Genomic DNA, 57,671 nt, shown 5'->3' on the forward strand with positions numbered 1-57,671 from the left:
ATTCCGACAGAAATTTGGTGTTATCAATTTATCTAACATAAGAATAAAAAGTTGTATAATTTTTGGCTCTACGTCAAATGGTGTCGATATTTAAAAATAAAATTTCTTCTGGAATAGACGGGTTTGCTTGTGGAGAGCCATGAGAACGCCTGAAGCCTTTTGTCTTCCAGGCTTTCAAGCCTCAAACGGAGCGTAATCGCTAAGACTCTAACGCTCTGTAATTCGCATTGAATCTTTTACACGGCTACAAGCAACCCCTATTCCGACAGAAAATTTGTGTCATCAATACTATAAACTCGATATAAAAAACCTGATAACTACCTATTTAGTAAAGGTAGTTATCAGGTTTTTATTTTTTTAATAAGCACCACTTACTATATAAGTAGCAGCCAGTTTTCATATTAATAATGCAATAAAATACTAGTTTTATCTTTTAGCCAAGCTTAGTCTTTCTTGAATTTTTTTGATATGTAGCTTTTTTGTTTTCTCATCAGCATGCATGTACGGTTTAAGTATTTGAAAATAAGATTTCATCTCCTCTGAAGTTAATCGAGGCTCGCTACCTAGTTTACTTTTTAAAATTTGCTTCAATAGATCTCGTTGAAAAACTTGAACATTAGAACTGGTAACCGTAATCTCCTTTAACTCACAATGATTGCTAAAAATAATGAATGAGTGCACCAAAGAGTCATCAGTGATAGCTAAAACGTCTTTTAAAGCTTTGATATGCCCTTTATTTTGCCAAATAGGGTTAAAAAAACTGAACTGCTGATTATTTGGGAAAGTTTGGGTCCAGCTACGGGTTTTTTCATCGCCAAAAATCCATCCACTGTAATTCTTTGACTCCACAACGAACAAACCAGATTTTGTAATCAACAACAAATCAATTTCTGTTGTACTCCCATCTTTTTTGGGGATGTAAAGATTCGTCAATAAAAGCTTTTCCCCTTTTACTTTTTCAAGACTGAGGTATATCTTGTATTCACCCTTATTTCCTTTATTAAAAAAGGTTTGCCAAAAATTATGATTACTTGCGTGTCGATAATTGGAAGTTTTAAAGTCTATATAAATTTTTAGTTTCAACATTACAAATCCAATAATATATATGACAACTACATTGAAAATAAGTTCTGCCATTAAAGTTGCTTCCTCCTTGGTTAATTATAATTCATTAGACCTTATTGATCATAAGCTAGAATAGTACTACAAAGCAATGGCCTAAACCATCTTAACACCGAAGAACTGGTAATGATAGAAGCTTACACCCATTAAACGCTTTCACCTTAACTAATAGTCTATCTGCTTCACTAATAATCTCAATTTTTTGCGTACTCTAATAAAGAGGAGGCGAAAATTATAATAATAGTCAAAAATAGAAACAAATCGAACTATTTGCGTGCCGTAGAAGCTTTGGACAAACGAATGACACTGCCTGATGAAGAAGCACTTCATTTATTGAATATGCAAAAAGGATTTAAAGGAGAAGTTTTGTTTGATTCGTTATTGGAAGAATTTTTAGACATAGATGCATTGATACTGAATGATTTGATGTTTACAGAAAAAGGAAGTACATTTCAAGTCGATTCATTGATTCTGACAGGTGAAAAAGTCCTGTTGTTTGAGGTGAAAAATTACGAAGGGAATTTTCAATTCAAATCGCATCACCTCTTGACTTCTTCAGGCAAAGAGATCGGTAATCCATTGAATCAATTGGATGATACTGCTATCAAGATGCGGCAACTTCTGAGTAAATGGAATGTCAATCTAACGTTTGAGCCTATACTCATTTTTGTGAATCCTGCTTTTACACTCTACAACGCGCCAAGCGGCAGTCCAATCATTTTTCCTACACAAATTAAGGAACAACTTTCCCGAATGAACCGGATTGCTTTACCACTATCGAAAAGGCATCACCATTTTGCAGATAAAATGATGGAAGAAAATCAAGAAGAAGCTGCTTTTCAGCGGAAGTTACCGAGTTACACTTATGATCTACTCAAAAAAGGGCTATGGTGTATCGAATGTGCCTCTCCTGATTTATCAAATACTCAACGGACCTGTACCTGCAGAGCTTGCGGATTTAAAGTCTCCGTCGAAAAAACTGTTTCGCATCAAATAAAGGATTTCAAACTACTGTTTCCTGATTCCAAAGTAACAACCGCTGCTATCTTTAACTGGCTCGGTTCCACTATTTCAGCGGAAAGAATTAGGAAAATCTTATTAAAAAATCACAAAATTTGCGGAGCCACTTTTGGTTCTTATTATGAATAAAAAATCTTTTTAAGATGTAGATACTCGTCCGATGACGAGTATCACCCGTTCAATCTCTTTCTAGCGAGTTTCTTTTGTTATTATCGCTTAGATTCGGTCGATTCAATTGCGATTCAGCTTTGAGCTGCTCGAACGGAGGCTAGTTACCGCAACTCAATTGGAAAACGCCTATCGAGTTACCCGAACTGAGGCTCGTTGCTGTAACTCAAATAAAAAAACGCTTCTGAGTTACTCGAACGGAGGCTAGTTGCTGCAACTCAATTGAAAAGTGTCTAGTGAGTTACTCGAACGGAGGCTCCTTACTGCAACTCAAATGAAAAGTGTCTAGTGAGTTGCTCGAACTGGGGCTCGTTGACGCAACTCAAATGGAAATCGACTAGTGAGTTACTCGAACTAAAGACTATTGCCTCTTCCCAAATACGATACGCTAAGAAAGAACGAAAGAAAGCCTCAAGAATTTGCATTCTTGAGGCTTCTTCCTTTACTAATGAAGCTCTTTTACAGGTACGTCGAATCGCTCTTTCAACAATTCAAACCATATACTGTAACCTTCTCCATTTGGGTGGACATCATCAGCTAAAACATCTCCAATTGATAAATTGCGTTCTTCGATCTTAGTTTGCATTAAATGATAAATATCAATAAATGGCCACTGCTGTTCTTTAACGTATTCAGAAATCTCATTATTGTATTCGTCATAGGTAAATTGATTACCTGTTAAAAATACATCGTTATAAATAGTAGGATTTGCCGTTTGCACAATGACCAACGTATCTGGCAACTCCTCATTCAACATGTCCATGATCCAGTCGATATCCGCTTTCGTTTGGTCAATACCGCTTTGCGGATAACGGTTATTATTGATTAAACACAATTCAAAAATAATGATGTCAGGATCGTCCTTAATGACTGAACTAATTTTATTCTCTGAAATCAGATTAGCTGTACTGTAGCCGCTGTAACCATGATTGATTACTTTAGCATTGATTCCAGCCATTTTGTCAAGTTCCGCTCCCAGTAGATTACCCCATGACGGTTGTGCTTCAGTCGCACCTTTCCCGTAGGTTACACTGCTGCCTAGAACAACGATAGTTACTTCACCATCGCGTTCCGTTACAAATTTTGAGCGATCAACTAAACTTTCTTGTTTAAAAGTATCCGATAATTTATAGGCTTTATTCATTTGAATTAGGGTTCTATTCTCTTTAGTAATGTGAAAAAAGAAAATAAAAACAATTACCAACACTATGAGCATCCCAATTTTCAAATTAGTTCGTTTCATTTAAAAGACTCCTACCACTATTAGTTAATACAGTATACCCTGATTTACTATCCTAAAATAAAGCGAAATTCCGACTGTTTTGACGGTTGATTTTAAAAAAACCCATCCTGTTTTAATGCTTGGTTCGCCAAATGAAATACAAGTTGACTAAAATTTCATTTCAAGACTTAGGGAGTATTTTAATTTCAACATACGCGTGACGCGTGGTTCAAACTGCTGTTTCAAGAAAAATTTTATCAACCTCATTCTTTAACTCAATGTCTATAAGTATTTGCAAGCTTTTTGTTTCCTTAGTAACAGTATCTCTTTTTTATCTATTACAAATTTATTTTAGTTGTACTTGAGCAGTTTGATAGGTTCATGCCGTCACTTCTTCTACGGTTATCTGTTTCAATTGACTCTTAACTTTCTGCATATACTATTTAAATTGCATATCCTGTTATCCTCTTATTTGTAAAGTAGGTTTTATCACATGGGTCGTATTTTGATGTTTAAAGACATTAAGAAGCAGCTATTGTATTTAGCGGAATAGAAAAAAATGTTCATTACATCAATTGTAATGAACGCTCTTTTGAATTGCTAAAATGTTTGTCTTTATAACTTTTTAGTTTTGGCAGAATAGTTAAATCGATTACACGAAATTTTTAGAAGGATAAAAGGTGCTTGTATCCTTCTAAAAAAACTGAAAGGAAGTACTGTAGTCACTAATGCCCAAGTGTATCAGGTTTGTAAACTGTTAAAACAACCCTAAAAATTTAGCCTTTTTCACTTTTTGAGGTGTCTTAGTAAAAATAGGTTCACCATTTACCAAGTCTTTAGTGACTTGATGGTATTCTGCTACCTTTTCTGGACCAAATTCTTTTTCCAATTTTTGATAAGCTTCTTTCATATGAAAAGAACGTGAACCAATATTGTGTGCATCCGAAGCAATAAAATGTACTAAGTTGGATTCGATTAATTGCTTACTGACTTTTTGGATTTCTTTACCGAACCCTCCAGTATAACTGGCGGCCGTTAGTTGCACCAAAACTCCTTTTTCAACAAAAGACATCAATAGGTCCGGATCTTTCAATACTGCATGATTGCGTTCTGGATGAACGATGATCGGTGTGATACCTTCTCTTTGCATCTCAAAAAATAACTTTTCAGCATATTGAGGAATCATCGGTGTCGGAAACTCAATCAAAACATACTGATTTCCTTCATCAATAAATTGAATTCTATTTTCTTCAACATCCTCAAAAAATTCTCCATTGATGCGAACTTCTTGCCCAGGGAAAATGGTTAAGGGAATATCTCTAGCATTCAATTCCTCTTGCACTTCTTCGACTAAGCTTAAAATATCTTGTTTTTCGTTATCCCAATGTCCATTTTTATAATGGGGAGAGGCTAAAATATGGGTGATTCCTTCAGCCACAGCTTTACGCGCCATGTCCATAGAATCTTCTAAATCTTTTGCCCCGTCATCGATTCCAGGTAAAATATGACAATGTAAATCAATCATGTGATTTTCTCCTTCAGTTTTGCCCACTTAAATTATAGTTCATTATAAAACAAAGTTTTAAAAAAAGCTAGATGTTCAAACTTAAAATCACTTGGCCTTTTTCTGTCACACCATTTTTTTATTTAGCTGCACAGGTGAGTGAATTTTTTTGTCCCGCTCATCCGTGCAAACAAACTTCATGAATAAGTGCACATCCTTTTGAGTCCCACTCATTCGTGCAAACACACTTCACGAACATGTGCACATCCTTTTGGATCCTACTCTTTCGTGCAAACGCACGTCATGAACAAGTGCACATTCTTTTGGATCCCACTCATTCGTGAAAGCACACTTCATGAACAAGTGCAGCAGGCTTATAAGCAAACCCGTACATTCCAGAAGAAATTTCTTATTAGCGTTCAAAAAAAACCCCACCTTTATACGATCAAGCCGTACAAACATGAGGTCAGTTTATTTCTTATAAATTAAGTAATGACTAGGTAAAGTAATGCTGCGATGACTCCACCTACCATTGGTGCTAAAATTGGAATCCATGAGTAAGCCCAATCTGAAGCTCCTTTGTTTGGGATCGGTAATAATTGATGTGCCAGACGTGGACCTAAGTCACGTGCTGGGTTGATTGCATAGCCTGTTGCTCCCCCTAAAGAAAGGCCAATTGCTAGAACCAATATCCCTACGACTAATGGATTTAGTCCATCAGCGAATATATTTTTCCCAAACATCATAAGTGCGAATACTAGCACAAAAGTACCAATTATTTCTGTTGTTACATTGCTGACCGTGTGACGGATAGCTGGGCCTGTTGCAAAAGTTCCAAGGATACTGCCTTGATCTTTTGTTTCTTTGAAGTGGGGTGCGTAAGCTAACCAAACTAGCACGCCTCCCACAAAAGCTCCAGCTGTTTGAGCAAGAATAAAGGGAATAACTAATGCCCACTCAAAGTTACCAATAACAGCCATGGCAAGCGTCACAGCTGGGTTGATATGAGCTGGTCCCATTGATCCAGCAACATATACCGCAATCGTTACCGCTGCTCCCCATCCAAGCGTGATGGCAACCCATCCGCCGCCTTCACCTTTACTTTTTTTCAAAACAGCAGTAGCAACTGCGCCGTCACCAAGTAAAACCAAGATCATTGTGCCTAAAAATTCACTAAAAATCTGTAATGTATCCCCTGTCATTTTTTCCCATCTCCTTTTAATTTTTTTAGATCAGACTCTGCAACAGCTGTTTCTAATCCTTTCCGATAGTTTATTTTTTCTTCTTCTGTCCAGCCATAGTAGCGAGCCATTTCTGTAATCACCGGATCCATGATGTTATCTAATGTGTCGCGCATAAACAACATGTGGTTAGTGCGACGGATCAAGAAGTCACTCGGTGTAAGCGTCATCTCTTCTTTGATAGCATAGCATAAGCTTAAACTATCTGCTAGAGTTAACCCTTTTATTTGTTGGATTTCATCCAGTAAGCCAAGCACCTTAGGCGTGTTTGAACCATACAAGTTAGCCAGGTATAGTGCTTCTGCTTGGTTCAGTCCTTTTTCGGTCCCCATTTGAGCTAATTTTTCAGTTTCTGCTTCAACTTCTAATGGGTTGATATCGCCACCAGATACGGGGTATTTAGTAGAATCAATCAATTCGTAAGACAGATTGAAATCGTTTTGTAAAATTTCAATGACTGCTTTCATTGCACCGAGTGCCATTTTGCGGTAGTCGGTTATCTTGCCGCCAGCTACGGTGATCAATCCGTCGGGATCGATGTCTAACGCACTGCCACGTGAAATAGCTGACGGATTAGCTTCTGTTTCAGAGTTATCTGTTTCGATATTTTTCAATATGTCTTCGACAGTATAGCGATCGACGTTTCCTTTTTGGTATTGTTCGATCGTATTGATCACCTTATCAAAGCTTTCATCTGAGATGGGTTGTTTTTTTGCGCCATTGTAGTCCGAACCGCCGTTTGCAGAGATCAATGGACGCAATCCGGCCCAGCTGGCTTCGATGTCGTTGATCGTGATCTTAGCTGACGGGTAACGGTTGTTGACAATCTCTAATAGATAATCCACATCTTCTTGTTCAACGATTGGATTTGCTAAATCGCCTGTGTAGTCTGTATCCGTCGTTCCAAAATAGGTTTTTGCTTCACGCGGGATCACGAATACCATCCGGCCATCGTTTTTACCTGTGTCGAAATAAGTGGGTTGCGGTACAGCTAATCGTTTGTTGTCTACAACTAAGTGGACGCCTTTTGTCGGGCGCATTTGAGGTGCAGCGTCTACTTTATCATCCATTTGGCGGATCGTATCTGACCATGGACCCGTTGTGTTCAAGACAACACGCGCTTTGATGTCAAATGTTTCTCCAGTCAACAAGTCTTCTACAGTTGCGCCACTTGCTTTGTTGTTTTGGTCGTGTAAGATCCCGACCACTTTCATGCGGCTGACCATATATCCGCCATCTGTAGCAGCACGTTTGATGTTTTCAATCACTAAACGAGCATCGTTGTTGCGGTAGTCTAGGTAGACACCAGCACCTAATAAACCATCGCTTTTCAGTTGCGGTTCGCGTTTTAAGACTTCTTCTTTAGTCAACGTATAGTTCGCATATTTTGTGCCGGTAACATCTGCTAATCGGTCATACAAATCCATTGCTATTTTTAACGAGAACATCGAAAAAGTTGCACCCGGTTCGTCATAGATGGGCAAGATCATTGGGTCGGCTTTTGGAATGTGCGGTGCGACACCTTGTACAACAGCCCGTTCTTGGACTGTATCGGCTACGACTTCAACGTCGAAGTTTTTCAAATAGCGTAAACCGCCATGGACCAACTTGGTCGAGCGAGAAGAGGTTCCTTCTGCAAAGTCCTGCATCTCGACCAGTCCTGTCTTAAGGCCAGAAGCGCTGGCTTGTAATGCCGTTCCAGCGCCTGTGATCCCTCCACCGATAATTAAAACGTCTAATATGCCTTCTTTTAATGCTTTGATGTCTTGCTGTCTTCTTTCGATTGAAAAGGCCATGATATTTCTCCTCCTTTTATGCTTCTGGTTTAAAGACTTGTGTAGCTTTGACGGCTAGTTTCCAGTTTTTGTATAATTTTTCGCGTTCAGCATCTGGCATTTGCGGTTCAAAAATACCGCCTTCTTCGTACATGCCTTTGATCTCATCCATGCTTTCCCAGAAACCAACGGCTAAACCAGCTAAGTAAGCTGCTCCTAAAGCTGTTGTTTCTAAGTTGTGGGCCCGTTGAACTTTAGTGCCTAAGATATCTGCCTGGAATTGCAATAACCAATCGTTATTAGCAGCTCCGCCATCGACTTTCAATAATGGAATCTCGATCCCAGAGTCTTTGTTCATTGTATCGATAACGTCGCGTGCTTGGTAAGCAATAGATTGCAAAGTCGCTTTAACAAAGTCTTCTTTCGTTGTTCCGCGGTTCAAACCAAAGACCGCTCCGCGTGCGTCAGAATCCCAGTAAGGTGCACCTAGTCCAGTAAAGGCTGGCACCACAAAAACTTCATTGTCGTTTTTAGATGCTTCCGCGAGCGCTTGGGAGTCAGCTGAATTCTCAATCATTTTCAATCCATCACGCAACCATTGGATCGAAGACCCAGCTACAAAGATACTTCCTTCTAAAGCGTAGTAAATTTTGCCATTGATGCCGTAACCGATCGTCGTCAGCAAGTTGTTGGCTGATAATTGTGGTTTTTCACCGGTATTCATCACAATAAATGAACCTGTTCCGTAAGTATTTTTGACCATGCCTGGTTCGAAAGCCATTTGGCCGAATAAAGCCGCTTGTTGGTCTCCTGCCATTCCTGAGATAGGTGTGTTAGCACCGTAGAAATGGTAGTTAGTTGTGTGGCCGTATACTTCTGAGTTGGATTTGACTTCCGGCATCATGATGCGCGGGATATTTAATAAGTCTAAGATTTCTTGATCCCATTCCAAATTATGGATGTTGAACAACATCGTACGGCTGGCGTTTGAATAATCAGTAACGAATGAATCGCCGCCAGTCAATTTCCATACTAACCAAGTATCTACTGTTCCAAAGAGCAACTCGCCTTTTTCAGCACGCTCTTGAGCTCCTTCTACGTGGTCAAGGATCCAACGAATTTTAGTAGCTGAGAAATAAGAGTCAATGATCAAACCGGTTTTTTCATGGATCATTTTTGAATGTCCTGCTTCATGCAGTTCGGTTGCGATTGGTGCCGATTGACGCGATTGCCAAACGATTGCATTATATATAGGGCTTCCAGTTTTTTTGTCCCAGATGATCGTTGTTTCGCGTTGGTTCGTGATACCGATTGCAGCGATTTCTTCAGGTTTGACACCGGATTCGATGAATGATCCAGCAATTACCGATTGGACTGAATTCCAAATCTCATTCGGATTATGTTCGACCCAACCGCTTTGGGGGAAGATTTGCGTGAATTCTTTTTGCGAGCTGCCGATCGTGTTTGTTGCTTTATCGTAAATAATAGCTCTTGAACTAGTCGTTCCTTGATCGATTGCCATGATGTATTTTTTCTCTGTCATAATATATTTCCTCCTTGTTTTTGAAAACGTTTTCTTAACATATTTATTGTAACCGTTTTTATCAGATTAAACATGTCATCTTTTTTGGGTTTTTAAAATTTTTTGAGAGGTTTTTTTATTTTGATGGTGGATTGCGTTGAAAACCTATAAAAGGGTTGTCTAACAAATGTTATTGATGTAGCAATTTTTTTCTAAAATGATTGTATTTGCTGGTAAAGACATTATACTGCCTTAAACTTAAAATCCGTAGAATTAAGACTTTCAACCCCAAAATAGTGTTGGTCTTCCAAAAAGAATTTCTTCTGGAATGGGCAGGCTTGCTTGTGGAGAGCCGTGAGACCGCCTCAAGCCTAAAAAAGCCATAGTCTTAAGGCTTTCAAGCTTCAAACAACGTTTACACGCTAAAGCGTTAAAACGTTGTAATTCTCATTGAATCTTCTACACGGCTACAAGCATTCCTTATTCCGCCATAAATTCAGGATAATCGGTTGAATTAATTCTCCTATACTAAATGGATAAATAAAAAACAAGCTGCAGTAAAATCACTGAGCTTGTTCTATGAATGAAGTTCTTGGATGATCTTCTGGATATTCTTCATGTCAAAAGATGATAAAATCTCAGAGAAGACATAAACTTTGGCGTCACCGTATGGGTCTTTTTTAAGTGCTGGTTCATTAGTAAGAATAAGATCATACACTTTACCAGGCCGATAAGCTTCTACCTTTATACCGTTAATATGGCGCATATTTAATATCAATAACTGATTCAACGTTTCCGTATAAATTCTTTCCATTTTTAAATCGATCCCGATCTGCACAATCGTCGTCATCTTGAAAGAAACCATCGCCAACAGACTGATGTATTTCAACAGACTTATCTCCACTGAGCCAGGTTCTTCTAAACTCGGCATCCCAAATTTACTAGTACTGATGTCAACTAAGTTATGGGCAAATGAGACCAAGTTCCGGCCAGTAAACGGTTTTTCTTTAGCCAGCATTTCTTCATAGGCATAAACTTCCATTTCACCTTGAAAGAAATACAATTTTGTGTGGATATGAGACAGGTGATAATGCATGTCGCGTTCCAACATATATGGTAATTTACGGAACTTGTAATGGATAATAATGGTTTCAACAATATATGTATCCAGCGTCGCAATTGGTGCTCTACGGTCCCGTTCTAAAGTATACTCATGAAAATCGTGTTCATTTAGTATCGGAAAAGCCAATAAAAAAGCAAAGTGCAACATGGCTTCTTCTTCATCGACTTCGATCGAATAACGGCTAAAATAGCGCAAGACCATGATGCGGATTTTTTGGTACAGTGAATCTTCTAAGTAAGGCTGCATCTGTTCGCGCAAATAGGCATATTGCTTCTCTTTACTAGTGACGCGGCTTCTACTGATCATCATCCAAGTGTTGAGCTGTTGCCTGTTTTCGGGTTCAATTGTGACATGTAAAAAACTTTCCATCACTTGCACTACTTGAGTGATCTGCTTACCGGAATCCGAATCCATGAGAGCTTCTTTGTTTTCAATGTAACTGAAAAATTGAAAATAGAAATGCCTTATATGCAACTCTTCGCCGTGCAACTGTCCATTGCGGATCTTGATGCCAAACTCTTTCAAGTAACTGTTCAATTCTTTGATCTTACGAAATAGCGAAGAATCGCTGATCGCCAGTTCTTGAGTCAGCTGCGTGATCGAAAATTCTTGATGCTTAAACAAAAAACGGATCAAGTTTAATTTGATTGACTGGTCCAAATAAAGCTGATAAATGTGCTGCAACGAATAGTCATCACTCATGGTCAAGGAAATAGATTGTCCATCATAAGCGATCTGAACCTGTTCTGCAAGCGGTTTTATCCGGAAAGAAATCGATTCCAAATCTTTCTCAAGTGAAGATTTAGCGACACTCAAATAGTCCAGCATATCCGTATATGAGAGTTTTCCGCCGTTCAGCACTAATTGTTTAAAAATCGTGACTTCTCTGATGTCATTTTTCTCAAGGAAGTGTTCAATTTTCATTGCCATCATCCCTCACTTCTGACCAAGAAACAAAATTAGTGGCTGAGATCATTTGCGAAAAAGACGGATTGAAGAAATACTCCTTTTGCTGCAAGTCTTCCAAGGTTTGGTTGGTTTGGATGGCCAACGCCAAGGTATTGATTTTTTCCAAGATATTTGACGTCGAGATCAGTTGCGCTCCAAGCAAAATTTGGCTGTCAGCATCATAGATCCATTTGATCGTTACCGTATCAGCATCCGGCAGACTAGTTAGACGGACTTCTTGACGATAGGTTTTAACCGTGTGACCCGAAAATACACTTTCAGCTTCCGTCATGCCGGTGCTAGCAATGTAGTAACCAAACAAGTAAGTTCCAATCGTACGTAAGGAGCCTTTGAAAGCCATTTCTGGTTGGATCAGATTAGCCGCAGCCACGATCCCTGTCCGGACAGCATTGTTTACCAGTGGGATATACTCCGTTTCGTCGCCATCTCCATAGGCCAATTGGATGCAATCCCCAACAGCAAAGATATCTTCTACCGACGTCCGCATATAGCGATCGACTGCAATCGTTTGATCCATATGGAGCTGGATGTATTCATCTAAAAAGGACAAGTTGGGTCTCACATTCACACCTAAGATAACCGCATCACTCGTGACCGTTTCGTTGCCAAAACGAACCGTTACCGGTTGGTCGGCTTCTATAGCTGAAACCGTTTGGTTCAAGCGCAAATTGATCCCCATTTCAATCATTCTATCCTGAACTGGCTGGATCATTTCTTTATCAAAGTACTTGAATAACACATAGTTCATGCTCTCAATCAACGTGACTTTTTTTTGTTGCTTGCTTAGCAGATAAGCCGCTTCTACTCCGACTGGACCAGCTCCAATAATCGTAATACTTTTACTCGTTTCCATCTTAGCCAAAGCAGCAACTGCTTCAGGGTGTCGTTTGTACTTCAAGACACTTTCACCATCACTGCCACTGATTTTTTGCGACAATTGGCTTGAACCCATCGCAATAATCAACTTGTCATAAGTGATCAGCTCTTCTTTACCCCGCCAGAGATAGATAACAGTTTTGTTAACCGTATTCATTTTTTCAACAGATGCCTCCAAGCAACAATGGATATCTTGCCTTTCCAATTGCTCCTTAGTGATAAAGTATGCTGCATTTAAATCAGAAATTTTATTTTCCCAGTACAAATGCAGACCATTCGGAATGTACCCTAAAGTAGACTGTTTTTCCAGCAAAATAATTTCTGCATTATCATATCTTTTTCGCACTTCTAAAGCCGCTGCTACCCCAGCATAAGAAGCACCTATAATTACTACTTTCATACCATTACACCTCATCGATGTGTTTTCATTTAGTATAACATAGAGCGTGATATCAGCCACTGAGAATTACTAGCAACGACATAATTATTAGCATTAAATACCATACAATTATCCAATAAAAAAAGTAACAACAAAACGACTACAGGCACCCTTGTTAAAGGTATCCATAGTCGTTCTGTTATTTGCAATTGTTTGAAATTCTAAAATGTATTTATTTATTTACTTTACAAACTCTTCTAACGCTTTTTTCCAAGTTGGAATATCAAATCCTGTTTCTTTTGCTTTGCTTAAATTCATCACAGAGTGTTTTGGTCTATTGGCTTTTTGTGGGTATTCTGCAGACGTTACTGGAGCAACCTCAACTTTTTTATCTTTCAAAATTTCTTTCGCGAATTCATACCATGAACAACTGCCTTCATTGGATAGATGGTAGACACCATATTCCGCTTCTTTCTCAGTCAGGTAATAAACAAATTCAGCTAACGTACGAGTCCACGTTGGACGACCAATCTGATCCGCTACGACTGTCAATTTTGGATGTGTTTCAGCTAACTTCTGCATCGTAAACACGAAGTTTTTACCGAACTCACCGAACACCCATGATGTCCGAACAATATAGTGCTTCGAAACTAGTTTTTGAACGATTTGTTCTCCAGCTAGTTTGGCACGGCCATATTCACTTTGCGGGTTAGTTGGATCCGTTTCTTTATACTCCCCTAGATTTGTTCCATCAAAAACGTAGTCCGTACTGATATAGACTAATGTTGCGCCTACTTCTTCTGCAGCTTTCGTTACATTTTCAGTTCCAACAACGTTTACCAATTGGTTGAGTTCTTTCCCTTCATTTTCTGCTGCATCAACAGCCGTATAAGCTGCACAATGATAAATAACTTCTGGATTTAGCGCAAGAATATACTGATTTACAGCTTTAGTATCTGTAATATCTAAGTCTTTTGAACCAACGGAAACATACGCTACTTGTTTTTCGTCTAATAACTTTCTTAATTCAGAACCCAATTGCCCAGTTCCACCGGTAATTAAAGCGGTCATATTCAAACCTCCAATTTTTTAAAAACAAAAGATTTGTTCAAGGTGCAAACAAATCTTTTATCTCATTCGATTAATTTAATTCAGCTCGCTCCTTCAATGGGCGCCACCAAGCTTCATTTTTTTGATACCATTCAATCGTTTCAACGATTCCAGTACCAAACGTGTATTTCGGCTTCCACCCTAATTCAGTTTCCAACTTTGTTGGATCGATCGCATAACGTTTGTCATGACCCAGACGGTCATCAACGTAGGTGATCAACTCACGAGGTAAGTCAAGTTGGTCAACAATGATATCCACGATTTGGTTATTCGTGCGTTCATTGTGTCCACCAACGTTATAGACTTCGCCTTTACGTCCTTTATGCAATACTAAATCGATAGCTTGACAATGATCTTGTACATGCAACCAGTCTCGGATGTTCAATCCGTCTCCATAGATTGGAAGTTCTTTGCTGTCCATACCATTTGTAATCATCAGCGGAATTAATTTTTCTGGAAAATGGTACGGACCATAGTTGTTTGAACAACGGGTGATGTTGACGTTCATGCCATAGGTTTCATAGTAGGCACGAACCAATAAATCCGCTCCGGTTTTACTAGCTGAGTAAGGGCTGTTCGGTGCTAAAGGTGTTTCTTCTTTAAAGTAACCTTCGGCTCCTAAAGAACCGTATACTTCATCCGTTGATACTTGTAGGTATTTTTCAATATTCATTTCTTTAGCCACGTTTAATAAAGCTAAGGTTCCTTGAATATTGGTTTCTACAAAAATTTCAGGATTTAAAATACTGCGGTCAACATGTGATTCAGCCGCAAAGTTCACAAAATGAGTAATAGCATGTTCGTTAACTAAATGGCGCACTAATTCCTTATTCAGGATATTTCCTTGCACAAACACATGATTCGGATTATCCATCACATCATCTAAACTATGAATATTTCCTGCATAGGTCAATAAATCTAAGTTGACGATTTTATAGGTTGGGTGTTTTTCAAGCATATAGTGGACAAAATTACTGCCAATAAAACCAGCTCCCCCAGTTACTAATACGTTCATGGTTAGTTTTCCTCCCAAACAAACGGATTATCAAATTCAGCTAATGTTGGGTGTTTGGTATCTTTTTCAGATAAGACCAATTTATCTATTGGCATTGGCCATTGAATGTTTAAAGCTGGATCATCAAATGCGATACCGCCATCATGTTCTTTTGAATAATACTCATCCACCTTATATTGCACGTTGCAATTGGGCGTAAGGGTTACAAAAGCATGTGCGAATCCTTTAGGTACTAATAATTGGCGATGGTTGAACTCGCTTAAAATGTACCCCTCAGATTGGCCATATGTAGGAGAACCCACACGTATATCAACAATAACGTCATAAATGACACCTGTTGTTGCACGGACTAATTTTGTTTGAGCTTTTTCTGGCGTTTGGAAATGCATCCCTCTTAGTACGCCCGGTTCAACAGATAAAGAATGGTTGTCTTGAATGAAATCGATAGAAATGCCGTTTTCCAAAAATTTTTCTTTCGTGTAACTCTCAGTGAAAAAACCACGGTGGTCTCCGAAGACACCCATTTCAATAATTTTTACATCTTTTAACTTTGTATTAATTACTTTCATGCTACTTAACTCCCTTATTTTTATCCTCTTTTGCAATTCGTAATAGGTATTGCCCATACCCATTTTTTTTCAATGGTTGTGCCAATTCAACCAATTGTTCATTGGTTATGTATTCCATGCGATAAGCAATCTCTTCTAGACATGCTACTTTAAGATTTTGACGTTTTTCAATGGTTTCAATGAAAGTACCTGCCTCTAGCAACGACTCATGTGTACCTGTGTCTAACCAAGCATACCCACGACCCATTACTTCAACATCCAGTTCGCCAGCTGCTAGATAAGCTTTATTGACATCTGTAATCTCAAGTTCATCACGATGTGAGGGTTGAATCGTTTTAGCAATTTCTACAACTTTGTTATCGTAGAAATATAAACCTGTTACAGCATAATTGCTTTTAGCTTTTTCTGGTTTCTCTTCAATCGATAAAGCTTTCATATCATTATCAAACTCTACAACCCCAAAGCGTTCTGGATCATTGACGTGATAACCAAAAACGGTAGCACCTATTTCTTTTTTAGCAGCTCTTTGGAGTAGTTTAGATAACCCACCGCCATAGTAAATATTATCACCTAGAATCAAACAAACTGAGTCTTCTCCAATAAAGTCTTCCCCAATAATAAAAGCTTCTGCCAGCCCATTCGGTTGGTCTTGGATTTTATATTTTAAATTCATTCCTAATTCTGATCCATTTCCAAATAATTGTTCAAATCGTGGCGTGTCATTTGGCGTTGAGATGATTAAGATGTCTTTAATACCTGCCAACATTAACGTTGACATCGGGTAATAAATCATCGGTTTATCATAAATAGGCATGAGTTGTTTTGAAACAGCCTTTGTTAGAGGATATAATCTTGTTCCACTACCACCTGCGAGAATAATACCTTTCAAAACAATTCCTCCTGATATTTTTAATTTTGTTAAAAACATTATTCTTTTATTAAACTTTTTAACTTTCTCAAAGAGACTTTAAAATCATTTCTTTTGACAAATAAATAACCTAAGTAAGCTAACCCATATATTAATGGGGTGACAGATGAGTTTACTACCCATGCTGAGTAAATGAAAATGCTTGTCATTAGTAATTCAAGTATTATATCCCTTGTAACTTTTATAGTAATCATTTTAGACAAAAACATTTCAGCAATGATACCTCTAAATGCTAATAGTATAACTATAGAAAATATAGCCAAATCTAAATTTTTCAAAAATACTGTAGTTATGATTGTCAAAATAGTACTCAATGATACAGTAATTACATTAATTAATAAAATTACTCTTTCTTTTCTCAATGTTTTTAAATATGAATTAATTAGTAGTGACATCTTACTTTCAAAGATTACTATTGGAAACAATATCCCCATATAATCAAGACTTTCAGCATATGCAGGTAGCCACTCTGATAAAATTATTTTAAATGGATAAAAAACTATGAGTATTCCAAGCAATATAATCATTAATGAGTCTCTCAATGTACTATAAATACCAGAAAGCTTTTCTTGATTTGTTCTCCTTAATACTGGATAAATTATTATTCCCATAGCATTAACAAACAACATCATAAGGTTAGAAACACTAAGTGTTAAAGATATTTTCCCGAAAGTTCCTATATCCCAAGATTTTTCTATCCCAAGTCTAATAAAACCTATTACGAATTTGCTTGCGATGTTAGAAAACATTAACTTGATTCCTACGTTTATATTAGCAAAGACCTCTTTAACGTCTATGGTAAAATCTGATAATTTTCGATACACTATGTCTCTACAAAGATACATTGCGTAAAATAAAGAAATACATTTTCCTAATACATCAGCCGCAATCATCAATCTATAATTTCTAATTCCTATTTGCAATAAAAATATAAGCATTCCTACATAAAAAACTCTATCTAGAATAGTGACATTAGAATATTCTTTAATTCTATTAGTTGCTTGCAGTATAAAAAGCAACATATACCTAGAATTTACGACAACTATAGCAATTGCAATCATTTCGAATATAAATTTTTTGTCACTATCATTAACAAAAAAGTACGCTAATATACCAAAAAAAGTTGCTATTATTATTTGTGAAATTACAAGCATATAATATTGAGAAAAAAATTTGTTTTTATCTAAATTTTTATAAATTTCTCCACCATATCTTAAATAAATTCCATCATTCCATCCAAAATGTAAAAAGCCTATATATGATGTGTAAAATATATATAACTGCCAATAACCATACTCTTCTATGCCTATGAGCTTTGGCACTACTAAAACCACAATCGTCGAGATTATTAGTGAAATCAAATTGGAAGATAATGCATATGAAAAGTTTTTTACGAAACTTAAGGTCTTGCTATTCAAAATATACCACCACTCATCTACACTTGTATTTTATAATCCTTACATGCTAATCCAATTTTCTAATTCATTAAACAAATAGATAGGAACTTAATAATTTAGTGTGATCTATCTATATTTTGAATCACGTATTATCTAAGGCTGACTTCTTAAAAAAACATTCATTAATTGTTATCAGAGGATATCTGGGGTGATATTACTCGTGTTGTTGATAATTTTATTAAAAATAAAAATACTAATAATTGAATTATAGTAGTAGTAGTAAAAACGTTTATTAAAATTCTTTCCTCTGTAAAACTAAATATTAGATATCTTAACAAATAAACGTACAATAAAATACCGAATTTTTGATTTTTCCATCTCTTTTTTTTAATTTTTTGATAAAAAATGCTATAAAAAAAACCAACTAAAAATTGATAAACCAACATTCCAATGTATCCATAATCATTAATAACTCTTCTATAAGAGGTATATATATTCGTTCTACTCGGCATATTTCCCAAATGAACGAAATCTAAAATTCTTTCATTTGCAAAATTTACATTTATTCCTATTAATTCTAATAAATTATTTATTCCTATCAACGTTTCATTTCCAAAATTATTAGTATTATATTCAAAGCTATTTAAAAAATAATCTAAAGCTGCAATAGATGATCCTACGTATAACGAAATAGTATAATAAAAACTATTTTCGTTACTTTTTCCAGTTAAAAAACCTAGCAAATAAAAAATAGCAAAAAACATCAAAATCGCAAAAATAATTTTATTGAACATCTTTATGCTAAAATTCAATTTCCATGTCGTTTTATTTTGATAGACGATATAACTGATTGTGACAATTGAGATTAGAAGATACAAAATGTCCATTCTACCTGATGAAAGAGCCGAAGTTACAAAAAATATTATAATAGGTAAGATATTTTTTTTGTTTAATATATTTTGAAACATAAATTGCTCTATTACCGATAATAAATAGTAGTATACGATAGGTAAATTTATTGTCAGAGCCATCTGAAGTATTATATTTAAGTCTTCTTCTGTAGATCTATATGCTCCAAAAAGTGTTTGTTCAAACATACCTACACTAGCTACAGTGCTCCTAATATGTATAAAATACCAGCCAAGTATTAGAAACATATATATTATAATGAAATTTGTACCGCGTTTACTAGGGATAATTATTTCAATTTCTTTTGATTTTTTTTCAAAATTACTTTTTTTAGTTTTTTCCTGATAAAAAAACCTAGCGAAAATTTCTCCGAATGAGAGTACAATAATACCGGCTATTATAACAAAAAAAGTTTTTCCACTTAAACTAATTCCCCATTCTTTTGCATTGATGATCAAAATAGATAAACTGGCTATATATGTTATTGTGAAAATAATTGTGGGAGAAAGCCAATCAATTTTGAATATAAAAAAGTATATTAATAATAATATTACTAATGTGAATAATAGTATATAAATCATTTCATTCTCCCCTAAGAAATTTATGAGTCAGCAAATCTTTTTATCCAGTTTACAAAATCATACCTACTAACTATGGCATGATCAATAGAGTGATACGGGTTAGTTATAAATTTTTTAAATTTATCTGTATCATCAATTCCTAATACGAAGATATTGTTGCTATTATAAAAATCTCTATTTATTATAGTCTTATCATTTGTAATTATTTTTTTTTTAAAAAACAATGCTTCCAAAGGTCTTAAAGTTAAGCCACTTTGGTTATCAGATACAATATCAACTATGACTTTACTAGAATTTATGTACTCTAGTACTTTATAATACCTAATTTTATTCTGCTGATAATGTTCCTTGTATTTTACAGGACTGTTTTTGCTAGGAACTATATGAAAATAATTTGTAATATCATTTTTATCAAGAGTATTCTTCAAACTAACAAGTTCTTCAATTCTTCCTTTATCCCCTCCTACAAAAAATACATCTATTTTGTTTTTTATTTCAGGTTGTTCTATTCCTTTAAAATAGTATTGTGTATTATATTTCAAATTATATTTTTTACAATCTGCTTCATCGAAAGACCAAATTTCATTTGTATACTTTTTAAATGCATCAACATCTATACTTTTAATAACGGGGTTCCAGTACCAAACTATTATTCTCATATCAGGTACTTTCTTTCTTATATACTTTACAACAGGAGGAGTTAACTTGGATGCATGAACTATTACTGTGTCATATTCATTAATTTCATTTCTCCAATCTTGCATCCATAAGTGTGTAAAAGGTAACTTTAAACTAATTTGCAATCTTCTTATAGCTTTCAAAAATTTAGTTGACTCTTTATATACTTGTTTAACAGTGATTCCATTAACTTTTGCCATAACTGCGTGAAATTCACTATCATCTAGCCAAAGGAATATTAATTTGTCCATTTAGTAACATCTCCACTATTTTTTTGAATATCTACATATTGAATTTTTTTATATAAGACGCATTACTTTATCTGGTATTTTTATATAATATTATTTGTAAATTTTTATAATTGTTTTTAAATAACTCGGATAACTGATACTTCTTGAATCCATCAAAACCTTATCAAAGTACTTTTAAAATATATAGTGAGCGACAATAAAAAACTTTCCACTACAATAGAAATTGCATATGAAGGGAATTAACCAAATGATGTAAACAATATATCAAACATCAAGTGATTAGAATTCTAAAAATACTAAATATTATTTGTTTATCAAATTTTTAAAACTTACCTAGGTCGAGCAGGTACTCCTATAACCATTTCATGGCTTCCTACATTCTTTGTCACCACTGCTCCCGCACCTACTATTGCACTATTTCCCATCGTGACTCCTGAAGTAATGACAACATGCCCCCCACACCAAGTTCCCTTCCCTATGACTATGGGGCGATTCATTCCTTTGTTTGTTACAACTCCATTTTTAATGATATGCTTGCTAGTTGCTATAATAGACATCGGTCCGATTATCACATTGTCTTCAATTGTAACCCATCCCTTTGCTTGTACATAACAATAATGTGAAATATAACAATCATCTCCTAAAAACAAATTTCCAGGATTATTTATAATAACTCCTTTGCCTATTTGAAGTCTTTTTCCACCTCTACCAAAAAAAGGTTTCATTAGAAAGCCACGAATCCTATTTGTGATATAGTGATTAGGTAGTACCGCTGTCAACATATTTATTAAATGAATTGGAATTTCGCGTAACATAAAGTTAATAATTATTTTAGGATATTTCACGTTATCATACCTCAATTTCATTTTTAATAACTTCTTTATAAAAGTCATTTCTTCTTTTATAAAGTATTTCTTTCTTATATTTTTTTGAGGTCTCAAAGTTAGCTTCAGCACTTTTTTTCATTTTGTTGACGGTGAGGTTTTTAATTAAGATGCAGATTTCTTCACTATTCCCTTTGCTAAAAATATTAGTATGTTCAATCAATTCAGGTATCCCTCCTGCACTCGAACCAATAACAGGACATGCAACGCTCATTGCTTCTATTACTGTCCTAGGTAACCCTTCAGTATCACTTGGCTGCACATATAAATCTATACTTTTGAACCAATTAAATATATCAACATGACTCATTATCCCGTGAAAAATAACTTCATTTTCAACGCTGTACATTTTAGCAGTTTCTCTCAAGAAAGATTGGTCTCCTCCTCCAATTAAATGATATTCTATTGAATAACCTTGTTTCTTTAATTTAGCCATTGATTCGATAACATAATGTTGTCCTTTATAAATAGAATTTACAGTTCCTACAGTTCCTAGAATAATTTTTTTGTCTGCTAACACAAACTTGTCAATTTTTTTTAATCTATACTCTAAGGATGTTTCACAAACATCCTTAATTGTTACATTTGAGCATGCTATCTGACTACCTCTTGTTGGGTATCTTTTTTGTAAAAAATTTTCAGTAACATATATGACATATTTCGAATTTCGAATAGCTCTCTTAGTTATAAACGTTACAAAAGGAGCTGAAAATCTTTTTTTAATGTCATTATACCAATGTGCGTCCCAAGGGCATCCCACTAATTCAATTACGTATGGCTTATCAGTTTTATTTGCTAGATGAATTGAATATAATCCTAGAAAACTTGGTAATCTAATAATTAAAATATCTGAATTTTTTATTTTATTTTCCATTGAAATTCTTTTCTTTTTATTTAATAAATCTTTATATTTTCTTATAGTAAAAAAAATTACATCATCTTCTATTTTTTCGCTTCTCTTATTGTAATTTTCGTTGTATGTTACTTCTCTGCCGATTACATTTAATTGTTCAAAAATATTCTTATAACGACTGAAAAATTCTGCATCAAAACCGTAAGAATAGAAATAGTTTTTTTCTTGTTTTGGAAATTTATGATCATGAATAAATATCCCTTTTACCATATTATAAATTCTCCTTATACCAATCAATTGCTGCTTCAATACCTTGCTCAAAACTCCAGCTTGGTTCATATCCTAGTAGATTTCTTGCTTTACTAATATCAGCATTACTGTGCTTTATATCTCCCGCTCTTTCCGCACCGAAGTTCGGCTCAATGTCTTTCTCTAATGCTTTAGAAAGTGAATAATATACATCTATTAAGTATTCTCTTCCCCCATAAGCAACGTTAAAGGCTTCTCCAGCTACTTCATGAGGAGCTTGGCAAGCTTTTAAGTTTGCTTCGATAACGTTCTCAATATAAGTAAAGTCTCGACTTTGTTTTCCGTCACCATTTATTATAGGCTGTTCATTATTTAATAACTGTGTAATAAATTTTGGAAGGACCGCTGCATATGCTCCGTTTGGATCTTGTCTTTTTCCGAAAACATTAAAATAACGCAAACCGTAAGTATCTAAACCATAAATTTTAGTATATAATTTTGCATATTCTTCATTTACTCTCTTGGTTAAAGCATAAGGAGAGAGAAGGTTCCCTTCTCTACCTTCTTGTTTAGGAAGATTTGGTTCGTCTCCATAAACAGAAGAGCTAGAAGCATAAACAAACTTTTTAACTCCATTTTGTCTAGCCGCTTCCATCATGTTTAAGGCACCTTTAATATTTACTTCTTCGTAAAACAAAGGCATCTCGATGCTTCTAGGAACACTTCCCCATGCGGCTTGGTGCAGTACATAGTCTACATTTTTTGTAGCTTCAATACACGTTTCTAAGTCACGTACATCTCCATTGATGAAAGTATATTGTGGAATATTTATAAACATATCTACGTTTTCTTTTTTTCCAGTAGACAAGTTATCTAAACAGCGAACCTCATATCCTTTTTTTAATAAGGTTTCACAAAGGTTAGAGCCTATAAATCCGGCTCCTCCTGTTACTAAAAAAACGCTATCTTTCTCAAACTCTACATTCTCATATCCCATAATAGTCTCGACCCTTCATGCTAACTTTTACAATCTCCAATATTTATATCCTGCTGTTTCATATTCATTTCTATCTAATGAAGCCTTAATGTCTAATAAAACTTTATGTTCATTTCCAGTGTCTTTATAAAAACTATTAATATCTTCTTGCGTTAATTTCATAAATTCGTTATGTCCTACAGCAATTAGTACTGCATCCATATCTTTCACATCTTTAATAGAATCGAATTTAATTCCGTACTCTCTTTCAGCTTCATCTACATTTGCTTCAGGATCAACAATCATCGGGATAATATCATATTCTTCAAGTTCGCGAACAATGTCAATCACACGTGTATTTCTTGTATCTGGCATATTTTCTTTGAACGTAAACCCAAGAATGGCCACTTTCGCCCCTTTGACAGAAACATCTGCTTTAATAAGATTTTTAATAAGATTCTCTACTACGTATTTGCCCATGTCGTCATTTATTTTTCTTCCTGAAAGAATAATTTGTGAATGGTAACCTACTTGTTCCGCTTTATAAGTTAAGTAATACGGGTCAATTCCAATACAATGTCCACCTACAAGACCAGGTGTGAAGTTTAAGAAGTTCCATTTGGTACCTGCTGCTTCAAGAACCGCTTTTGTATCAATGTTTAGTTTGTTAAAAATAATTGATAATTCATTCATAAAAGCTATATTGATATCACGTTGAGAGTTTTCAATCACTTTAGCAGCCTCTGCCACTTTAATAGATTCTGCCTTATATACCCCAGCTTCTACTACCAGCTCATATACTTTAGCAATTTCATCTAACGTTTCCTCATCCATACCAGAAACCACTTTGACGATTGTTTCCAGACGGTGAACTTTGTCACCCGGATTAATTCTTTCTGGAGAATAGCCTACCTTAAAGTCTACTCCTGCCTTCAATCCAGATTCCTTTTCAAGAATAGGAATACAGATATCATCTGTTACACCAGGGTACACCGTGGATTCAAAGACAACAATTGATCCTCTTGTTAAATTACGTCCTAAAGTTTTTGTTGCAGATTCCAAAGGTTTTAAATTTGGGGTATGATCGTCACTAACAGGAGTAGGTACCGCTACAATATGGAACTTCGCTTCTCTTAGTTTTTTTTCGTCAGAAGTAAACTCTACTGTTGTTTCTTTAATTACGTCGTCACCAACTTCTTTTGTTGGGTCGAATCCGTTTTTATACAAATCAACCTTCTCTTTATTTATATCAAAACCGATTACTTTAGTTTTTTTTGCAAAAGCTACCGCAATTGGCATACCTACATATCCTAATCCTACTAGTGAAATTTTTTCCTCTTTATTTTTAATTTTTTCATACAACATCGTAACACTGCTCCTCTTCATTTATTATATCTTTTATTGTATCCAAATAAGTATCTAAAACTAACTCCCTATCAAACTCATTTTCAGCTTTTTTTCTACTATACTGACCCATTTTAATTCTTTCTTCATGTGGCAATTTTATAAACTTTTCTATACATTCTTTAAGTGAATCCACATCAGCCACTTTACATAAATAACCATTTTTATTTTCTTCTACATTGTCTCTACAGCCATAAGTATCACATGTTATAAGAGGGCGTCCTATAGCAGCACCTTCTTGGAGTACTGTACCTCTACCTTCACCATAAGAAGGTAATACAATGCATGAAGCCATAGCCATTATGTTTGGAATATCATTTTGCTTTCCTAAATATTTTATAATTCCTTCTTTTTCATAATCTTTCAATAATTGAACATATTTTTCTTCATCTACAAAACCAACAATCTTAAATTGTACGTTCTTATATTTTGTTTTTATTATTTTAGCTACTGACAAAAACTCTTCAATTCCCTTATCTTTTAGCACTCTACCAATGAAAGTGAACACAATAGTTTTACTTGGGAGTAGTTCTTGATATTTAAATCTGTCTAGATTCACTCCAGAACCAGGAACTATTATTTTTGGTTGTTTCGATTTAGTTATACCAACTAAATCATAGTATTCTAAATTGTCCTTATTTAAGAAAAAAATAAAATCCGAATTTTTAAAAGCTAACTTATTTAAAATCACTGCAACTTTTTTTTGCCACATATCTTGGATATAAACTGATCCGAGTCCAGTTACTGTATGTAAAACTTTGATGCCACTAATCCTAGCTGCTATACCTCCATAAGTGTTAGGCTTAATGGTATAAGTTAATATAATATCTGGTTGAACTTTTTTTATAACTTTCACATATTGCACTAACAATTTTAAATCGCTGACTGGATTTGTTTTTCTTCTTTCAAGAGGTGTATCAATTAGTTCACATCCCATATCAGAAAAATAAGAAATATTGTCATCATTGAAAGGTAAAGCTATTGTTACCTTGTATCCTAAATATAATAATTTCTCAACTAATTCACGTCTAAACGCATAAATTGTAATGAAATGATTGGCTAAAATTAAAATCTTCTTCACTTCTTATCTCCTCCCTAAGTCTAATTGCTCATATCAAGCTTACTTTTATTTTAAGATGCTACAAAGATATAATTAGAATTATCCTCAATAGTATTTCATCAGATAAACTATAGGTTTTGCCTGTTTTCTATCTAAGTTTATTAACGCGGTAGAATATAGTTCGCCTAATTCTCTTGCTTTTACTAGCTGAATCAAACTTTTGATATTTTTAAGAGTCTTATTTAATTTTTCACACTATTCTAACTATCAGAAAATTTTCTAATAACACAACAAATTTCCCCTTTATTTAATAATGTGTGTCCCTTTTTGATTTATTATTAATTATCTCACTTAGCTTCTGCACCCGTTCCGCCTTCGACAATGCCATCATTTTTTATGACACTGATGATAGTCCCTACAAAACATTTGACGTCAAAAAGAAAACTTATCTCTTTCATATATACACCATCTAAGGCTGCTTTCTTTTGGATAGAAAGTTCATCTCGTCCATTGATTTGAGCCCATCCGGTTAATCCGGGGTAGATTTCATTAGCCCTATATTTGTCTCTTTCAATTACCAAATCATATTGATTCCACAAGGCAGGTCTTGGACCAATGACACTCATTTCACCTTTAATGATATTGATCAACTGAGGCAATTCATCTAAGCTGGTCTTTCTTAATACTTTACCCACTTTTGTAATATAAGAATCTGGATTCTTCAATAAATGTGTTGGAGCATCATTTGGTGTATCGATCTTCATGGTTCTAAATTTATAAATATTAAATAGTACTTTATCTTTTCCAACTCTTTTTTGTTTAAAAAGGATTGGACCTTTTGAACTTAATTTAATTGCGATAATGACGATTAAGAATACAGGAGACAAAATGATTAGACCAAGCAATGCTAATACGACGTCAATAACTCGTTTGAACAGTTTCTGGTACATCAGTATAAACTCCCTTCTCTTTGTTTTGGGTATGGTGAATAACATTTTCTTTTGGTTTCTCGTTTGCGAATTCAAGCAAACGCTCTTTCAATTCTATACTATTGCATTCATCTAATGTATATACAAACTCCATAACCTTAGTCACCGGCATATCGGTAACTTTCCCAACAAATATTTTTTCGTATACCTGCTGATCGGTTTGTTCACTATCCACTAGTAATTCTTCATACAATTTTTCTCCAGGGCGAATACCGGTTTCAATGATAGGAATTTCATTTTCAGTATAGCCGCTAAGTTTAACTACTTTCTTGGCTAAATCGACTATTTTAACTGGTTCTCCCATATCGAGTATGAAAATTTCTCCACCTTGGGCTAAAGCACCAGCTTGAATAACCAATCGGCTCGCTTCTGGTATAGTCATGAAATACCTTGTCATTTTAAAGTCGGTGACGGTAACTGGTCCACCATTTTTGATTTGTTCTTTAAATAATGGGACCACACTTCCACGACTACCTAAAACATTTCCAAAACGTACGGCTGCGAATTTCGTTTTTCCGGGTTCATTTAAACCAGTAACGATCATTTCAGCAACACGCTTGGTTGCGCCCATAACGTTAGGCGGATTAACGGCTTTATCAGTTGAGATCATGACAAAACTGCCAGCACCAGCTGCTTTAGCTGCTTCTGCCATGTTTTTTGTGCCATATATATTATTTTTAACGGCTTCTCTTGGATTGTATTCCATCATTGGCACATGCTTATGAGCTGCTGCATGATAGACGCGATCCGGTATGTATTGTTGCATCACTTCAAAGAGTCTTTTACGATCTTGGATATCTGCTATCACAGGAATTATTTCGATTTGACCTCTGTATTTACCATTTAGTTCTTTATTGATTTGATAGATTGAGTTTTCGCCATGTCCCAATAGAATAATACGTTTAGGCGAGAATCGTGCAATTTGACGACAAATTTCTGAGCCTATTGAGCCCCCAGCACCACTCACTAAGATCGTTTTACCGTTTAACTTAGTTGCGATAACTTGCATATCTAATTTAACTTCTTCTCGTCCAAGAAGATCCACTACATCGATTTCTCTAAATTGACTAACTGATAACTTACCTTGCATGACATCCTCGATTGATGGCATTAGATTGACCGTGATTTCTGCTTGATTACAAATATCTAAAATACGTTCATACTCTTTTGGCTCCAAAGAAGGGATTGCAATAGTGATTTGCTGAACTCTATGTTTTTTAGCCATTTCAGGTATATCATCTATATTTCCGATGACCGGTATTTCATGCATCAACATCTTCAATTTAGATGGATCATCATCAACGATTCCAATAACTTTTACATCACTTGGATTGCGTTTTAAACTACGGATCAACATACTTCCACCAGCTCCAGCACCAACGATTAGGGTTCTGATTTGTTGTTCAACTGAATGACCATGCAATTTTTTATAGTGGTGTTCATTATAGATGCGCCAGACGATTCTACTTCCAGCTATACTTGCTAGTGAGAAGATATACGTTAATATAATAAATCTTAAACTTACTGTCTTCAACAAGACTACCGAAATAACTGCGGAAGCCACAAATGCAAAACTGACACAAACGACTATAGCCAACGATTCACGGATACTTGTATAGCGGTTAATTTTAGAGAATAGCTTGAATTGAGTTGCTAAGATGAGATAGAGGATGATAGTTACACCTAAAGTAGTCGTAAATGATTGCATTGAAACTGCGATGTAAGGATTTAAAAAGAAATAAGCAATCAATCCTGAAGCTACTATTGATAAACTATCGAACCCAATTAGAATATTCTTTTTAGTTCTTCTAGTCATAATCTTTCTCTATTTCTCCTTTAAAACAATCCTAGAAATTTGGGTTGCTTAATTTTTTTTGGTGCATTAGGAACAATTAATTCTCCATTGATAATATCTTTTGTTACTTGCCGAAACTTTTCTATTTTTTTCAGACCGAATTCTTTTTCTAATTGTTGATACGCTTCTTTCATGTAAAAACTTCGTGAAGATGTATTATGCGCATCTGAAGCAATAAAGTGAACTAAATCTGCTTCAATCAATTGTTTGCTGAATTTTTGGATTTTTTTACCAAACGAGCCCACATAGCTTCCTGCCGTTAATTGAGCTAATGCCCCTTTTTCAATCAGTGATAACAATTCATTTGGGGCAGTTAAAATAGCATGATTGCGCTCTGGGTGGACAATAATCGGTGTTATTCCAGCTTTTTGCAATTCAAAAAATAACGATTCCGTGAAAGCCGGAATCGTGGCGGTAGGAAATTCAATTAATATGAATTGGCTGCTTTCATCAATGAACTGTATTTTATTTTCAGAAATATCTTCTATCAATTCTCCTACAATACGGACTTCTTGTCCTGGGAAAATCGTTAACGGGATAGCTCGACTATCTAATTCTTGTTGCAAGATTTCGACCTATTGATTGATCACATCTTTTTCATTTGTCCAACGTCCGTTTTTATAATGTGGGGTGGCTAAAATATGAGTGATCCCTTCAGCGACTGCCATTCTGGCCATTGCTAACGAATCTTCTATATCTTTTGCTCCATCATCAATACCAGGTAAAATATGGCAATGTAAATCGATCATCAAATTTACTCACCTGCTCCGTAATAGTAATAATAGTTGTCGCCTTTCAATTCCACTCGGTTAAATACAACACCGATGACATTTGCTTTTACTTTTTCAAGTAGTTCTTTTGATTTCGTCACCATTTCTTTATCCGCACCATCTTTATTTACAACAAAGATCGTACCATCTGCTTTGCTTGCCATCACTTGGGCATCTGTAACCGCGATAACCGGTGGCATATCAAAAATAATCAAATCGAACAAATCTTCAAATTCAGTTATTAATTGATCCATCCGTTTAGATGCTAGTAGTTCGGATGGATTTGGCGGAATAACGCCACTTGTAATAATAAACAAACCTTCTGTATCCAAGCGATGAGCAATATCTTTGATCTCAACATCTCTTTCAGTCAACAGTGTTGTCAACCCATCGCGATTTGGCAAGCGAAATGTCTTATGAACTGTCGGCTTACGCATATCTGCATCAACAATCAAAACTTTTTTACCTTGCATAGCAAAAGTAACGGCAAGATTCGCTGATATTGTTGACTTTCCTGCACCAGGTCCAGCTGACGTGATGACAAGCGTTTTAAGATTTTTATCTACCATTGAAAATTGAATGTTAGTACGAATCGTTCTAAATTGTTCAGCGATTACTGAACTTGGTCTTGTTAGCGTAACTAAACTTGGACGTTCGTTAGTGTCTAATTGTTTTTGTTTTTTATTGAACATTTCTCTCACCTCTTTTATACTCTGCTTTTTGTTCTTCTTGTATTCAATTCAGGTTGCTTAACTTTCACTTCTGCTTTTAATTCATCATGTGACATTTCAGAAACACTTCCTAATACTGACCATCCTAATGTTTCCGTAATGAATCGTTCATCTCTGACCGTTTTATCCATGAATTCTAGTAAGAAAGCGATTCCAACACCTACCATTAAACCAACTAGTAAACCAATTACTAGATTCAATGGATTATTTGGTGAAATTTGATCAGTCACGGGAACAGCTTCAGAAATAATCGTCACATTTTCAACGTTCATGATATTTCCGATTTCATTTTGGAAAGTTACGGCAACAGCGTTTGCAATCTCCGCCGCTTCGTAAGGGCTATCGTCTGTTACAGTCAATGAAAAAACTTGCGAATTTTCTTGCGTTGTAATTTCAATTTTATTTGATAGTTCAGTTGTTGTTAAATTTGTTTCCAAGTTTTCTTGGACTTCATTTAAAATAACTGGCCCTTTAATGATGTCTTTATATGTATTGATCATTTGCACATTTGTGTTAATATCTGTAAGTTGCAGTCCTTCTGCAGATTCTGTTGTACGATTTACCAATATTTGAGTTGTAGCTTTATATTGGGGCGTTGCGATGAAAAAGGTAAATCCAGCTGCAAGTATTAGAGCAGTCATACCTAGACTGACGATCAATGACAAACGTTTTTTTAATGTGTTAAATAATTCTGATAAGCTAATTTCTTCTTCCATTTCTTCCTCCTGCTTAAATCTTTTTTTAAATCAGTTGTTATTTTTACGACATTAAATAGTATACCATACCAGTTTTTTTATTTGAATAAAATAATATTATTTTTATTTAATACATTTTTGTTTTTCAGGTTGACTGTTTGAGTTGTTCCTGTCAACCATTAGCTATCTCAGATAAATACTCGCTAAAAAAATAAAGAGCTCTTTCTTTGAGCTCTTTATTTTTATGTTTATTTTCTGCCGTCCAGTTCTTTACTCAACTGGATAATGTATTTTTTTAAGTCATCTTTCACTTCTTCATGTCCAAGACCATATTCGATATTGGTCATCATGTAACCGAACTTATCTCCAACATCATAACGTTTTCCTTTGAATTCATGTGCTAGAACTTGTTGTGTTTTATTCAAGGTCTCGATGGCATCGGTTAACTGAATTTCATTGCCAGCACCAGGTTCTTGTTTTTCAAGGATGTCAAAAATCTCTGGTGTCAACAAGTAACGGCCAATAATTGCTAAGTCACTAGGTGCTTCTTCAGGCGTTGGTTTTTCGACAAAGTGATTCACTTTGTATAGATCCTTAGAGACTTCTCCATCTAAATCGACGATACCATACTTAGACGTATCTTTATGTGGCACGCGCATAGTAGCTAAGACAGACGATTGAGTTTCATCGTAGTGATCCATTAATTGTTTGGTCAATGGAACTTCATCGACCATCAAGTCATCACCGAGCAAAACAATAAACGGCTCATTTCCGATAAAGCTTTTCCCATGCAGAACGGCATCTCCCAAGCCTCTTGGATAAGACTGACGCACAAAATGCAATTTGATTTTTGTCGTACTTTCTACTAATTTTAACAATTCGTATTTTTCTTTCATTTTAAGATTTTGTTCTAATTCAAAATTAGAATCAAAATGATCTTCGATTGAGCGTTTGCTTCTTCCAGTAACGATCAAGATTTCTTCGATACCCGATTCGATAGCTTCTTCAATGATGAATTGAATCGTTGGTTTATCCACGATTGGCAGCATTTCTTTTGCCGTAGCTTTCGTAGCCGGTAAAAAACGCGTCCCTAATCCTGCTGCAGGAATCACAGCTTTTCTTACTTTTGACATATCTTTTACCTCCTAATAGATTGCTTTCATTCAATGAATGATTAATCTGTATGGAATAGATCTCTCGTATAGACTTTTTCTTGTACATCCATCAATTCTTTTGCTAAACGGTTTGAAACGATCACATCAGAAACTTTTTTAAATTCGTCAAAATCACGGATTACTTTTGAATTATAGAATGTATCATCTTTTAATACGGGTTCATAAACAACTACTTCGATCCCTTTTGCCTTGATACGTTTCATAATGCCTTGGATAGATGATGCTCTAAAATTATCTGAATCGGTTTTCATCGTCAAACGATAGATCCCAACTACTTTTGGATTGCGCTTCATGATCATATTTGCTACATGATCTTTGCGTGTACGGTTTGCATCCACGATCGCGCCAACAATATTGTTTGGCACGTCTTCATAGTTAGCCAACAATTGTTTAGTGTCTTTTGGCAAACAATAACCGCCATAACCAAATGAAGGGTTATTGTAATGGGTGCCAATTCTTGGATCTAACCCAACACCTTCAACAATTGATTTTGTATCCAACCCTCTAACTTCTGCATACGTATCCAATTCATTAAAATAAGCTACCCGTAATGCTAAATAAGTATTGGAAAATAATTTGACTGCTTCTGCTTCTGTTGAGTCCATGAATAAGACGGCAATATCTTCTTTAACAGCTGCTTCAACTAACAGATCTGCATACGTTTTAGCTGCTTCCGTTTGTGCACCAACAACAATACGTGATGGATAAAGATTATCGTAAAGTGCTTTGCCTTCACGCAAAAATTCTGGTGAGAAAACAATATTGTCTACGCCGTATTTTTCTCTCATTTCTCTTGTGTACCCAACTGGTACAGTCGATTTTATGATCATAGTCGCTTGTGGATTGTAGTTAAGAACATCCTCAATAACACCTTCGACTGTTGACGTATCAAAGTAGTTTTTCTTTTCATCATAGTTTGTCGGTGTAGCGATGATAACATACCGAGCATCTTTATAAGCATCTATTTTATCTGTTGTAGCTGTTAAATTCAGTTCTTTTGTTGCTAGGTATTCTTCGATTTCTTTATCAACGATTGGTGATTTCTTATTATTGATCAAAGCTACTTTTTCTTCGATAATTTCTAACGCTGTTACTTCATTGTGTTGTGCTAAAAGAACGGCATTGGATAGTCCAACATAACCGGTTCCGACTAATGTAATTTTCAAAATGGATTGGCTCCTTTTAATTTTTATATTTAAAAAACGAAAAAATGTAACCTAATACTTTAATAATAGCAGATTAATGAACCAAAAACAATCAGTCTGCTACTCCACTATTACCACAAAAAAACACTATGAAAAAACATAGTGTTTTTTTCTTAATTTAATTCCAATTGCTCTTTCAACAAGCCAGATACTCGGTTCATTTCTTCATCGGATACGATACCATAGTAAATCCCATGAATCGTTGTGCCTGTTGCTGCAAGTTGTTCTTGTTGGATATTTCCAGCAGCTGAACGATAATTATTGAATAGTTTTACCATATCATCAAATTCAAGACTCGTTTGCATATTATTTTCTAGTGAACCTAAGATATCTTGGTAATTTGAAATCGTCGATAATGAGGCTACTTTTTCGACAGTTGCTTGGATCACTTGTCGTTGTCTTTCTTGACGACCGTTGTCTCCGTTTGGATCGTCGTAACGCATTCTAGAATAAGCTAATGCAGCTTTTCCGTCTAAAGAAGCCGTGACTCCTTCTGTAAAGTTGTAACCCTCAGAAGAAAAGGTTAACGGGCTGGTTACTTGAACTCCACCGACAGCATTTACAACATCTTGCAACCCTTGCATGTTGACTTCAACATAATGATCGATTGGAATATCCAACATACTTTGAACGGTATTTACGGACATAGACGTCCCGCCGAAAGCATAGGCATGGTTGATTTTATCGGTCGTTCCATGACCTACGATCTCCGTGCGTGTATCACGGGGTATACTGACGATTGTTGTAATATCTGTATTTGGGTTCACAGTCAGAACCATCATTGTATCCGAACGCCCTTGTTCCGTTCTGCCTAGATCTCCTGTATCTACACCCAACAATAGAATGGAAAACGGATCTTTTTTATTAATATCAACTGAACTTTCACGAACTTCTTCTGTTTCAACATCTTTATAAATCTTTTCAGTTGTTCCAGCTACATCGCTATAGATTTTCCAAATAAATAAACCTAAAGCAATAAATAGTGCCAATACAATAATCAAAAAAAATTTCAAACCTTTTTTGTTCTTCTTTGGTCGTTTTCTTGGATTTCGTATTTCAGATCTTGATTGTGACATTTCTCCACCCTTTTCATCATTTTTATAAAATTATTTTGTATCTAATAATCTTTAACAGATTATTCTATCATAACAGTAACAATTTTTATTTTACCATATATTAAAATTAATAAAACTTAATTCTTAAAAAAACAGATTTGTTAAGAAGTAAAATAGAGAAAAAGTTTTATTCAAACTAAACCCTTTCTCTATTCTATGATTATTTATTTATAAATTTTGTTGCGGTACTACCAGGGGCTTTATTCCCCTTTTTGATTAATCTTATTTCAATAGCTTCCAATCGTTTGGACTTGCCTTCTGAACCGGAAGATTCGCCGTTCTTAGCCCAACCTAACCAACCGTAGCTTTGTTCATGCACACGATAATAAATATCGTATTTCTCAGCCATTTCGCCAGTCAATTGGATTTGGATGGCTTCCAATCGTTTGGCTTTTCCTGAAGTACCACTTAAGGCACTGTTTGTTGACCATCCTTGCCACCCATAGCTTTGGACATGCGTTTTATATTGCACTCCTCCAGCATATGGCAGATTTTCTAATTTAATTTTGATTCCCTCTAGGCGTTTGGCTTTGCCGGATGTTCCAGCCAATGTTCCATCTTTAACCCATGATTGCCATCCAATAGATTGAACATGCGTTGTGTAAGAAACGGATGGAATTATTTCTTTCTTAACAAAAGCATCTGTTGTTGATCCAGGTGCAGCAGCTCCTTTTTCAACGATCACAATTTCAATTGCTTCTAATCGACGACCAAAACCTTCTGTTCCCGCTTCTACACCATTCTTAGTCCAGCCTAACCAGCCGTTTTTCTCAGCATGTACTCGGTAATACACATCGTATTTCTCTGCATCTGCACCAGTCAACTTGATTTTGATAGCTTCCATTCGTTTTGATTCGTTAGATGTCCCACTTAATGCTCCATCAGATACCCAATTCATCCAACCATTCTTTTCAACATGCGTAGAGTACGTAATGCCTAAATCCGAATTGTTTTTAACAGAAACTTTGATAGCTTCCATCCGTTTCCGTTTACCTTCCGTACCAGCTAGCTTTCCATCTTTTACCTCTGACATCCAGCCGTAAGATTGGACATGAGTTGAGTAAGAAACAGATGGTATTTTTTCTGAAACTTTTATTATGGATGTAGCATTATTTGATCCTACTTTTGCAGTTATAGTTGCAGTCCCAACTGCTAATGCTGTAACTTTTCCGGTTTTATCAACAGTCGCTACTTTTGGATTTGAACTTGTCCATACTACTGACTTATCATCTGTCGTAATTATTGGGCTATACCCAATTTTTAAAACATAGTTTTCTTCTTTTATTAAGTTTAAATTGGTCTTATCTAAACTAATACCTTTTAATGGAGCTATCACAGCTACTTTGCTAGTAGCTATTTTAGAACCTACCTTGGCAGAAATTGTTGTGCTTCCCAAATTAACTGCTGTAACTTTTCCGGTTTTATCTACAGTCGCTACTTTTGGATTTGAACTTGTCCATGTTACCATTTTATTTTCTGTTGTATCTAGAGGTAGGTAATTAACAGATAGTATTTCATTTTTCCTTATTTCTAAGTTAGTGCTATCTTTATTTACTGCTATTCCTGCTAAAGGAACATTCACAGTAATTAAGCTAGTTGTTATTTTTGCTCCAACCTTTGCAGTTATAGTTGCAGTCCCAGCTGATAATGCTGTCACTTTTCCGATTCCATCCACAGTCGCTACTTTTGGATTTGAACTTGTCCATATTGCAGACTTATCATCTGTCGTATTTGCTGGGCTATATCCAATTTTTAAAGTATAGTTTTCTTCTTTTGTTAAACCTAAAGTAATTTTATCTAAACTAATACTTAGCAATGGAGCTATTGCAGATACTTTGCTAGTGGCTATTTTCGAACTTACTTTGGCAGAAACTGTTGTGCTCCCAGGATTAACAGCTGTAACTTTTCCAGTTTTATCAACAGTCGCTACTTTTGGATTTGAACTTGTCCATGTTACCGTTTTATTTTCTGTTGTATCTAGAGGCCGGTAATTAACAGATAGTATTTCATTTTTCTCTATCTCTAAAGTGAAGTTTTCTTTATTTACTTTTATTCCTGCTAAAGGAACGTTCACAGTAATTAAACTAGTTGCTATTTTTACTCCAACCTTTGCAGTTATTGTCGCAGTACCAGCTGATAATGCTGTTACCTTACCATTTCCATCCACAGTCGCTACTTTCGGATTTGAACTTGTCCATATTACTGACTTAACATCTGTTGTATTAACTGGAGCATAATTAATTGTAAGGTTTTTACTGTTTCCTTTTTCTATCTTGGCTGTGCTGCTGTCTAAACTGATAGATTTTAAAGGTGAGACTATTTCTATTTTTGAAGATGCTGACTTATCTCCAGCAGTTACAGTAATGGTGGTATTCCCTGGAGCTATTGCTTGAACAAGTCCATTAGCGTCTATTTTAGCAACTTTCTCATTACTAGATTCCCATTTGATTCCATAATTTGGATCATCTTGCTCTACTATATTTGCTGTCAGTCCAAAAGTCTCTTCAACATTTAAAGTTAAAGCTGCTTTATTTAATCCTACACTTAATATTTGAGGATTTTTTAAAGTGACCGAAATAGACTTAGTTTCTTTTGCACCCAAACTATCGGTTACACTATATACAACTTGATAAGTTCCACGCTTCATCTTATCAATGGTATTGCTTTCTATAACTATTTTATCAGTTAAATCACCGTCTTCTTGATCATTAGCAGAAACCCCTGCTAATAGGTCAATTTTATCGCCTAGGTTGAAAGTCAAATTCTGTGCTTCCAACCTAGGTTGATGATGAACTTCTCCAGTATCTGATAAAATGACTTTATCAATCGAATAGTTTTTAGTGATCGTATTTCCAAAAACAGTATTCCAAAGAATGTTAATTTCATTTGTATCATTAATAAAAAGCTTATCAACAATAAATTTTCCATCATAAGATGTATCAATCAATTGGTTATTAACATACATATCGGCTACGTCTACTGTAGCTCCACTAAAAGAAAGGTTGCCGTTGATAGATTGCAATAGATTGCTATCTATCCTTATTGGCATTTCTGTAACTGGCGGGTTAGAAGCATTCATTGAAGAGACACTATTAGAACCGGACATAACAACCGTACCATTATACAATGCTGGGTTCCCACCCCAATTAAAATAACTCGCAGATAGTGACCCTGAAACAATAATACTATTAGCATTCAGCGCACCTAGTACATATATTGAACCAGTAACGTTAACATTATTAAATGTGACTACTACATCTGGTCCAATATAGACATCACCGTCTATTGTAGTATTGGATATTGTTTGATTTTCCTTTAGAACGGTAACATTATCTAATTTATTGATATTCTTATATTTTTCATGAATATCCTTTTCATAAACCGTAAACTCAGCACTACTTAAGCTATCCTCGCCCCATGAATACATTTGATTATTATATATTTTTTTTTCATTATCAGATACATCAAAAGCATGCATAGACGCTATCTTCCAAGTACCGGACTCATGTGTATCATCAATTTCTATACTAGTTTCATATAATTTTGTTTGTGTGTTATAGGTTAAATAAATCAATTTATTTTTTTTAGTTATTGGCATTTCATAAAAAATAAACACATTTTTCATCTGAACATCGTCTGTTATTTTAACACTTATTTTAACTTCGTCTTTTAGTGTAGCTTCTGTCTTACTGACTTTTAATGTAGCTAAGTCAATTGTTGGTGAAACTGTATCTGAACTACTTCCACTAACCGTAAACTCAGCACTACTTAAGCTATCCTCGCCCCATGAATACATTTGATTATTATATATTTTTTTTTCATTATCAGATACATCAAAAGCATGCATAGACGCTATCTTCCAAGTACCGGACTCATGTGTATCATCAATTTCTATACTAGTTTCATATAATTTTGTTTGTGTGTTATAGGTTAAATAAATCAATTTATTTTTTTTAGTTATTGGCATTTCATAAAAAATAAACACATTTTTCATCTGGACATCGTCTGTTATTTTAACACTTATTTTAACCTCGTCTTTTAGAGTTACTTCTGTCTTACTCACTTTTAATGTAGCTAAGTCAATTGTTGGAGCAGTAACATCTGCAGCATATGTAGATATTTTGGACTTTTCTAAAGGCTCATTCTCAATCGAGACTTGTTCTTCTGATGTTGGTTCTTCTGGCACCTTTTGTTCTTCTAATAACATTGGTTCTTCTAACGCTGGTTCTTCAACATTTCCATCAGCTGTTGAACTTTCATTATTTCCTTCTAGATCTGTATTAGTATTTGCATATACCACCAGACCTCCTGTATTTGATAATAATAATGAACTTATTAATAGTATACCGACTATTTTTTTCACTTATCCCCACTCCTATTTTTAAAATTATTTAAATATACACCAATTAAACTATATGTTATTTCATATAAAATATAACGTGTTTTTTTAAATAAAGCAATTGTTCAATGAAATAATTTTCAAATAGATCAATATTTCAAAAACGGATATAAAAAAATGAAATAGAATAGAGAAAAGACTAAAGACTAAATATATTTTATTTTTTCTTTACGATAAATAACTTGTTTTTTTTATCCATTTTCTAAAGTTGCTTGAGCAGTCATGACTGTGATGAATAACCCATACTTGTTTTTGGCAAGCAGGAAATGTAAGAAACGGCAGTTAAAAATGTATGCCGACATTCTTTCTTTTTTACTTGCTATTTAATATGGATTGCTTGTATCTGTGGCTTTCACCATTAAAAATGAGTAAATGAGAATGATGAATTAACCGATCGACAACTGCTTCAGTTAGAATCTGATCGCCAAAAACGTGATTCCATTGCCCAAACTGAAGATTCGTGGTGATAATAATGCTTCTTGTTTCATAACACATTGAAATAACTTGAAAAAGTAATTCTCCACCTTGTTTATGCAAAGGGATATATCCCAATTCATCCAAAATGAGTAAATCTAGTTTACTGAGATGTTTCATTAATTTTCCTAAATTGCCATTATTATTTGCTTCTAAAAGTGCATTGACTAAAGAAGCTACCGTATAAAATTTCACTTTTTTTGCTTGTGTTCGGATAATTGTTAGCCCAATCAAAGTAGATAAGAAGGTTTTTCCTGTTCCAACACCTCCATAAAAGATTAAGTTCGTTTTATGTTCTAAGAAGTCTCCTTGAAGAAGAAAATCCTTCGTCATTCCAGATGGAAGCTGGATATCATTCCATATAAACGATTCTCCGTTCACCGTAGGTAAGGTAGATTGTTTTAATAATTGATTCAGTTTCTTTTCTTTCCGTTGAGTGACTTCTGCTTCAACTAACTTTAGGAGAAACTCTTGTTGTGACTGTGCCTCTACCTCCTGATAGTGCTGCGGAATCCAACTCAACTTCAATCGCTTCGCATAGTTTAGAATGTCATCATGCATGGTTCTCATCCTCCATCGGTTTAAAGAGTTTATCGTATTGACCAAGTCCTCTAGTTATAGTAGGCATGGACGGTGTGTGTTGAGGTAATTGGGCAATCACTCGAACGCCGCGCCCATTTACCAATTGATAAAAAATTTGTTTAATGGATTCTGCACTTGGATGACCATTTTCAGAAGCTTGCAGAAGAGCTTGACTGGCAATTTCCATATGATTATCCTTTAAAATAGTAGAAAGCAGTTGTAAGCTTTCTTTCTTTTCTTTCACCGTACATTGAGAAAAATAGGACTGCCACGCATCTGGGAGTTGATCATAAAAGCTTGTGTATTTAAGAGCCGTAGGCCGTTTTGAGACAAGTGAAAGATACGGTTGCCAATCCATCGATTTCTCTTTGTAACCATATAGCCGATTATGTTGAACAATTTCTTTATAGTCCAAGCTAAAAAGAGTCATGTGTTCGTAAGAAATTTTTAATAGAACTTTTTCAAGAGCGAATCGTGGTGAACTAGAGTATAGATTTGTATCAAAATGAACATAACCATATTTATCTGCTTTTACTTCTTCATAACGAACGCAGTCAAACTCTTTTTCTGGTAATAAGAGAAAGGCTTCTTTATCTGCCGAATACAATTCGGAAATGGGCATTTGTTTCTGATAATGGATCCGTTTCCGGTCATTTTCAGCTAATACCCAACAGTCTTGGTTCAAACTTCTTAAATCATGAGTATGCACTTCTGGAAGAAGAAAATTATTCCGTACATACTTTACCATAGCTTCGACGTGTCCTTTTTCGTTCCCTCTTGCAGGATTACAGAACTCTAGCTGAAATCCATAGTGCGCAGTGAAACGTTCGAATTCCTCCGTTAAATCTCGTTTACCATGAGGTCTAATTTTCTTTACAGCTGGCGAAAGGTTATCAAAGCGAATGGCTTTTGGTACACCACCCATATGGTGGAAAATACGCTTCATTCCTTCTAAAAAAGCTTCTTTATTCTGAGCTTCCAAAACCTGAAACCAAAAGGTGTTACTATAAGGAAAAGAAAGAACTAAATAGGAAAGAGTTGTGTAGGTATTTTTATAATAAAAAGGAGCTTCTCCAAAATCAATTTGTGCCATACCAGGTTTGGCAGTTAAAGGAATGGCAGAAGATTGTCCTGTATTCAGTAATTCTTTTTTCCTTTTAGATACATAATCACGAATGGTTCGATCTGATCCTGTAAACTCATATTGCTCCAGGAGGAGCTGGTGGATTCGTTTAGCTGTTCTGCGGTACTTTTTCTTCTTTTTGAAGTCTTCTATTAGCCATTTATCAATCACTGGCTTCACTGAATCCATTACTCGAGCTGTGCGGGTTTGTTTATGTGGTTTATATAGATTGAAATCTTCCATATCTGCATACTTTTTGATTGTTCTAGCGTCAATGCCCAACTTTCGTCCTACAATTGCGTAAGTTTCATCTTTTAGGTTTACTTGTTCTCTGATATAATTAATTTCGGTCACTGTTAACATCTCCTATAAGTACCTCCCGTTGATTAGTCTATCCAACTAAGATGGTACGGTATTTATGAGAATGTTGGCAAGTGGCCTCTTTTTTTTATCTCAAGAGACCTACATAAATTAACTGCCGAAACTTACAATACTATAAGGCCATAAACACCATACTTATTTGCTGCTTCAATCGGCTCAATTATTTTGTTGCTTCTGACTCCTTGGTCTCTACTACCCTTGTATCTACTTCAATTAATTCTTTTGTATTGTTGTTAATTTCACTCGATTTTATCCTAATTGATAACTATTTTATCGTAAAAAAACATCACAAAATTAACAATTTGTGATGTTTCACATGAATTAAGAGCTTCTCTCCATGTCAGGATTTCATAAAAAAAAAGATTTGTTTTGACTACAAACAAATCTTTTACTTTTATACTGTTAATTTAATCCAGCACGTTCTTTTAGTGGACGCCACCAGGATTCATTTTTTTGGTACCAGTCGATTGTTTCTAGGATTCCAGTATCAAACGTATATTTAGGTTTCCAACCTAACTCATTTTCTAGTTTAGTTGGATCGATAGCGTATCTTTTATCATGTCCTAAGCGGTCATCAACGTACGTAATCAATTCGTGAGATAAACCAAGTTTATTAACAATCAAATCAACGATTTCATTGTTGGTGCGCTCATTATGTCCACCAACGTTATATACTTCGCCTTTGCGTCCTTTGTGCAATACTAAATCGATAGCTTGACAATGATCTTGTACATGCAACCAGTCACGGATGTTTAATCCGTCTCCATAGATTGGAAGTTCTTTACTGTCCATGCCGTTTGTTATCATCAACGGAATCAATTTTTCTGGAAAATGATAAGGACCATAGTTGTTCGAACAACGCGTAATATTGACGTTCATGCCATAGGTTTCATAGTAGGCACGAACCAATAAATCCGCTCCAGTTTTACTAGCTGAGTAAGGGCTGTTAGGTGCTAAAGGTGTTTCTTCTGTGAAGTAACCTTCGGCTCCTAAAGAACCGTAAACTTCATCCGTTGAAACTTGTAGGTATTTTTCAATATTCATTTCTTTAGCCACATTCAATAAAGCTAATGTTCCTTGAATATTCGTTTCTACAAAAATTTCAGGGTTTAAAATACTACGGTCGACATGTGATTCAGCGGCAAAGTTCACAAAATGAGTAATTTCATGTTGTTTTACTAAATGTCGCACTAATTCTTTATTTGTAATATTTCCTTGGACAAAGAAATGGTTTGGGTTACTCATTACGTCATCTAAATTATGGATATTTCCAGCGTATGTTAATAAATCTAAGTTAATAATTTTATATTCCGGATAGTTTCCCAGCATATAATGAACAAAATTACTTCCGATAAAACCTGCTCCACCTGTTACTAAAATATTCATACTTCTTTTCCTCCTAAAATATACTGTATATAATAGTTCTAAAATTTTTATAGACATAAGTTTATTGGTTAATCTTTATTAAATAGATCTCTCGTATATACTTTGTCTTTAACATCGTGTAATTCTTTATCTAACCGATTTGATACGATGACGTCTGATATCTGCTTAAATTCTTCAACGTCTTGAATTACTTTTGAATTGTAAAATGTATTGTCTGTTAAGACAGGTTCGTACACAACGACCTCAATTCCTTTAGCTTTAATCCGCTTCATGATACCTTGTATTGAAGAAGCTCTGAAGTTATCTGAATCTTTCTTCATCGTCAAACGATAAATCCCTACTACTTTAGGGTGCATTTCAATTACTTGGTTTGCCACAAAATCTTTGCGTGTATGATTAGCCTCTACGATGGCTCCAATAATATTATTAGGCACTTCGTCATAGTTAGCTAACAATTGCTTTGTATCTTTAGGCAAGCAATATCCGCCGTAACCAAAAGAAGGGTTATTATAATGTGACCCAATTCTAGGATCTAGACTTACACCATCAATAATGGCTTTAGCATCCAATCCTCTTACTTCAGCATAAGTATCTAACTCATTAAAATAAGCTACACGCAAAGCTAAATACGTATTTGAAAATAATTTGACCGCTTCAGCTTCAGTAGAGTTCATAAAGAGAACCGCTATATCCTTTTTGATAGCACCTTCAACTAATAGTTCTGAAAAAACTTGTGCTTTTTCTGATTCTTCTCCAACAATAATTCGTGAAGGATACAGATTATCATATAATGCTTTACCTTCACGTAAAAATTCTGGAGCAAAAATAATATTTCCAGTTTTATATTTTTCTTTTATCTCTTTTGTATACCCCACTGGTACCGTTGATTTTATAATCATCGTCGCAGTTGGATTGTATTTCAAGACATCTTCGATAACACCTTCTACTGAGGATGTATCAAAATAGTTTTTCTTGTCGTCATAGTTTGTCGGGGTTGAAATAATGACAAAATCTGCTTGTTTATAAGCCGATGTTTTATCCATTGTAGCGGTTAAGTTTAATTCTTTTGAGGTTAAATATTCTTCAATTTCTTTATCAGCAATTGGAGATTTTTTTTGATTGATTAAACAAACTTTTTCTTCGACAATTTCTAGTGCTGTTACTTCGTTATGTTGAGCCAATAGAATTGCGTTAGACAACCCTACGTAACCTGTTCCTACGACCGTAATTTTCATGTTGATTGCTCCCTTATTAATAGTGATGTCTTTTCACGATGAAACGATTGTTAAACTAGCAAAAGTATTTTTTACTTTCAAACTAATTTAGTTCCTTATTATTATAACATAAATATTTATTTACGAGAGTTTGTAATTACAGTTGAATTACTTTAATCAACCTACTTTAAATGAAAGGTATTACGCTGTATAGAAAATAATGGAACATAAATCAGTTAGTCACTGATTTATGTTCCATTATTGTTTACTAGTCTATTTTATTTAAAATACGCAACAATCCCATTTGTTATTGCTTTCGATAATGTATTCTGGTAAGAATCAGTTTTTAGTTTTGCTAACTCTGTTGGTGAACTCATATATCCTAGTTCCAGTAAAACAGCTGGAATAGCCGTTTCACGTAATACAGAGAAAGTATTTCTTTTTACGCCTCGATTTATTGCTCTTGTGCTATAAATTAAAGAGCTTTGAACATTAGTTGCAAGTTTTGAACTTTCAAGAATACGTGTAGGATCATTATGAAATTGTTCATTCATTTTAGAAGGATAGTCAGAATCATATTGGTAATAATAGGTTTCAATACCAGTAACAGCAGTATTACCCGGCATTGCATTGTGATGGATACTAACGAAAATATCTGCACCTGAAACGTTTACCGCCATTGATCTTGCTAATAATCCCATAGTTTTGTCTGTCTCTCTTGACATCAAAACTGTGAAACCTAGAGCCTCTAAGTTTGTCTTAACTTTCTTCGTTACTTGTAAATTAAGATCTTTTTCATTTGTTCCATAGTAAGAAGCTCCGCTTTCTGTTCCGCCATGACCGGCATCAAGAAAGACAATTTTTTCAGTATTTAAACTTTTTTTGTTGATCCATCCAATTACTATTCCATTGTCAATTCTAGCAATTTCAGCAAAAACACCACTTTCAGTGATAGCTTCTTGAGTTACCTGTACATTTTGCCCATTATATAAATAATTTGTATACAAAGTTGATCCGTACATTCCTTTAGGTAATGTATAAATTCCATCATTATTAGTTTCAACTTTTGCTCTGTAGCTAGTTAATTTCTGACTGATTATTCTATCATGTATTTTCACGCTTGATTTTTTTATCCAGCCGATTATTCCACTGTCTTCTGTTCTAAGTAACTTAACAAAAGTTCCACTTTGTGTAGTGGCTTCTTCTCCGACACGAACGTCTTGATTATTGTACTTGTAACTCGTGTAAAGAACTGATCCGGCCATACCGTCTGGTTTAGTATAGATACCTTCATTATTCGTCAACACAGTTGCGTAGTAATCGACGCTCTTTTTAGTTAAGAATTCATCATATATTTTGACACTGATACCCGCTTTTTTTACCCAACCAATTGTTCCGTTGTCTTCTATTCTAACCAATTTAACAAAAGTTCCACTTTGCGTAGTAGCTTCTTCTCCGACTCGAACATCTTTATTATTATACTTATAGTTTGTGTAGAGAACGGCTCCTAACATACCGTTTGGTTTAGTATAGATACCTTCATTACTCGTCAGCACAGTTGCATAATAGTTAACATTTTTTTTAGTTGAAAATTCGTCAAATGTCTTGACACTGATACTTGATTTTTTTATCCAACCAATTGTTCCGTTGTCTTCTATTCTAACTAATTTAACAAAAGTTCCACTTTGCGTAGTAGCTTCTTCTCCGACTCGAACATCTTTATTATTATACTTATAGTTTGTGTAGAGAACGGCTCCAGCCATACCGTCTGGTTTAGTAAAGATACCCTCATTATTAGTCAACACAGTTGCATAGTAGTTAACATTTTTTTTAGTTAAAAATTCGTCAAATATTTTTATACTGATACCTGATTTTTTTATCCAACCGATTGTTCCATTATCTTCTATTCTAATCAATTTAACAAAAGTTCCACTTTGCGTAGTAGCTTCTTCCCCTACTTTAACCTCTTTATTATTGTACATATAACTTGTATAGAGAACGGCTCCTTCCATGCCGTTCGGTTTTGTATAAATACCCTCATTATTCGACAACACAGTCGCATAGTAATCAACACTCTTTTTAGTTAAAAATTCATCATATGTCTTTAAGAGAGTACTTCTGCTCATTTTAAATTCAACTAACTCTTCTGAAACTACTGCTGATTCTGTTGGTGCTGGCTCTGTTGGTGTTGGTTCTGTTGGTGCTGGCTCTGGATTAATAGTAACTACTGTATCTTGAGTAATATTTTCTAATTTTTCTGAATTCAAATTAATATTTATGATGTTTTCAATATTTGTCCTACTGTTTTGAACTTTAATTATCATTTCAGAATTTTGATTTAAATTAAAAAATCTTATTTGCTCTTTTTCAGATTCATCAATGATAGTTTCGTAATTTGATTCATATGTCTCAATAATTATATTATAATCCTTCTTTGATTCATCAAAATAAAGAAACAGTTCTCCATTAATAGTATGTACAGTTATGTTATTTAAAAAATCTAAATCTTCTTTTTCTGATATATCTTGATCACTTAGTTGTTGATTAAAGAGAAATTCTAAAGGTTCAGAAACTACTTCGTCTATACTACCAGTATCAAAATTTGTCTCAGTTGATTCGCTATTCTCGCCTGTAGTTTCTGTGGTAGTACTACTAGAAGTATTCTCTTGAGCTAAAGCTGCAACAGGCAAAAACACTGTAGAGAGCAACAAAAATACCGTTAACGATGTAAGAATTTTCCCTTTAATTTCCCAAAATAATTTCACTTTTTTATTTCCACCTTTTTTCTTATATTTTTAGTCTAATCTCTCTAAAATTTATTACTAAACCTAATATATCTAGATTAATTCTATTTATTTTCGATTAAAAGAAATTTTTCCAAAGCTTCTTGCCATGGTAATATTTCAAATCCAGTGGCTTTAGCTTTATCTAAATTCATAATTGAATGTTTTGGTCGATAAGCTTTTTGTGGATACTCACTTGAACTTACTGGTGTTAGTTCTACTTCTTTGTCTTTTAGTATTTCTTTAGCGAATTCATACCATGAACAGCTATTATCATTTGATAAATGATAAACACCATATTCACATTTGTTATCAACTAGATAAGCCATAAATTCAGCTAAAGTACGTGTCCAAGTGGGTCTTCCATATTGATCGCTTACAATAGTAAGCTTTTTATGCGTTTTAGCTAGTCCCAGCATTGTATAAACAAAATTCTTTCCATATTGACCAAAAACCCAAGAAGTTCGCACAATATAATAATTTGATACATTTTCTTGGATAAATAATTCTGCTGCTAATTTAGCTTTTCCATACTCATTTTTAGGATTAGTAGCATCTTTTTCACTGTATTCTTCTGTATTAGAACCGTCAAAAACATAATCAGTACTAACATAGACTAATGTTGCACCAACTTTTTCCGCTGCAACTGCAATATTTTCAGTTCCAGTAGTATTCACCAGATAATTTAATTTTTTGCCGTCATCCTCAGCTGCATCAACTGCTGTATAGGCAGCACAATGATAAATCACCTTTGGTTTTGAACTTTGTATGTAATTATCAACTGCTTTTTTATCAACAATATCTAATTCTTCTGATCCCAGGGAAATGTATTCAATGTGTCTTTCTTCCAACAACTTGCTTAATTCAGTTCCTAGTTGACCTTTTCCACCAGTAATCAATATTGACATACACCATTACCTCCTATATTTTTTATATCTCATAATAACATTTCTATATTTAAGAATAACTATCATATACTCAGTCTATTTTTAAAACTGAGTATATGAATCATAATTAATTTGTACCACTTTATTATTTATTCCATGTAAATGGATTATTAAATTCTGCTAAAGTAGGATGTTTTTCATCTTTATCTGACAGAATCATTTGCTTTAGAGGCATCGGCCATTCAATCCCGATATCTGGGTCATCAAACGCAATCCCTCCATCATTTTCCTTAGAGTAATATTCATCTACTTTATATTGAACATTGCAATTAGGCGTTAATGTACAAAAACCATGTGCAAAACCTTTTGGTACCAATAACTGGCGGTGGTTATATTCGCTCAATATATACCCTTCCCATTTTCCATATGTTGGCGAGCCGACACGCATATCAACTAAAACATCATAAATTACCCCTGTTACTGCCCTTACCATTTTAGTTTGAGCTTTAGGATCAGTTTGAAAATGCATACCACGCAAAACACCAGGTTCTACGGATAATGAATGATTATCTTGGATAAAATTAAAATCTAGACCTGCTGCTTCAAATTTTTCTTTCGTATAGTTTTCTGTAAAAAATCCTCGATGATCGCCAAACACATCTGTTTCTATAATTTTTACATCTTGTAATTTTGTATCTATCACTTTCATAAATAAACACTCCTTATATTTCTGAGTTTGCTAAACGTAACATGTATTGTCCATATTCATTTTTCTTTAAAGGTTGTGCTAAATCAATCAATTGTTCTCTAGTTATATAACCCATGCGGTAAGAAATTTCTTCTAAACATGCTACCTTCAAGTTTTGACGCTTTTCGATGGTTTCAATAAATGTTCCTGCTTCTAGCAATGATTCATGTGTTCCTGTATCTAGCCAAGCAAAACCACGACCCATCACCTCAACTTCTAATTCACCAGCTTCTAGATAAGCTTTATTGATATCAGTAATTTCTAATTCTCCACGTGGTGATGGTTTGATATTCTTAGCAATATCAACCACTTTATTATCATAGAAGTACAATCCTGTGACCGCATAATTACTTTTTGGTTCCAATGGCTTCTCTTCAATCGATACAGCATGCATTTCATTATCAAATTCGACAACTCCAAATCGTTCTGGATCATTGACATGATACCCAAATACTGTTGCACCAGATTTTTTTGCAACTGTTCGTTGAAGCATTTTTGATAATCCACCACCATAATAAATATTGTCTCCTAGAATTAAACAGACTGAGTCATCTCCAATAAATTCTTCTCCAATAATGAATGCTTGGGCTAGCCCATCAGGGCTTTCTTGTACTTTATACTCTAAATTTATTCCTAACTCATGTCCATCTCCGAATAATTGTTCAAAACGTGGAGTATCAGTGGGAGTTGAGATAATTAAAATGTCTTTAATACCTGCTAACATTAAAATTGACATCGGATAATAAATCATCGGTTTGTCATAAATAGGCATTAATTGCTTTGATACTGCCTTAGTCAATGGATACAAACGGGTTCCACTTCCTCCAGCTAAAATAATTCCTTTCATTACTAACACTCCTTAATTTTTTTTATAAAAGCTTTGACAGATTATTACTTTCCAACAATTGACTTAATGAGCGATTGCTGTTTTGTTACAAGAATACCAAATAAGAAAACTAGAACAAAACCAATACTCATGATTATTAAATTAAAAAAATGTGAAAATGCTAATTCGGGCAGTACAAGGAAAAATGCGACCTGTATAACTCCTAAAACTAAAGGTTTAATCAAAAGCTTAAACAACGGTATAAAATTAGAACCAAACATTCGATACATCAATAAGTAATTATTTATAAAGAAATTAATTGTAAAAGAAATTACTATCATTAAAGCAACATCTTCAATTTTCCCTAGAATAATACCTATTATTATCGCAGTAATATTTAATACTGTTGACAATATTCCAGAACGAAGCAATAAATCGGTTCTATTTCCAGATTGAAAAATAGCACCTGTACTACTTTGTAGCATCTGAATAAAAATTGAAATCGCTAAAATTTTAAAAGATAAAATACTTCCGTTCCATTGATTACCAAATAAAAACAAGATAATATCCTCAGCAGCAAAAAATAAAAATACTGATAGCGGTGCACCAATTGTTGCCAAAACAGAAGTAACTTTGAAATACACAGATTTTATTTTATCCAAATCTGTTTCATAATTTGACATAATCGGCTGAATCACTGGTGTAATAATGCTAGATAACACTTGGTTAGGGTAAAGAGATAATTGATATGATTTATTGTAGTATCCTAGGGCACTTGAACTAAAAAATTTCCCAATTAATATACTATCTAAATTACGAGAAAAATAATTTATAAAGTTGAATAAAAACTGGTTTTTTGAGAAGGAATAAATTTTTTTCAAAGGTTTTACACTTATCTTTAAATTAAACTTTAAATCTGTTTTTGATTTATAAAAAACGAATAGAAAAAGAGCCCTTGATATATTCCCAAAAATCAATGAATAATAACTTGCTCCTAAAAAAGCTAATCCGATTGATACAACAGCATTGGCGATATTCGATCCAATCAACGCTATATTTATTGTTTTAAAATCTTTTCTTTTTTGTATAGTAGCTTGTGGAACTAGATATAACGTATAAAAAATAACACAAAAACCTAATGCAATACTAATTGGTCGATAAACTTCATTATCGTAAAATAAACTGATTGGATACCCCATCAACATGAAGATTACACCAATGAAAACCGACATTGCAATAGTGAAAGAAAAAATTTGTTGAATCTCATCTTTTGACAATGATTTATGTTGAATTATAGCAGGGCCAATTCCAAAATCTGCTAACATTTGAAAAAAAATAAGAAATACATTTACTACTGCTACAATTCCAAATTCATCTGGGGTTAATATTCTCGAAAGAATAGAGTTTAAGAGTATTTGAATTAGCATGTTCGAATATTTACCCATTGCTGAATAAAATATTCCTGTCCGAAATTCCTTTTTTATATCCATTCTAATATAGTCACCTCAAGTATTCTTAACAGCAATCAATCCTAAATAGTTGAACTACCATTCATTTTAATATTACATCCAACCCTTTTAAGTCATACATATCAAGCTCATATACACTTTTATATTTTAAAATCTCATATAATTGATTTAAAGAATGAATCTCATGTTTATAAATAAAAATCAGTTTTTTGCGGTTAGATGTCAATAATGCATTTGTTGAAGAATCCTCTTTATGATAAATTTGAACTTCTGGATCATAAAGTAAGAATAGTTCTTCTTTTTTTGCTATAAAAAACATGATATCTTCTTCCATATACATAAAAGTTTTACTATAAAGTCCGTTATACTTTTTAACATAATTTGGCGAAAAAATATAGCAGCTCCCATGTAGTTTATAGCCTTCGATTCTTTTGCCGTAATCAAATTGTTCTCTTTGAGACATTCTTTTTTTCTCTCTAAATTTTTTGAAATACCTTTTCAAAATTTTTTTATAAATCAATTGCATCAATTGTTGTATATAAGTAACATTTAAAAAAAGGCTTACACGTCGTTTCTTTATTTGTTTTTTTATGTTTTCTTCGCTAAAATCCATACTTTTCAATTTATATGGATTTTGATGCTGTTGGTCTTTAAGAGAAATAATGTCCGGACCTAAAATATCAAAATTGGTTTCTGAATAAATATCATCTATTTTTGACAAAAAATCATTTTGTTCAATAATAGTATCGTTATTTATCATAATAATGCTTTGAGCACCTAATGTTTCTTTTGCAAATTGGTATCCTAAATTGTTTCCTTTTGCAAACCCTAAGTTTTCTTTTGACTCTAATACAAAAATATTTTTTCTAGACTCGAACTCTTTAGTCAAAATCTCAAAACTATTATTATTTGAACCATTTTCAATAATTACAATTGCATAGTCTTGATAGTCGACATTTTGCTGGATGGACTTCACACATTCAACTGTGTCATCTATTGTTAAATAATGCAAAATGACAAATGCATATTTCAAATTGATTACCTCGCTTCTATATCAGATCAATCTTTTTGTCGTTAGCTAATTTCTATTTATTGAATTATCTACTAACTATCAAAAAGCTTAATAATTCTGACTGCTCTTCATTCCAAAAAAATTTATCAATAAACCAATAATAGCATATTTTTTTGTTATAAGAAATACTATTTAAAAACTCTCACTGATTATATCATCTACATAAAAAAGATTGTATTCCATTAAATACAGAATACAATCTTTTTATACTTAACACAGCAACTTGTTATTTAATTTTTAGAAATATCAGCCTTTTTTATCCACCCTATTGTTCTTCTACTATTGATTTCAATCAGTTTAGCAAAGGTCCCATTTTGTGTGGTTGCTTCTTCTCCTATCTCTACTTCTTTACTATTGTATTTATAATTAGTATACAAAATTGATCCTTGCATGCCATTTGGTTTAGTGTAAATCCCTTGATTGTTTGGTGATACAGTTCCATCATATTTCACTTTTTTCTTAGTCAAAAAAGTGTCATAATGGTTGATTTTAATACTTGTTTTTTTTATCCAACCAATTGTTCCCCTATCTTCAACTCGGATCAATTTGATAAATGTACCACTTTTTGTGGTTGCTTCTTCTCCTACCTTTACTTCTTTATTATTGTATTTATAGCTAGTATATAAGATCGATCCTTGCATTCCTTTTGGTTTAGTATAAATCCCTTCATTTTTCGCTAAAACAGTTGCATCATAATTAACATTCTTTTTTGTGATAAATTCATCAGGGATAATAATATTAACTTTTTTTATCCAGCCTATCGTTCCTCTGTCTTCTAATCTAACTAACTTAACAAAAGTCCCACTCTGTGTTGTAGCTTCTTCAGTAACTAAGACTTCTCTATTATTATACTTATAACTTGTATATAGTAACGGATTTTTCATCCCATTTGGTTTAGTATAAATACCTTCATTATTAGGTAATACCATCGCAGTGTAATTCATTTTCTTTTTCGTTAAAAAACTATCGTAAACATCATAATCTGTTAATTGATACTGTTCTATATATTTGTTCAACTTATTTGCATATCCATATGGGTCTGTCGCATAAACTCCATCTAATGCAGCTGTTGCATCTTTATAAGAAGTTGTATTATTGACCCACGTACCTGAATATATTTTACTATTCCAAGTTGTTCCATATCTCATTTTTTTTCCATGATCTTCTAAAGCTTCAAAATATGAAGGATATTTCCGGAAATTAGCTAAGATACTCACATCTGCATCAAACTTTTCATCGTGTTCCCAAGTCCACATTTTTACATATTGACCATTATAACTTCCTTTAATCCCAGTAAGATTATGATTAGGAGGGTTTGATAACCCGCTACTGCCATAAGCACTTTCGTGGATAGCTTGAGCAATGATCACCGAAGCATATAAAGGCTCTTCTCCAGATATGTTAGCTATCTTTACTGCATAAGATGCAATATAATCAACAAATTCTTGTCTTTCAAATAGTGTTGTACTTTCTTTATATATTTTATTTTTTTCAGTAGCACTTAATCTACTTTCTACACCAATTTTAGAAATAGCTAGTTTTTGCCCAACATTAATAGAATTTATTTTATCTTTGGCTATATCATTCCATATAGCCAATTGAGCCAGCGAAACTCCAAATTCTTCAGCAATACTGTTTAAATTATCTGTAGCTATGATTGTATATATTCCATCAACCGCAATTCTTTTAACCGTTGGTGCAATTATCATTCTTTTAATAAAAGATTTTTGTATTTCTTTTTCAGGATCGACTGTTACTTCTACACCAGTTTCTTCATTATCTATAGATTCCTGATTTACTTTAGCATCAATTATTTCATCTGTACCTATAGGTTCCTTACTTGTTCCAGCATCTTCTATTTCACTGACTTCATCTGTTGTGTCCAAAATCTCTTCACTTACTCCAGTATCTGCTGAACTCTCTTTCGAAACATTTTTTAGTAACTCAATCTCGATATCTTCATCTAAATCATTTAACTCTCCTGTTTTTAAAGTAATAAACAAATTATATTCTACAAGTGTACTTTTATTCATTAAAGAAATATCAATAGTAGATTCTTTAGTGAAACTAGAAAAATAAATTTTATTCATCCCTTCATTATCATTTTCAATATTATGTTCACCTTTATATGTAATATTATTCAACTTATATGTATCTATTTCGTCATAAAAAGAAACAACTAAATCTTTTTCTTTTTTTTCTATATTAATCTGGTTTAAAAAAGTAATATCATCTTCTTCAGATATATTTTTTATATCTACTTTTCCCTCTAAGTTAATTTTATCTTCTGAAGAACCATCCAAGAGAACTGTTGTATCGTTTTTTGATTCAGTCTCACTTATATTATTTACTGCTTCCGCAACAACTATTGTGGGAAGTATTGTGCTTGCCACAATTGTACTGATGATTGAATAGGTTAAAATATTCAATCCTATTTTTGAAAAACGTTTCACTTTATTTTCCTCCTACTAACTATTATATATTTTTTAATAATTTTATTTAAAAGAATTATTTTATGTAATAACGATCATGTCAAAAATCCAATAAGTATATAATAAACAATTAACGCAGATATTATTGTGTTTAGATAATATCTGCATTAATTATTTTATCAAATGAAAATTTTTTATTTTTCTTCTTTAAAAATCGATTCAGGTACTTGAATTATTTTTACAGCACTATCAAATTTTTTCAAATATTCACGTTGAGTATTATACCAAAATTTTGTAGTTGTATTTTCTACAATCACAATAATAATTTCTGGCGCGTTTACCTTAGAGCTAATTTCAAGTAAATTTGAAGTTGTCATAATCTTTTGTGATTGTTCAGATAATTTATTAACCAACTCATTAGGTAGCGCTTGTTCAATAACCATTATTTTATCTTCACTTTTCGGATTAACAATATCATAGATGAACTTATCTTGACTTTCTCTTTCCATTATAAAGATATCTTTTTCATTAATATTGTAATTAAATGCATAATTGATTTTTTTGTTGAATACATGGTAAAGAATAGAAACTAGAACTCCTAAAATTAAACCAGCAAATAGAGAAACTACAAGTTGTACTACCAATAACAAAGGAGAAATCACGTTATTACTTTCTTCTATCAAAGTAACATCTGCTTGAGTTAAATCTTTTATTTCTGGACTGTTTAAAACAAATATTTTTTTATCACTTAAAAGTTCAACTTCGTTGTTCATTATCATATCAAAATAGTAATTAGCCACTTTCAAGTTTTCACTTTCAGTTCCAACTTTAAATTGAAATTTCATCGTTTCGTTGGATAAGTCTCTAACTATGCCTATCACACCTCTATCTTCAGCTGTAGGCACAAACTCTATTTCCTCTTGCTCAGTCAACAAATCAGTGATTTCTGCACCTGTTTCTTTTTCTACTATTTTTACTGCTTCATCGGAGAATAAAGCTTCTTCTAGTAATACATTATTGTTAAAGTGTGTATCATCATTTTTTTCAATGTAAATAACGAATTCTGCTATATTACTGATTTCTTCAGTTTGTGTATCTTCTGACGAAGAATCACTATTGTCTGTAATTAAATTTACTACTGTAAATAAAGCAAAAACAACTGCTCCTAAAATTGTGAAAAGTAAGATCCTTTTTTTATTTTCTAACAAAAATCGTTTAGATTCTTTAAAAAAGACTTGTGTTTGCATAATTTGGATTCCACCTACCTATTTATTATTATTTTTCTTTTAACAATATCATGTTCTTTTGTTTATTCTCTAAATCCAATATATTGTTGCGCCTAATTGATACTATATCTTTTGTAATAACTATGAATATAAAAACCAATGTAAACATAGTCCAGCTCACAGAAAGTTTAGTGAAAAAGAAAACTTCTATAAATGAGTGAATGAATACTGAAGAATATGCAATCAATATTGCAATAGACTTTTTAGACAGTTTAAGAATAATAGGATGGACAAACAAAAAGAAAGGGGACGCAATCAAAAAGATATAGATTGTTCCAAAAATAAATCCTAAATTTCTTAGTGAGCTAAAGAGAAAATTATGAGGATCGTTTCTCCAAACTATACCTACCCCTAAAGGATTTAATAACGTCTCATTAAAAGCTTCTTTCCATAATTCTTGTCTTGTTCCTACTGTACTTGCGCCTAATCCAGAACTGAGACCTTTAAGTAGTTCCCTTCCTGGAGAGGTTGCTAGCATGAAAAATGTTGCCACTACTATAAGAAAACCCAAACTTAATAAAAGATTCTTTTTATTAAAATTTTTATTAAACAATGCAATAACAAAAAACAAAAAGATTGCTATAACTAAGGACACAATGGCTCCTCTAGAAATAGTCACTATAATCGCTACTAAATCAATTAAAAAGAAAAACAACCAATGTTTTTGTTTAGAAATGAACTCATAAATCAAATCAAACGATATAAAGATTGAAATGAAATTTGATTTTCCGATTAATGTTCGTGCAAAGTCTTTTAGATCATAGAATCCTGTAGCACCAGATTGAAGGCCTACTGAAAAGTTAATAAATAATTGTAAAATTATTAATAACACAAAAATTCTAGATGCATAAATGTAAATATTTTCTTTTTCCTTAAAATAATAATATGCGATGAATAAGGAAATTATTCCATAGAAGAAAACCATTGCCCCAGGAATACCCGAAAATCCATAACTCGTCCAATTAACTGACATAAGCGAATATAAGAATATTGCCGTTAAGATTGCCATAAACGAAAGTAGTAAAGGTGGAATTTTATAAAATTTATTTTTATTCCATAAACTGATCACAACGCCTAATGCTATAAAAATTAACACGGGCTCAATAATATCAATTTTATAAATCAAAGGGCCAACTGATACTTCAGTTAGTACACCAACGCTCATTGCAACAAATATTATAATAATATTTATCACTAAAAAACCTCCTTTTAAAAATTTGACATCATATTATATAGAGTCTTTCTTTTAAATATGCCTTTCTCATTATATCAGAATACAAAGATAGATGTTTACATTTTTTCAATTTGATAAATGGTTAATTAAATTACGATTATTCTAATTCTACAAATTCATTATCATTTAGCAACTTTGACAATCTAAGGTTTATTCGTATAAAAGTCCATATCTTTCGCATAATCTCCACCATGAAAGATATCATAAATAATCAGATCATAGTCATTAAGTAGCTCTAGTGCTTCTTGATCTTTTATATCTTTACGATTATTTCCAAGATCTTGATAATTTGAATCTAAATAAAAGCCTTTTTCAAACGCAGGTAATTTTTCTGAAATTTTTTCAAGCAACGCATAATAGGGTGTTACTTTTCCATCAACTTTCTCTAATACTTTATTCATGAAAAACATTGGACTAATCGTTCCTAAGTCCTCATGCTCTGAAGAAAAATTACTATGAATGATAAGAGGTGTTTGATATTTTGCCACATCTTTATTTTGTTTGGTTACATCATAACTGTACGCTGCTGGCAGATGATCTCCCCAATAAACAGTGATGATTTTTTCATCTGATTTATTTACTTCTGAAACATAGCTTAAGAGAGCTTCGTCTGTATACTGTAGACTTGATACGTAATTCAACATATCCATCTGTGAAACTTTACCTTCCACCACAAATTTCTGTAAATTCCCAAAATACCCTACATGATAAGGTCCATGACCTTGCATTGTGACAAGATGGACAAAATCTTTTGTTTTCGTTTTGGTAATTTCTTGAAGGACTTGTTGATATGCAGACCAATCTGAAATATATAAACTACTTTCTAATTTGTCATCAAAATCCATATCTTCTTCAAATATCAAGTTATCGAATCCCATTTCATTATATACACCTGTTCTCCGATACATAGATGATTGAAAAGGATGAATAGCTGTTTTAGTGTACTCGTCGTTTGCCTCATTATTTAGATAGCTGATTACTGATGGAACTCGATTCATTGTTGAAGTCAGCTGTGTATAAGCACTTGAAATATTTGGCAATAAAGGTTCAAAAGA

At 33.8% G+C, this 57,671-nt stretch carries 43 protein-coding genes and 1 pseudogene (1 of these 44 running past the window's edge); 1 reads left to right on the top strand and 43 read right to left on the bottom strand.

Annotated features, from left to right (window positions below):
- Positions 1-426: 426 nt before the first annotated feature.
- Positions 427-1,137: a nuclease-related domain-containing protein gene (locus J7E16_RS00350; RefSeq protein WP_214887374.1), complete on the bottom strand. Its 711-nt coding sequence runs from the start codon at positions 1,135-1,137 to the stop codon at positions 427-429.
- A 285-nt stretch (positions 1,138-1,422) separates the two neighbouring features.
- Between J7E16_RS00350 and J7E16_RS00355 the strand changes: the two genes are divergently transcribed.
- Complete coding sequence (locus tag J7E16_RS00355) at positions 1,423-2,271, top strand: nuclease-related domain-containing protein (protein WP_251005991.1); 849 nt, start codon at positions 1,423-1,425, stop codon at positions 2,269-2,271.
- A 484-nt stretch (positions 2,272-2,755) separates the two neighbouring features.
- On the opposite strand, the gene J7E16_RS00360 is transcribed toward J7E16_RS00355, so the two are convergent.
- The 42 genes and pseudogenes from J7E16_RS00360 to J7E16_RS00565 form a co-directional block, all read right to left on the bottom strand.
- Positions 2,756-3,553: an SGNH/GDSL hydrolase family protein gene (locus J7E16_RS00360; RefSeq protein WP_214887376.1), complete on the bottom strand. Its 798-nt coding sequence runs from the start codon at positions 3,551-3,553 to the stop codon at positions 2,756-2,758.
- 736 nt (positions 3,554-4,289) lie between these two features.
- Complete coding sequence (locus J7E16_RS00365; protein WP_214887378.1) at positions 4,290-5,057, bottom strand: tyrosine-protein phosphatase; 768 nt, start codon at positions 5,055-5,057, stop codon at positions 4,290-4,292.
- A 464-nt stretch (positions 5,058-5,521) separates the two neighbouring features.
- Positions 5,522-6,238, bottom strand: coding sequence for an MIP/aquaporin family protein (locus J7E16_RS00370; RefSeq protein WP_214887380.1), 717 nt, complete (start codon positions 6,236-6,238; stop codon positions 5,522-5,524).
- On the bottom strand, positions 6,235-8,073 hold the full coding sequence (gene glpO, locus J7E16_RS00375) for a type 1 glycerol-3-phosphate oxidase (RefSeq protein WP_214887382.1): 1,839 nt from the start codon (positions 8,071-8,073) through the stop codon (positions 6,235-6,237). Before glpO ends, J7E16_RS00370 begins: the two co-directional genes overlap by 4 nt.
- 16 nt (positions 8,074-8,089) lie before the next feature.
- The gene (glpK, locus tag J7E16_RS00380; protein WP_214887392.1) at positions 8,090-9,595 is read right to left on the bottom strand and encodes a glycerol kinase GlpK; all 1,506 of its coding nucleotides are present in this window, start codon (positions 9,593-9,595) and stop codon (positions 8,090-8,092) included.
- Between the two features lie 556 nt (positions 9,596-10,151).
- Positions 10,152-11,621, bottom strand: coding sequence for an AcpB/EbpR/MafR family transcriptional regulator (locus J7E16_RS00385; protein WP_214887394.1), 1,470 nt, complete (start codon positions 11,619-11,621; stop codon positions 10,152-10,154).
- Positions 11,611-12,942 carry an FAD-dependent oxidoreductase gene (locus J7E16_RS00390; protein WP_214887396.1) on the bottom strand — a complete coding sequence of 444 codons (1,332 nt, stop codon included), beginning with the start codon at positions 12,940-12,942 and terminating at the stop codon, positions 11,611-11,613. The genes J7E16_RS00385 and J7E16_RS00390 overlap by 11 nt, the downstream gene beginning before the upstream one ends.
- Before the next feature lie 219 nt (positions 12,943-13,161).
- Positions 13,162-13,992, bottom strand: a complete 831-nt coding sequence (gene rfbD / locus J7E16_RS00395; RefSeq protein WP_214887398.1) for a dTDP-4-dehydrorhamnose reductase — start codon at positions 13,990-13,992, stop codon at positions 13,162-13,164.
- Positions 13,993-14,062: 70 nt separating this feature from the next.
- A complete protein-coding gene (gene rfbB / locus J7E16_RS00400) occupies positions 14,063-15,046 on the bottom strand; it encodes a dTDP-glucose 4,6-dehydratase (RefSeq protein ID WP_214887400.1) in 984 nt (327 codons plus the stop codon).
- A gap of 2 nt (positions 15,047-15,048) precedes the next feature.
- Positions 15,049-15,615: a dTDP-4-dehydrorhamnose 3,5-epimerase gene (gene rfbC, locus J7E16_RS00405; RefSeq protein ID WP_214887401.1), complete on the bottom strand. Its 567-nt coding sequence runs from the start codon at positions 15,613-15,615 to the stop codon at positions 15,049-15,051.
- Position 15,616: 1 nt separating this feature from the next.
- On the bottom strand, positions 15,617-16,504 hold the full coding sequence (gene rfbA / locus J7E16_RS00410; RefSeq protein ID WP_214887403.1) for a glucose-1-phosphate thymidylyltransferase RfbA: 888 nt from the start codon (positions 16,502-16,504) through the stop codon (positions 15,617-15,619).
- 38 nt (positions 16,505-16,542) lie between these two features.
- Positions 16,543-17,865 (bottom strand): MATE family efflux transporter, encoded by a 1,323-nt coding sequence (locus J7E16_RS00415; RefSeq protein WP_353049844.1) that lies wholly within the window; start codon positions 17,863-17,865, stop codon positions 16,543-16,545.
- 257 nt (positions 17,866-18,122) lie between these two features.
- A complete protein-coding gene (locus J7E16_RS00420; protein ID WP_214887405.1) occupies positions 18,123-19,430 on the bottom strand; it encodes an O-antigen polymerase in 1,308 nt (435 codons plus the stop codon).
- A 20-nt stretch (positions 19,431-19,450) separates the two neighbouring features.
- The gene (locus J7E16_RS00425; protein WP_214887407.1) at positions 19,451-20,359 is read right to left on the bottom strand and encodes a WaaS/CpsH family glycosyltransferase; all 909 of its coding nucleotides are present in this window, start codon (positions 20,357-20,359) and stop codon (positions 19,451-19,453) included.
- A gap of 329 nt (positions 20,360-20,688) precedes the next feature.
- Entirely contained in the window at positions 20,689-21,204 is a 516-nt protein-coding gene (locus tag J7E16_RS00430; protein WP_214887409.1) for an acyltransferase, read from the bottom strand.
- Between the two features lie 4 nt (positions 21,205-21,208).
- On the bottom strand, positions 21,209-22,366 hold the full coding sequence (locus tag J7E16_RS00435) for a glycosyltransferase family 4 protein (protein WP_214887411.1): 1,158 nt from the start codon (positions 22,364-22,366) through the stop codon (positions 21,209-21,211).
- Position 22,367: 1 nt separating this feature from the next.
- Entirely contained in the window at positions 22,368-23,342 is a 975-nt protein-coding gene (locus J7E16_RS00440) for an SDR family oxidoreductase (protein WP_214887413.1), read from the bottom strand.
- 27 nt (positions 23,343-23,369) lie between these two features.
- The gene (locus J7E16_RS00445; protein ID WP_214887415.1) at positions 23,370-24,686 is read right to left on the bottom strand and encodes a nucleotide sugar dehydrogenase; all 1,317 of its coding nucleotides are present in this window, start codon (positions 24,684-24,686) and stop codon (positions 23,370-23,372) included.
- The gene (locus J7E16_RS00450) at positions 24,676-25,806 is read right to left on the bottom strand and encodes a glycosyltransferase family 4 protein (protein ID WP_214887417.1); all 1,131 of its coding nucleotides are present in this window, start codon (positions 25,804-25,806) and stop codon (positions 24,676-24,678) included. Before J7E16_RS00450 ends, J7E16_RS00445 begins: the two co-directional genes overlap by 11 nt.
- A gap of 326 nt (positions 25,807-26,132) precedes the next feature.
- Positions 26,133-26,735, bottom strand: coding sequence for a sugar transferase (locus tag J7E16_RS00455; protein WP_214887419.1), 603 nt, complete (start codon positions 26,733-26,735; stop codon positions 26,133-26,135).
- Entirely contained in the window at positions 26,704-28,590 is a 1,887-nt protein-coding gene (locus J7E16_RS00460) for a polysaccharide biosynthesis protein (RefSeq protein ID WP_214887421.1), read from the bottom strand. The genes J7E16_RS00455 and J7E16_RS00460 overlap by 32 nt, the downstream gene beginning before the upstream one ends.
- Before the next feature lie 20 nt (positions 28,591-28,610).
- Positions 28,611-29,378 (bottom strand): annotated as a pseudogene (locus J7E16_RS00465) (tyrosine-protein phosphatase).
- Between the two features lie 5 nt (positions 29,379-29,383).
- On the bottom strand, positions 29,384-30,091 hold the full coding sequence (locus J7E16_RS00470; protein ID WP_214887423.1) for a CpsD/CapB family tyrosine-protein kinase: 708 nt from the start codon (positions 30,089-30,091) through the stop codon (positions 29,384-29,386).
- 14 nt (positions 30,092-30,105) lie between these two features.
- Positions 30,106-30,846 (bottom strand): YveK family protein, encoded by a 741-nt coding sequence (locus tag J7E16_RS00475; protein ID WP_214887425.1) that lies wholly within the window; start codon positions 30,844-30,846, stop codon positions 30,106-30,108.
- Positions 30,847-31,073: 227 nt separating this feature from the next.
- Positions 31,074-31,958 carry a UTP--glucose-1-phosphate uridylyltransferase GalU gene (galU, locus tag J7E16_RS00480; protein WP_214887427.1) on the bottom strand — a complete coding sequence of 295 codons (885 nt, stop codon included), beginning with the start codon at positions 31,956-31,958 and terminating at the stop codon, positions 31,074-31,076.
- A gap of 41 nt (positions 31,959-31,999) precedes the next feature.
- Complete coding sequence (locus tag J7E16_RS00485) at positions 32,000-33,166, bottom strand: nucleotide sugar dehydrogenase (RefSeq protein WP_214887428.1); 1,167 nt, start codon at positions 33,164-33,166, stop codon at positions 32,000-32,002.
- 152 nt (positions 33,167-33,318) lie between these two features.
- Positions 33,319-34,281 carry an LCP family glycopolymer transferase gene (locus J7E16_RS00490; RefSeq protein WP_214887430.1) on the bottom strand — a complete coding sequence of 321 codons (963 nt, stop codon included), beginning with the start codon at positions 34,279-34,281 and terminating at the stop codon, positions 33,319-33,321.
- A gap of 199 nt (positions 34,282-34,480) precedes the next feature.
- Entirely contained in the window at positions 34,481-38,683 is a 4,203-nt protein-coding gene (locus J7E16_RS00495) for an Ig-like domain-containing protein (protein ID WP_214887433.1), read from the bottom strand.
- 348 nt (positions 38,684-39,031) lie between these two features.
- Entirely contained in the window at positions 39,032-39,754 is a 723-nt protein-coding gene (gene istB, locus J7E16_RS00500) for an IS21-like element helper ATPase IstB (protein ID WP_214887435.1), read from the bottom strand.
- Positions 39,747-41,261, bottom strand: a complete 1,515-nt coding sequence (istA, locus tag J7E16_RS00505) for an IS21 family transposase (protein ID WP_214887437.1) — start codon at positions 41,259-41,261, stop codon at positions 39,747-39,749. The genes istB and istA overlap by 8 nt, the downstream gene beginning before the upstream one ends.
- Positions 41,262-41,681: 420 nt before the next feature.
- On the bottom strand, positions 41,682-42,665 hold the full coding sequence (gene rfbB / locus J7E16_RS00510) for a dTDP-glucose 4,6-dehydratase (protein WP_214887439.1): 984 nt from the start codon (positions 42,663-42,665) through the stop codon (positions 41,682-41,684).
- A 68-nt stretch (positions 42,666-42,733) separates the two neighbouring features.
- A complete protein-coding gene (locus J7E16_RS00515; RefSeq protein ID WP_214887441.1) occupies positions 42,734-43,900 on the bottom strand; it encodes a nucleotide sugar dehydrogenase in 1,167 nt (388 codons plus the stop codon).
- A gap of 257 nt (positions 43,901-44,157) precedes the next feature.
- On the bottom strand, positions 44,158-46,644 hold the full coding sequence (locus tag J7E16_RS00520; RefSeq protein WP_214887443.1) for a GW dipeptide domain-containing protein: 2,487 nt from the start codon (positions 46,642-46,644) through the stop codon (positions 44,158-44,160).
- Between the two features lie 83 nt (positions 46,645-46,727).
- Positions 46,728-47,570 (bottom strand): dTDP-4-dehydrorhamnose reductase, encoded by an 843-nt coding sequence (gene rfbD / locus J7E16_RS00525; protein ID WP_214887445.1) that lies wholly within the window; start codon positions 47,568-47,570, stop codon positions 46,728-46,730.
- Between the two features lie 124 nt (positions 47,571-47,694).
- Positions 47,695-48,258: a dTDP-4-dehydrorhamnose 3,5-epimerase gene (gene rfbC / locus J7E16_RS00530; RefSeq protein WP_214887446.1), complete on the bottom strand. Its 564-nt coding sequence runs from the start codon at positions 48,256-48,258 to the stop codon at positions 47,695-47,697.
- Between the two features lie 13 nt (positions 48,259-48,271).
- Complete coding sequence (gene rfbA, locus J7E16_RS00535) at positions 48,272-49,144, bottom strand: glucose-1-phosphate thymidylyltransferase RfbA (RefSeq protein WP_214887448.1); 873 nt, start codon at positions 49,142-49,144, stop codon at positions 48,272-48,274.
- A 44-nt stretch (positions 49,145-49,188) separates the two neighbouring features.
- On the bottom strand, positions 49,189-50,613 hold the full coding sequence (locus J7E16_RS00540) for a lipopolysaccharide biosynthesis protein (protein ID WP_214887449.1): 1,425 nt from the start codon (positions 50,611-50,613) through the stop codon (positions 49,189-49,191).
- Between the two features lie 61 nt (positions 50,614-50,674).
- Complete coding sequence (locus J7E16_RS00545; RefSeq protein ID WP_214887451.1) at positions 50,675-51,625, bottom strand: glycosyltransferase; 951 nt, start codon at positions 51,623-51,625, stop codon at positions 50,675-50,677.
- A 269-nt stretch (positions 51,626-51,894) separates the two neighbouring features.
- Positions 51,895-54,117: a GW dipeptide domain-containing protein gene (locus J7E16_RS00550; RefSeq protein ID WP_214887454.1), complete on the bottom strand. Its 2,223-nt coding sequence runs from the start codon at positions 54,115-54,117 to the stop codon at positions 51,895-51,897.
- 173 nt (positions 54,118-54,290) lie between these two features.
- A complete protein-coding gene (locus J7E16_RS00555; RefSeq protein WP_214887456.1) occupies positions 54,291-55,343 on the bottom strand; it encodes a hypothetical protein in 1,053 nt (350 codons plus the stop codon).
- 28 nt (positions 55,344-55,371) lie between these two features.
- Complete coding sequence (locus J7E16_RS00560; protein ID WP_214887458.1) at positions 55,372-56,577, bottom strand: O-antigen ligase family protein; 1,206 nt, start codon at positions 56,575-56,577, stop codon at positions 55,372-55,374.
- A 182-nt stretch (positions 56,578-56,759) separates the two neighbouring features.
- A protein-coding gene (locus J7E16_RS00565) for an LTA synthase family protein (protein WP_214887460.1) crosses the window boundary here: on the bottom strand, positions 56,760-57,671 show its 3' portion. It continues 978 nt past the right edge of the window; only the last 912 of its 1,890 coding nucleotides appear in the window; the start codon falls outside the window, past its right edge; it ends in the stop codon at positions 56,760-56,762.

It is taken from the genome of Carnobacterium sp. ISL-102, assembly GCF_018612935.1.
Lineage (GTDB): Bacteria > Bacillota > Bacilli > Lactobacillales > Carnobacteriaceae > Carnobacterium_B > Carnobacterium_B alterfunditum.

Coding starts and splice junctions, on each gene's coding strand:
- J7E16_RS00455 (WP_214887419.1), bottom strand. CDS start 26,735: ATGTACCAGAAACTGTTCAAACGAGTTATTGACGTCGTATTAGCATTG.
- galU (WP_214887427.1), bottom strand. CDS start 31,958: ATGTCAAAAGTAAGAAAAGCTGTGATTCCTGCAGCAGGATTAGGGACG.
- rfbB (WP_214887439.1), bottom strand. CDS start 42,665: ATGAATATTTTAGTAACAGGTGGAGCAGGTTTTATCGGAAGTAATTTT.
- glpO (WP_214887382.1), bottom strand. CDS start 8,073: ATGGCCTTTTCAATCGAAAGAAGACAGCAAGACATCAAAGCATTAAAA.
- J7E16_RS00435 (WP_214887411.1), bottom strand. CDS start 22,366: ATGGTAAAAGGGATATTTATTCATGATCATAAATTTCCAAAACAAGAA.
- rfbA (WP_214887448.1), bottom strand. CDS start 49,144: ATGAAAGGAATTATTTTAGCTGGAGGAAGTGGAACCCGTTTGTATCCA.
- J7E16_RS00360 (WP_214887376.1), bottom strand. CDS start 3,553: ATGAAACGAACTAATTTGAAAATTGGGATGCTCATAGTGTTGGTAATT.
- rfbC (WP_214887446.1), bottom strand. CDS start 48,258: ATGAAAGTGATAGATACAAAATTACAAGATGTAAAAATTATAGAAACA.
- J7E16_RS00490 (WP_214887430.1), bottom strand. CDS start 34,281: ATGTCACAATCAAGATCTGAAATACGAAATCCAAGAAAACGACCAAAG.
- glpK (WP_214887392.1), bottom strand. CDS start 9,595: ATGACAGAGAAAAAATACATCATGGCAATCGATCAAGGAACGACTAGT.
- istA (WP_214887437.1), bottom strand. CDS start 41,261: ATGTTAACAGTGACCGAAATTAATTATATCAGAGAACAAGTAAACCTA.
- J7E16_RS00350 (WP_214887374.1), bottom strand. CDS start 1,137: ATGGCAGAACTTATTTTCAATGTAGTTGTCATATATATTATTGGATTT.
- rfbD (WP_214887398.1), bottom strand. CDS start 13,992: ATGACCGCTTTAATTACCGGTGGAACTGGGCAATTGGGTTCTGAATTA.
- J7E16_RS00515 (WP_214887441.1), bottom strand. CDS start 43,900: ATGAAAATTACGGTCGTAGGAACAGGTTACGTAGGGTTGTCTAACGCA.
- rfbB (WP_214887400.1), bottom strand. CDS start 15,046: ATGAACGTATTAGTAACTGGGGGAGCTGGTTTTATTGGCAGTAATTTT.
- J7E16_RS00390 (WP_214887396.1), bottom strand. CDS start 12,942: ATGAAAGTAGTAATTATAGGTGCTTCTTATGCTGGGGTAGCAGCGGCT.
- J7E16_RS00540 (WP_214887449.1), bottom strand. CDS start 50,613: ATGGATATAAAAAAGGAATTTCGGACAGGAATATTTTATTCAGCAATG.
- J7E16_RS00365 (WP_214887378.1), bottom strand. CDS start 5,057: ATGATTGATTTACATTGTCATATTTTACCTGGAATCGATGACGGGGCA.
- J7E16_RS00420 (WP_214887405.1), bottom strand. CDS start 19,430: ATGATTTATATACTATTATTCACATTAGTAATATTATTATTAATATAC.
- J7E16_RS00385 (WP_214887394.1), bottom strand. CDS start 11,621: ATGAAAATTGAACACTTCCTTGAGAAAAATGACATCAGAGAAGTCACG.
- J7E16_RS00445 (WP_214887415.1), bottom strand. CDS start 24,686: ATGTTGTATGAAAAAATTAAAAATAAAGAGGAAAAAATTTCACTAGTA.
- J7E16_RS00475 (WP_214887425.1), bottom strand. CDS start 30,846: ATGGAAGAAGAAATTAGCTTATCAGAATTATTTAACACATTAAAAAAA.
- J7E16_RS00470 (WP_214887423.1), bottom strand. CDS start 30,091: ATGTTCAATAAAAAACAAAAACAATTAGACACTAACGAACGTCCAAGT.
- J7E16_RS00440 (WP_214887413.1), bottom strand. CDS start 23,342: ATGGGATATGAGAATGTAGAGTTTGAGAAAGATAGCGTTTTTTTAGTA.
- J7E16_RS00425 (WP_214887407.1), bottom strand. CDS start 20,359: ATGGACAAATTAATATTCCTTTGGCTAGATGATAGTGAATTTCACGCA.
- istB (WP_214887435.1), bottom strand. CDS start 39,754: ATGCATGATGACATTCTAAACTATGCGAAGCGATTGAAGTTGAGTTGG.
- rfbD (WP_214887445.1), bottom strand. CDS start 47,570: ATGTCAATATTGATTACTGGTGGAAAAGGTCAACTAGGAACTGAATTA.
- J7E16_RS00355 (WP_251005991.1), top strand. CDS start 1,423: ATGACACTGCCTGATGAAGAAGCACTTCATTTATTGAATATGCAAAAA.
- J7E16_RS00370 (WP_214887380.1), bottom strand. CDS start 6,238: ATGACAGGGGATACATTACAGATTTTTAGTGAATTTTTAGGCACAATG.
- rfbC (WP_214887401.1), bottom strand. CDS start 15,615: ATGAAAGTAATTAATACAAAGTTAAAAGATGTAAAAATTATTGAAATG.
- J7E16_RS00460 (WP_214887421.1), bottom strand. CDS start 28,590: ATGACTAGAAGAACTAAAAAGAATATTCTAATTGGGTTCGATAGTTTA.
- J7E16_RS00555 (WP_214887456.1), bottom strand. CDS start 55,343: ATGCAAACACAAGTCTTTTTTAAAGAATCTAAACGATTTTTGTTAGAA.